This window comes from Noviluteimonas gilva, from assembly GCF_009740395.1.
Taxonomy (GTDB): domain Bacteria; phylum Pseudomonadota; class Gammaproteobacteria; order Xanthomonadales; family Xanthomonadaceae; genus Noviluteimonas; species Noviluteimonas gilva.
In genome coordinates this window covers 53,637-111,134 of sequence record NZ_WOXT01000006.1, presented here as the reverse complement: position 1 = coordinate 111,134, position 57,498 = coordinate 53,637, and the positions used below count along the sequence as shown (strand labels likewise).

Below are 57,498 nucleotides of genomic sequence, written 5' to 3'. Positions count from 1 at the left end.
GACCCGCGCGTCGCGCAGTTCAAGCGCGTCACGCTCAACGCGTGGTGGAACGACGCCAGCGGCGTGCGCCACGATCTGCAACTGATTTCCGACGTCAGCTCGATGACGCTGACCAGCAGCATCGTCGTGCCGCCCGATCCGCTCAGCGCCGCCACCGGCGGCCCGATCGTGCGCACGACCACCCCCGCGACCGCGGGCGTCATCCCCATCGCGCTGGGCGCCCAATCCACGAGCGCCACGACCAACCCGAGCCCGGAACTCGTCGGTTCGAAGAACAACCAGATCATCGTCGGCACGCGCTACTCGGTGCTGAACTATTCGCCGCCGGGCTTCGGCAACAGCGTGCAGATCCAGAAGCGCTTCGACCAGGAAGTCGTGAAGTGCAGTTGCAAGTACGGCGCGGGCGGCAACAACCTGCCCACGATCTATCGCACGGCCTTGTGGCCGGCGGTGTGGACGGGCGAGAGCTATGCGGTGGCGCAGCCGGCGGGCAATCCCGCGGCGCCCGGGCAATCGCGTGCGTCGGGCCCGAGATCGGGCGTGACGCAAAGCGACCTGTGCCAGGAATGCTGCCGCGACCACCACGACACCGGCGACAACACGCAGGTGCGCTTCGATCCGGAGCGCAACGACAACTCCGTCGCCAAGTACGACCTCAACAACTCCAACGTGCTCGTGGTCGTCAACAACACCAGCAGCGGCAACTACGTGGATGCGTGCCGTCTCGTGCGCGTCGATGGTTTCTGGCGCACGGCGTCGGACCTGTACGCACGCCAGTTCGGGTTGCTGGAAACGCAACCGCAGAGCGGCGTCGCCGCGAAGGTCGGCTTGCCGACGAACGACGCAGTCACGGCCTACACGGCCTACGTCAAGCAGTTCCTCGCCGGATACGACGGCAGTGCGGCCACGCGAACGGGCGCGCAAGCGGCGTTCGACCTCATCAGCGCGTTCAACGCACCGACGATCAACATCGCCACCGCGTCCAACAGCGACTATCGCTACCTGCACGGGCGCGGTTTGTACGTCGACTACCTGGAAGCGGACGCGCGCACCAAGCTCGGCGAGACGCTGGCCGACACCGACGCGGACGGCGACTGCCCGACCGGCACGCCGGCCGAGGAATGCGTGATGCCCTTCCTGCCGTTCACGACGGTCAACCTGACCGAGATCGCGAAGTGGACGGCGAGCAACACCAACGTGCTGACCGTCAACAGCGGCAACCTGCTGGCCAGCGATCCGCTGCAGCCCTCGGGCAGCCGCACGATCGGCAAGACCAACGGCACGTCGAACAACTCCGGCGAGATGCGGCGTTCGAGTTCGGGCGTGGCGATCAACGCGTCGATGACCACGCTCGCGGGCGTGGATCCCAACGACAACAGCGAGGTGACCATCGATTCGCAGGCGTTCCAGGTCGGCGGCAGCACGGGCGGGACGTTCGATGTGCGCGTGACGGGCGGCGGTGGCAATCCGTTCGTGTTCGCGACGGTCACTTCGGATGTCAATCGCGAGTGCCTGAAGCCTGCGGGCACGGATCATCATTGTGTGTTGTCGGGGGGCAACAATTTGCCGCAATCGGGGTCGATTCTGTTGTCGAATTATTGGCTGGAGGACACGGTCAATCGCAGCATCACGGGCAACTGCGGCGGTCGGTCGGTCACCGACACGATCGCGGTGCCGCGGTTCCGCAATTACGAGCTGACGTCGGCGTCGGTGGGCGGCGTGAACGGGATCATCGGGTTGCCGTCCAACGACAACAAGGTGTCGGAGACGACCAGCGTGACGTTCACTTCCATCGCACAAGGGGCGTTGATCCTCGCGGGATTCAGCGAGCAGGCCGGCAGTCCGTCTTACGCGACGATCGCTACTTGTTCGACGAATGGGGGTGGGAACAAGATCATCAATCCCACCTGGAACAAGCCGTGGCTGTAGTGGTTGCGGCGACACCTCCCCTCCAGGGGAGGTCAAAAAGAAGCCCGCCGCAGGCGGGTTTCTTTTTGGGTGGGGTAAAGCTTGAGGTGCAGTACGCAGAACCATCGCGGTGGTTGTTTGTGCGCCGCCACCAGACGGGCGCAGCGGCGCGCCGCATTGAAGGCCACATTGCTCCGCAAGAGCTCAAGCTCCGCAATGTGGCCTTCAACGCGACGTCCACTGCGCGCTACTCGTCGGGTTGCTCGACAGCGGGTTATGGATGGTTGCGTTGTACGTTGATGCATTCGCGCCTACAGCCAGCACATCCGACGGGCGGTGCCTTGCCCGTCGAGGACATCTTGTAGCCGAGCTCCGGTCGCGCGTTCTCCTCGATGTCCCCTCTCGGGCATCGGCACCTTCGCGGCGATTTGATGGAAGGGCGGGGGGCGCTGCGAATCAATAAATCGGCGAAATCGTCATCTGCGGCAATGGCCTCGGTGCGCCTTGGGTGAGGTCGGGTTGCATGTCGGACCACGCCTCGCCTTGGTGGATGAGTTGGAGCATCAGGCGTGATGACTCGTTGCGTTGGAAGTAGTCGGTGAAGGCGTATGACGGGGGTTCGGCGTCCGGGGATTCGGGTAGCGCGTAGGCGGTGGCGTAGTCGGGGACGCGGAGGGCGGGGTCGTGCGTGCGCGCCACCTGGCGCGTGTAGCGCTGCAGGCCCGAGGCGAGGTTGCGCCAGCGGATCCAGTAGTGGTTCTCGAAGGAGAAGGCGTTGAAGCGTTCGCCGGCTGCGGTGCCTTTTGCGGCGATGCGTTCGAGCACGGCCTGCGGCATGTCGAGGTTCAGGCCGCCTTCGTCGCCCTGCAGGGCGATGTGCACGATGCGGTCGCGTTGGCCGGGTGCGCGGGCGAGCAGGAGGTCGCGCCAGTTCTGCATGGTGGCGACGATGCCGAAGAGGAAGCCGGCGACGTCGCCCGCGGCGTTGCCATCGCCCAGGCGTTGGTAGGTGCGTTGCCAGCCCTGTGCGTTGCGTTCGGGCAGGAACACCGGGCCCGTGCGGTCGATGGTGGTGTCGTCGACGCCGGGGTAGACCAGGTCGATCGCGAAGGTCGGCCACAAGGGGAGCGCGGCGTCGAACAGGTGGATCGGGAAGTTGCTGCCGATGCCGCCGTCGGAGAACCACACCGGGCGCATCGCGGCGATGTTCGATGCAGTGCGTGCGCCGCCGGTCGCGAGTTGGTCGGTGCTGTCGACCTGCGAGGACGTAGGGGCGCTGGCGGTGCGTTCGGCTTCGGCGTCCGCCGGCACGCGACCCGCGGGTTCGTGCAGCGGCACGGCGCTGACGAGCAGTGGGAAACTCAGGCTCATGCGCGTGGCCACCAACACGGGAAGTTGATCGTCCGCCGGCAGCGGGTAGTAGGTTTTGCCTTCCACGACCTGCGGGTTGCCGCCGTTTTTGGCGATCATCCAGTCGACGACGTCCTTCGGGAACAGGCGGTCGAATTCCTCGCGCAGGAACCAGAAGCGCACGTCGCGGAAGGGCAGGGTGCGCGGTTCGCGATGCGAGATGCTGGTGGTGATCATGCGCAGCACGATGGCGTCGGGCGTCGCGGGTTCGCCTGCGAAGCGGGGCGCGGTGCAGAGGTCGGCGAAGGTGAGCGGTGCGTTCGGCGCCTGGCCGGAGAGGCGTTGCAGCATCGCGTGCAACCATTCGGTCAGCGCCGGTCCCGTCGACACGGACATGCCATTGCACAGGCCGAACAAATTTCCGCGCACGACGCGCGCAACGCGCAACACCGCCGAAATCGCGGCCGCCGCGTAGGCGCAGAAGAACGAGGGCAACAGCATCGCAAGCAATCCGCCTTCGTTCGCCAGCGAGTAGCCGAGCGCAAGCAGCAAGCCGAAGACGAGCAGGAATTCGAGCGGCGCGGTGGCCATGATCGCGCCGACGATCGCGGCGATCTTCTTCCATCGCGACGCGGTGCCCGTCGCGCACACCAGCGCGCGATACGCATTGCGCGCGCCCCACGCGGGCTGGAACAGGCGCGCGATGAACCCTTGCGTCGTCAGTTGCGCGGCGACTTCCGCCAGGCCTTCGAAGCCCGCGCCCGGCGCATCGTGCGTCGACGTGCCCGCGGTCCTGCGCCGGTCGCCGCAGGCCGCGGCGGCCGTGACCGCGGCGGCGATCGCGCCCGCCGAGGTGCCGCCGACGCTCTTGAACCGGAACTCGCGGGCCAGCGCCAACACCGCGTTCGGATACACGATGCCGCTCGTGATCCCGCCTTTCATCACCAGGTCGCAGTACTTCATCGCGTGCTCCATGCCGATGCGATGGGGCGACCTTGGCCCTTGCGGGGCGCCGATGCAACGGGTCATGCTCCTGCGCCATGCATATTCTCGTCTGCGGCGGAGCGGGTTACATCGGCAGTCACATGGCCCGCTGGCTCGCCCTGCGCGACCATCGCGTCACCGTGCTGGACAATCTGTCCACCGGCCATCGCGAAGCGGTGCAGTGGGGCGAGCTGGTCGAAGCCGACCTGCTGGATCGCGCGTCGCTCGACCGCGCGTTCGAAGGCCGCCGGTTCGATGCGGTGATGCATTTCTGCGCGCGCTCGCTCGTCGGCGAATCCGTCCAGGATCCGTACGCCTACTACGCGGCCAACGTCAGCGGCACGCTGCACCTGCTGGAAACGATGCGCAGGCACGGTGTCGACCGGCTCGTGTTCTCCTCGACCGCCGCGGTGTTCGGCCATCCGAACAGCGCGCGCATCGACGAAGACCATCCCAAGCAGCCGATCAACCCCTACGGCGCGAGCAAGCTGATGGTCGAGCGCATCCTCGCCGACGCGGCCGGTGCGTACGGCCTGCGTTCGGTCGCGCTGCGGTACTTCAACGCGGCGGGCGCGAGCCCGCAGGCGACGATCGGCGAATCGCATTCGCCCGAAACGCACCTGATCCCCAACGTGCTGCGCGCCGCGCTCGGCACCGGCCCCGCGCTCAAGGTCTTCGGCGAGGACTACGCGACGCCCGACGGCACGTGCGTCCGCGACTACGTGCACGTCGACGATCTCGCCGAAGCGCACCTGCGCGCGCTGGATTACCTCGATGCGAACGCCGGCGCGCACGCCTTCAACCTGGGCAACGGCCAGGGCTTCTCGGTGCGCGAGGTGATCGCGGCGGCCGAAGCGGTGAGCGGCCGCAAGATCCCGTTTTCGATCGAGCCCCGCCGCGCCGGCGACCCCGCCGTCCTGGTCGCCGCCAGCGACAAGGCGCGCGCAGCGCTGGGCTGGGTGCCGGCCTACGACCGCCTCGAACCGATCCTCGAAACCGCGCTGCGCTGGCATCGCGCCCAGCCCTACTGACGCCGTGAAGGCGCCATGACAGCGCCTTCTTCACAATCCCCGGCCTCCCGATCCTGCGGTGGCGCCGGAGCCTACGTGGTCGATTTCGAAGCCCTGTTTCGCCACTCGCCCAACCCCTACATGGTGGTGGATCGCGACCTGCGCTATCTCGCCGTCAACCAGGCGTACGCGTCGATCGTGGGCGCGACGACGGACGCGCTCGTGGGGCGCCGTGTGTTCGATGCATTCCCGGGCGATACCGATACCGACGGCCATTCCGAAAGCGACGCGGTGCGCCGTTCGATGCTGCGCGTGTTCCAAACCGGGCGGCCCGACATGCTCGCGCTGGTCCCGTACACCATCGAGCGCGAATCGCCGGAAGGCCGGCTCGTGGAAGAACGCTACTGGAGCGCGACGCATACCCCGATCTTCGACGCGAGCGGCCAGGTCTACGCGGTGTTGCAGCACACGACGGATGTCACCGACGTGCAACGCACGCGCGCCGAACTCGAAGCCGCGCGCCAGGCGCAGGGCGCGACGCCCGAGCAGTTGTGGCAGGGCGTCGTCTCGCGCGCCCGCGCCGTGCAGGACGCCAACAGCGCGCTGGAAGCGCAACGCAGCCACCTGATGTCGCTGTTCGCGCAGGCGCCCGGTTTCATGGCGGTGATCTCCGGCCCGGACTACGTGTTCGAGATCGCCAATCCCGCCTACGAAGAACTCGTCGGTCGCCGCGACCTCATCGGACGCAAGCTGGCCGAAGCGCTGCCGGAAATCATGGAGCAGAACTACCTGCAGTTGCTCGACCAGGTGCGCGAGACGAAGCGGCGTTTCGTCGGACGCGGCATGGAAGTGAAGCTGGCCTCGAGCGGCGGCGAGTTGCATCCGCGCTTCGTCGACTTCGTGTTCCAGCCGATCGTCGGCGACGATGGACAGGCCGCCGCGATCTTCGTGCAGGGCCACGACGTCACCGACCGCGAGGCTGCGCTGGACGCGTTGCGCGAAAGCGAACAACGCTTCCGCACGATCGCCGAGATGATCCCGCAGATGGTGTGGTCGACGCTGCCCGACGGTTACCACGACTATTACAACCGCCAGTGGTACGCCTACACCGGCGTGCCGGAAGGCTCGACCGACGGCGAGGGCTGGAACGGGATGTTCCACCCCGAAGACCAGCCGCGCGCGTGGGAGCGCTGGCGCCACAGCCTGCTCACGGGTGAGCCCTACGAAATCGAATATCGCCTGCGCCACCGCAGCGGCGAGTACCGCTGGACGCTCGGCCGCGCGCTGCCGATCCGCGACGCCACCGGCACGATCGTGCGCTGGATGGGCACGTGCACCGAGATCCACGAGCAGAAGCTCGTGCAGGAAGCGCTCGAACGCAGCGAGTACTCGTTGCGCGACGCCGACCAGCGCAAGGACCGCTTCCTCGCCACGCTCGCGCACGAGCTGCGCAACCCGCTGGCGCCGATTTCCACCGCTGCCTCGTTGCTGCGCCTGTCACCCGACGACCCGGTCCGCGTCCGCGCGGCCAGCGAAATCATCGAACGCCAGGTGCAGCACATGACGCACCTGGTCAACGACCTGCTCGACGTCTCGCGCGTGACGCAAGGCCAGGCCGTCCTCGACGTGCGCGAAATGGACCTCGCGCAGGCCGTGCGCGAGGCGCTGGAGCAGGTCGCGCCCATGATCGAACGCAAGCGCCACCAGGTGCGCGTGTCGCTGCCCGAAGGCCCCGTCCGCGTGCTGGGCGATGCGGCGCGCATGCGGCAGGTGTTCGCCAACCTGCTGGTCAACGCGGCGAAGTACACGCCCGAAGGCGGGCACATCGACGTGCGCTTCCATGTCGAGAACCACCTGGCCTGCATCGAAGTCGAGGACGACGGGGTCGGCATGGATGCCGCGTTGATCCCGCGCGTGTTCAACCTGTTCGTGCAGGCCGAGTCGACGCCGGACCGCAACGAAGGCGGCCTCGGCATCGGCCTGTCGCTGGTGCGCAGCCTCGTGCACCTGCACGGCGGAACGATCAAGGCCACGAGCCCCGGACTGGGCCAGGGCTCGCGATTCCGCGTGTGCCTGCCGGTGGACCTGCCGGTCGCGCCGAGGCTCGCCGCGGTCTGATCAATTGGGCAGCGCGGTCGAAATCTGCGTCAAGCCGATCATCCATGCATCGCCGAGCACCGGATCGTCGGTGAAGCTTGCGAGCGAGCGATCCGGATGCGTGCTCGGCCATTCGGTGGGCTCCGGCGAGAACACCAGCCACGCCCGGTTGCCGTGGGAAATGCGCGGATGGCCTGCATAGTTGGACAGACCGCCCCACGGGCCGATCGGCACCATCTCACTGAAATCCCACGCGCCCTGGCCATTGGTGATCAGTGCGTCGGCGGTGAGGAAACCGCAGAACGTCTTGAGCGGCGAGTCGGTCCAAAGGTGCAGCGAGGCGTTCAAGGCCTGCCCGTTCGACGAGCGGATCAAACATTTTCCGTTGACCTGGCTTCGGATCACGTGCGCCACCTTTCCGGACAGCGACGTCACCGGATAGACCGACCACAGCGCCTGCGTGTTGCCCGGTGCGCGGCCGCAACTTGCGGCGTCGGGGTTCCAGACGTACAGCGAAGGCACGCTCGACGTACCGTTGTTGCCGACGATCATGCATCCGCCATCCCACGAGGTGCCGGGCGCTTTTTTCTTGGTCGCGTCGATGAGGTAAGTGCCGGGCGTGACGGCGATCTGCGCCGACGCGGTCGCGCCGAATGCGGCGATGCCGACCAGCGCCACGATGGCGAGCCGGCGCATTGTGTTGCGAACCATTGCGAACCTCCGATGGGCGACGGGAGTTCGCAGCTTGGATTCGGCGCGCGCATGTCGCTAGGTGATGCGCACCGACGCGTGGTTCGGAAGCGGCTCACCCATGCGCGGAATCGCCTTGGACGTGCGCGGTCGCTCAGTCGATGCGATAGACGCGCGCGCCCGGCGTGTCGTCATCGATGCGGAAGAACCAGCGGCCCGCGGCGCCAGGCACGATCTTCACTTCCGGATTCTCGCGCGGCTTGTTCAAGGTGTAATGGCCCTTGAGCACTTTCCATGTCTGCCCGTTGGCGAGTGTGAACTCGGTGCCCGGTTCCCATCCGCGCAGCGTGCCGACGACGCGCGTGAGGATCACGCCCTCGTCGTAACCGAAGAACGATTTGCGTTGTTCGCTGCCTTCGGCCGGCACGGTGGCGACAGGTGCGGGCGAAGGCGCGGCAGCGGCCGCAGCTTGCGCGTCGTCCCGCAGCAGTTGATTGAGCAACGCGAGTTGTTCCGGCTTCAACGTGTCCAGCCCGGTCGCGTGCATCTGCTCGGGCGTGAAGCGTTTCTCCAGATCGATCCACGGCGCGGCAGCCCACGCGACGCACGCGATCAGCAGCAGCAGCATCGGCAGCCAGCGGCGATGTTGGGTGGTCATGCGATTTCCTCCGCGGTTCGCGTCGTCGGCGCCGGCGTGCGCGCGCCATACACATTGAGGACGCGCTGCATCAGCGCGTCATGGCTCCATGCACTTGCATCGCGCGGGCCGGCGGCGGAGAGCAGGGCGCGCAGCTCGGCATCGCGCAACACGCGCGTGACCTGCGCCGCGAATCCTTCAACATCTTCCGGCGCGACCAGCGCCGACGCCGCATCGCGCAACACCGTCGCCGTGCCCATCACCGCGGTGGAGACGATCGGCACGCCGAGTGCCATGGCTTCGATCAACACCAGGCCCTGCGTTTCGGTGGGCGAGGCGAACAGGAATGCATCCGCGCCGCGATAGCAATCCAGCAAGGTCGTGCGGCGATCGAGATTGCCGAGGAACAGGACATGCGCCTCGAGCCTGCGCTCGCGCACGAGTCGCCGCAGGCGCGGCGCGTCGGGGCCTTCGCCGGCGATCACGAAGCGCAGCATCGGGAATTCGGGCACGAGGTGTTGCACGACGTCGATCAGGAAGGCGATGTTCTTCTCGACCGCCAGACGGCTCACCGTCGCGACGACCGGCTGCACGTCCTTCAATCCGTGGCGTGCGCGGAAGGCCGCGCGATCACCGCCCGTGAATTCGGACAGGTCGATGCCCGTCGGCAGCACGGTGGCCGGTGTGTCGATGCCGTAACGGCGCAGCACGCCGGCCATTTCGTCCGTCGGAACGATCAGATGATCGACCTCGCGGCACAACTTGCGCGACAGGCGCCGCGCGAGGAAACGCGTCAACACCGGCGGACACCACGGCAAGTAGTGCGCGACGTATTCCTCGAAGTACGTGTGGTACGTCTCGACGACCGGCGCGCTGCAAGCACGGCCGACACGCACGCCCAGCGCATGCGCGCGGAAGGGCGTGTGCACGTGCACGACATCCCAGCGCCGATGCGCCAGGCGTTCGAATACCGCGCGCAATGCGCTCGACTTCATCAACCGATCTTCGGGATCGAAGAAGATCGTGCGCGCGGGCACGCGGATCACATCGAACGCCGGCCCGAACTCCGCATCGCGCTTGGCCTGCTCCTCGCGCTGCGCATTGCCGTAATCCGGCGCGACGAGCACCACGCGATGGCCCAGTGCGACCAGCGCCTTGGCGAAGGTGCGAATCGACGTCGAGACGCCGTTGATCCGCGGGAAGTAAACGTCCGACACCATCAGGATGTCCATGCCGATCACGGTATGGCAGTCCTGTGACACTTTTGCGACGCGATCAGGCCGCGAGGCTGTTTTCGGAAGGCAATGCGGGCGTGAACACCGGTCGTGGCCCGATCCGCGCGAGCGTGGCGTGCGTGTGCGACAGCAGGCGCAGCGTGCCGTCGTGGTCCTCGACGAGCGCGGTCAGCGACTCGACCCAATCGCCATCGTTGGCGTAGACCAGGCCATGGCGCACTTCGAGCGCCGCGCGATGGATATGTCCGCACACGATGCCGTCGAGCCCGCGACGCCGCGCTTCGGACAAGCCCGCCTGGCGATAGCGCTCGATGTAGCGCTCGGCGGCGTCGCTTCGGCGCTTGAGGAATTCCGCCAGCGACCAGTACCGCATGCCGACCCGGCGTCGCGCACGATTGAGCAACTGATTGCCGGTGAGGATGCGGTAGTACAACCAGTCGCCGAAGCGCTCCTGCAGATTGCCGAACTGCGTCTGCGCATCGAACTCATCGCCGTGCACGACGAGCAGACGGCGCCCGTCGACGGTGACGTGCACCGCGCGCCGCCGCACGCGCATCGCGGGCAGCGCCAGGCCGCAGAAGCGGCGCATCGGACGATCATGGTTGCCGGGGATGTAGACGATGTCGGTGCCCGCGCGACGCAGCGCATGCAGGGCTTCGATCACGCGCTGGTGCGAGGCTTGCCAATGCGCGCGCCGATGCGAGAGCCACCACAGATCGACGATGTCGCCAACGAGGTAAAGGCGATCGCAGCGCAAAGTTTCGAGGAACACCGCGAGTTCCGCAGCGTGGCAGTGCTTGGAGCCGATGTGCGTGTCGGAGAGAAAGGCGGTGCGCCGCGCTGGCGGCGGAAGCGGCACGGCAGCGGACGATGCGGGCATGCGCATGCGGACTCCGGTCGTGGTGGTCCTGTGCCCAGCCTGCTGCCGCTCGGCGACACGCGCGTGACACGGTGGCTGCGCCTGCATGACAACGCAGAAGGCCGTCCCGCTTGTCATCGAACGATCACATCGCCCGACTAGCCTGCCGCGCCTCAGAGGGAAACGCCATGCGACTGTCCAAGACCGACAAGGCACGCGATGCACTGGGCGCCGCGGGAAAATCCGGTGCGGTGGACTTGCGCGATCGGCAGATCCTGATCCTCGCCGACGGCAAGCGCACGCGCGCGGAATTGATCGCGATGCTCGGCGCCGAACGCGTGCCATCGATCGATCGCCTCGTGCGCGAAGGCTTCCTCGCATCGGCGGACAGCGCGCCCGTGATTGTGCCGATCGCGCCTGCATCCGTAGTTGCGCCCATGCCCGCTTCGGTACCGACGGCAAAACGCCGCTCGCTCGCCGCCGCGAAGATGTACCTCATCGACATGCTGCAGTTGCAGCGCACGCCCACGTCCGCCGAACTGCGCCTGGCCATCCAGTCCACAAGCGACCCGGTGCTGTTGCTCGATCGCTTGCTGGAAGCGCTCGACTATCTGGTCACTTCGACAACGCCGAGCTATGGCGAACGCGTGTCTGCGCGCTTCGCCGAAGTCGTCCCAGAGGATGCGTTGTCGCGCTTGCCGACGCTCGCGGCCTGAGCCGACGAACGCTGGGCGTCGATTGCGCGAAGCACGTCCAGCGTCGCAGGCGTCCACACGCTCCAGGTATGCCCACCATCGCGCACGAACACCTGCTTGGCATGCAGCGCCGGCACGAACAAGGGCATCGCCTTGCGTAGGCGATCCTCATCGCCGTACGCCAACCAGATGCGTTGGCTGCGCACGGGATCGTCCGCGAGCTGTTTGATGTAACGCCACACATCACGTTGCCAACTCTGCTCGGTGAAACCTTGCGGCGCACCGCCGTTCCACTGCCGCACGCCGCCGGCCTTGTCGATTTCCAGGAGCAGGTCGAAGTCGCCCAGGTACGGCGCGAGCAGGATCATGCCGTCGAGTTCGCCCGGGAACTGCGCGTCGTACATCAACGTGCCCATCCCGCCCATCGACGCGCCGGCCATCCACACTTCGCGATAGCCACGTGCGCGCAGCGGTTCGATCACTTCGGTGCGCAAACGTTTCAGCGCATCGCCTTCGCGATAGAAGTCGAGCGTGAGTTCGGCGAACACCACGTCCGCGCCCGGCCACGCCTGGTGGATGGAATCGGCGACGCCGCTGTCCTGCAGGCGACGCAGGTCGTCGGCGCGACCGGGCAACACGACGACGAGACGATCGGCCTTTCCGCTGGTCGCGGGGACGGTTGCGATGGGAATCGGCTTCGAGGGATCGCCCTTCGCCACGCAGGCGGACAGGAGCGCGGCGACGAACACGGCCTGCAACACACGGAACATGGCGGTCATCCTTGCATCGCGCACGATGGGCGCGACGCTCGCACGGGGCGTCATCATCGCGATGTGAATGCGCCATCGCCGAACTCGGCGGCGACTGATGCGCGTGTCGAAAAGTTCCGTGCGTCGTGCACATTCGACTTTGTGCAAGCGACCGATGTTCATCGTGCAGTTGAAGTAATAGGTGCGATTGCGCGCTGAATGCGCGGACGTGTCACATGTTTCTCATGTAACCAATTGCAGACTGTGCGTGCCGGCGAACAACATGCCGGAGCATTGGTAACCAACGGAGTAGAAACCACGATGGCCAACAATCAGAACGACCGCAGCCAGCAGAACGCGAGCGGCCAGGATCAACAGAAGTCGCAGCAAGGCATGCCCAAGGACACCGGCACGCCGAACAAGGAAGCCCAGCAGAAGAGCGACAGCGACCGCGACATGCAGGCCGGCAAGTCCGATACGGATCAGGCGCGTAGCAGCGACCAGAACCAGAAGCGCTGACGCGCAGCACCAATCGCAGTAAACAGCCTCTGATCAGGGCTCGCGACGGGAAGGCCGAGAGGTCTTCCCGTCGTCATGTGCGCGACGGCTATTGCCCGCCGGCGAGGGTTTCGATCACGTCGCGACCGTAACGCTCCAGCTTCGCGACACCCACGCCCTGGACGCGCGCGAGGGCATCGAGATCGCCTGGTTCCTGCAACGCGATCTGTCGCAATGTCGCATCGTGGAAGATGACGTAAGCCGGCACGCCCTGTTCGCGTGCGACGGCGCTGCGCCACGCCCGCAAGGCTTCGAAGCGCTGCGCGGCCTCGTCGGAGAGCTCCGCAACGACGTCCGCATTGCGCGACTCGCGCCGCTTCGGCGCCTTCTCCGTTTCCGCGCGCAAGGTCAGCGACGTCTCGCCCTTCAACAATCCCGCGCTCGCCGACGTCAGTCGTAAGGCACCATGCCCTTCGACATCCACCGCGAGCCAACCGCCGGCGACGAGTTGACGGAAAACGCTGCGCCATTGCTTGGCATCGAGTTCGGTGCCGATGCCGTAGGTGCTGACGTTCTCGTGCCCGAACTGGAACACCTTCTGCGTCTGCGCACCGCGCAACACGTCGATGACGTGCGCGGCGCCGAAGCGCTGCCCGGTGCGATACACGCACGACAAGGCCTTCTGCGCCGCGACCGTGCCGTCGTAGCTCCGCGGTGGCGCGATGCAGTTGTCGCAATTGCCGCACGCACCCGCGTGCGCTTCGCCGAAGTACGCAAGCAGGGATTGGCGACGGCACGCAGTCGACTCGCAATAACCGATCAACGCATCGAGCTTGCGACGCTCCAGGCGCTTGCGCTCTTCGCCCGATTCGGATTCCTCGATCATCCGCTGCAACAGCACGGCATCGCCGAGGCCATAGGCCATCCACGCATCCGCCGGATCGCCGTCGCGGCCCGCGCGGCCGGTTTCCTGGTAATAGCCCTCGAGCGATTTCGGCAAATCGAGGTGTGCGACGTAACGCACGTCGGGTTTGTCGATGCCCATGCCGAAGGCGATCGTCGCGCACATCACGATGCCGTCTTCGCGCAGGAAACGCCGCTGGTGCGCGGCGCGTTTCTCCGCATCGAGCCCGGCGTGATAGGGCAGTGCCGAGATGCCCTGTGCGACGAGGAATTCCGCGGTCTGCTCCACCTTCTTGCGCGAGAGGCAATACACGATGCCCGAGTCGCGCGTGCGTTCGCGCAGGAAGTCGACGAGCTGCCGGCGGCTGTCCTGCTTGGCGACGACGGTGTAACGGATGTTGGGGCGATCGAAGGAACTGACGAACTGCCGCGCATCCTCCAGCGCCAGGCGCTCGACGATCTCGCGCCGCGTGGGCGCGTCCGCGGTGGCGGTCAATGCGATGCGCGGGACATCGGGCCAACGCTCGTGCAAGAGCGTGAGTTGCCGGTACTCCGGGCGGAAATCGTGCCCCCATTGCGAGACGCAGTGCGCCTCGTCGATGGCGAACAACGCGATGCGCGCGCGTTCCAGCAACGAGAGGAACCGCGGCGTCAGCAAGCGCTCCGGCGCGACGTAGAGCAGATCCAGCTCGCCATCGGCGAACGCGCGTTCGACCGCCAGCGCGGCCCCGGCATCGAGCGAGGAGTTGAGAAACGCCGCCTTCACCCCCAATTGCCTGAGGGCCTCGACCTGGTCCTGCATCAGCGCGATCAGCGGCGAGACGACGATCGCCGTGCCCTGGCGCAACAAGGCGGGCAACTGGTAGCACAGCGACTTGCCGCCACCGGTGGGCATGAGGACCAGCGCATCGCCGCCTTCGGCCACATGCCCGACGATCTCGCCCTGCACGCCGCGGAAGGCGTCGTACCCGAAAACGTGGCGGAGGGTGTCGAGGGCGCGCTGCATGGTGGAAGGGTAGCAGCGGCGTCAAGTGCGATGGCGCCGAGTTGTCGGCAAAAGCGGGGAATGGGGAATGGGGGAATGGGGAATGGTTACTCGCGTATTCCCCATTCCCTATTCCCTATTCCCGCCTTTTCGTTACTGCAGCAACGCGCGCAACATCCACGCGTTCTTTTCATGCACCGCCAGGCGCTGGGTGAGCATGTCGACGGTCGGGTCGTCGCCCGCCTTGTCGGCGATTTCCAGCGACTTGCGATGCGCGCGCGCCACCGCTTCGTTGCCCACCACGAGCTGGCGGACCATTTCGCGCCAGTCGGTGTGCTCGACCTTGGTGCCCGGCTTGATGCTGGTCAGGCGCTGGAAATCGTCGTAGGAGGCCGGCACGTTGTAGCCCAGGGCGCGGATGCGTTCGGCGATTTCGTCGAAGGCCATCCACTGCTCGTTGTACTGGGTCTCGAACATCGTGTGCAGGCTGTTGAACATCTCGCCCGTGATGTTGAAGTGGAAATTGTGGGTCTTCAGGTACAGCGTGAAGGCGTCGGCCAGCGAGACCATCAGGGATTCGGAGATCTTCTTGCGGTTCTCGGCGCTGATCCCGATGTCGATGTCGGGGGCGTTGCCGCCGACCTGCGGGTCTTCTTTGAGGGACTTGGCGGGGGTGGCCATGCGTTTGGTGCTCCTTGGCGTCAGGTTGCGATCACAATAGTGGGGCGGGGTTGGCGACGGAAATCGATTGTTGCTGGCGTCGCGATTGATCTGGTCAATGGTGTTAGAGTGTATGGAAACCGGTGCAAAGGGCGCGTCATTGCAGGGCAGGCGGGCGATCGACGGCGCATCGTCGAAGGATCGCGGCCGCCTGCTGGGGCTGTGGAACCGCTGGAACGCCAAGCCCGGCGATGAGGCCGCGCGCGAGGCCTTCGCCGTCGCCCTGGCCCGCTCGGTCGAAGCGCGCGAGCTGCGCGCCGCCCGCCTGCCGCAAGCGGCGGTGGATGACACGCTGCCCATCGCGGCCGAAGCCGAACGCATCGTCGAGCTGATCCGTCGCCATCCGGTGGTCGTGATCGCGGGCGAAACCGGATCGGGCAAGACCACGCAGTTGCCGAAGCTGTGCCTGGCCGCCGGTCGCGGCGCCGCGGGCATGATCGGCTGCACGCAGCCGCGGCGTATCGCCGCACGCGCGGTGGCGCGGCGCGTGGCGGAAGAACTCAAGGTGCCGGTGGGCGGCGCCGTCGGCTACCAGGTGCGTTTCACCGACAACGTCTCCGAGCAGACCGCGGTGAAGTTCATGACCGACGGCATCCTGCTCGCGGAGATCCAGTCCGACCGCTGGTTGTCGGCCTACGACACGATCATCGTCGACGAAGCGCACGAACGCAGCCTCAACATCGACTTCCTGCTCGGCTATCTCAAGCAACTGATCGAGCGCCGCAAGGACCTGAAGATCATCGTCACCTCGGCGACGATCGACACCGCGCGTTTCTCCGCGCACTTCAATGATGCGCCGGTGGTGAGCGTCGAAGGCCGCGGTTATCCGGTGGACGTGCGCTGGCGCCCCATCGAAGGCGAGGGCGAGGACGCCGGCGATCGCACCGTGCTCGACGGCATCCTCGGCGCGTGCGACGAGATCGCGCGCGACCATCCCATGGGCGACACGCTGATCTTCCTGCCCGGCGAGCGCGAGATCCGCGACGCGCATCAGGCGCTCGAACGGCGCAAATATCGCCACACCGAAATCCTGCCGCTCTATGCGCGCCTGTCCGCGAAGGACCAGGATCGCGTGTTCAATCCCGGCCCGAAGCGGCGCATCGTGCTCGCGACCAATGTCGCCGAGACCTCGCTGACGGTGCCGCGCATCCACGCGGTCGTCGATCCGGGCCTGGCGCGCGTGAAGCGTTACAGCCCGCGACAGAAACTCGATCGCCTGCACATCGAACCGATCAGCCAGGCGAGCGCCGACCAGCGCAAGGGCCGCTGCGGACGCATCGCGCCGGGCACGTGCTATCGCCTGTATTCGGAAGCCGATTTCGAATCGCGCGCGCGCTTCACCGATCCGGAAATCCGCCGCGCCGCATTGGCGGGCGTGATCCTGCGCATGCTGTCGCTGGGTCTGGGGCGCATCGAGGAATTCCCGTTCCTCGAACCGCCGGAACCGCGCGCGGTCGCCGATGGTTGGCAGCAACTGCTCGAACTCGGCGCGATCGAAGAAGCCGACAAGGGCGCACGCAAACTCACGGCCATCGGCCGCACGATGGCGCGCCTGCCGGTCGACGTGAAGCTCGCGCGCATGCTCATCGCCGCCAACGAACGCGGCTGTTTGCGCGAGATGCTCGCGATCACCGCCTTCCTCGGCATCCAGGATCCGCGCGAACGCCCCGCCGACCAGCGCGGTGCGGCCGATGCTGCGCACGCGGAGTTCGCGGATCAGAAGTCGGAGTTCGTCGGCATCGTCAAGTTGTGGGATGCGTATCGACAGGCGCACGAAGACCTCACGCAATCGAAGTTGCGCCAGTGGGCCGAGAAACACTTCCTCGGCTTCCTGCGCCTGCGCGAGTGGCGCGAACTGCATCGCCAGCTGAAGTTGCTGTGCGACGAACTGGGTTGGAACCAGAACGCCGAAGACGCGCCGTATGCCGACCTGCATCGCGCACTGCTGACGGGCCTGCCGACGCAGGTCGGCAACCGCGGCGACCGCAACATCTACGACGGTCCGCGCGGACGCAAGTTCCAGTTGTTCCCCGGTTCGCCGCTGGCGAAGAAACCGCCGCCGTGGGTGTTGTCGGCGACCTTGCTCGACACCGAGCGCGTGTGGTCGTTGACCAACGGGACGATCGAGCCGGAGTGGGCGATCGATGCGTTGCCGCATCTGCTCGCACGTCGCCAACACGATCCGCGCTGGGCGCGCTCGCAGGGGCGCGTGGTCGGCAGCGAACAGATTTCCCTGTTCGGCCTGGTGCTCGCGCCGAAGCGGCCGATCCATTACGGCGCACTGTTCCCGGAAGAAGCACGGCAGATCTTCGCGCGCGATGCGCTGGTCACCGGCGAGATCAACACACGCGCCGCGTTCCTGCCGCGCAACCTCGCCACGCTCGCGAAGGCGAAGGAAGAAGAAGCCAAGCAGCGCCGCACCGGCCTGGTCGTCGACGAAGACTGGCAGGCGCAGTGGTACCTGGATCGCTTGCCGGCGCACGTGCACAACGCGCAAGCGTTGGATGCTTGGTATGCGCGCTTGCCGAAGGAAGAGAAGCTGTCGCTCGATTGGTCGCTGGCCGACCTGATGGTGGGCGACGAAAGCGATGCGACGCGGTTTCCGCCCTATTTTCCGCTGGGCGAGGCGCGATTGGCGGTGCGCTATCGCTTCGAACCCGGCGCACCCGACGATGGCATGACCGTCGTGGTGCCGCTGCATCTGCTCAACGCGCTCGATGCGGCGCGATTGTCGTGGCTCGCGCCGGGCTTCATCGTCGACAAGGCGACGGCGCTGATCAAATCGCTGCCGAAGGCCTTGCGGCGCAACTTCGTGCCGGCGCCGGATTTCGCGCGCGCGTTCGCCGAAGCGTTCCCGCAACCGACCGGCGATGCGATCGAAGGCGAGCTTGCGCGCTTCCTGCAGAAGCTCACGGGCGTGGCGATTTCGGCGACGGAGTTCGATCCGGCATCGATCGAATCGCACCTGCATGCGAACCTGCGGTTGCTCGATGTGGCGAAGGGCAGGGAAGCGCCCGTGCTCGCCGAGTCGCGCGACCTCGCGGACCTGCGCGCGCGCTTCGGCGCCCGCGCGCAAGCCGCTTTCGCCGCGCGCGCCGCGGAAGGCCTCGCGCAACAGGGGCTGGTGCATTTCCCCGAACAACCGATTCCCCCGTCGGTGCCCGGCGCCGGTGGCGTGCCCGCGTATCCCGCGCTCGAAGATCGCGGCGAATCCGTCGCGCTCACCGTGCACGCGAGCCGCGAGGAAGCCGATCGCCGGCATCCGCAAGGCGTGCGTCGCCTGCTGCGCCTGGAACTGGCGGACAAACTGAAGCAGGCGCGCAAGCAACTGCCGATCCAGCCGAAGCTCGCGCTGTTGTACGCCGCGATCGAATCCGCCGCGCCGCGCGATCTCCCCGGCAACGACTCCGACCGCCTGCGCGCCGATCTGATCGAAGGCGCGTTCGCAGCGCTCGCGGCCGATGATCTTGAACACGTGCGCGATGCCGCCGCCTTCGACGCGCGTCGCGAGGCGATCGCCAAGGGCCTGTTCCCCGAAGCGATGGCGCGCCTGCGCCAGGCGGAAACCATCCTGTCGCTCGTCGCCGAGGTCCGCGCCGGCCTGGACAGCAAGCTGGTGGGCTGGGCGAGCGGCAATCTCGACGACATGCGCCGCCAGCTCGCCGCGCTGGTCCCGCCGGGGTTCCTGCGCGACGTGCCCGCGCCCGCGCTCGCCGACTATCCTCGCTACCTGCGCGCGCTGGTCCTGCGCAGCGAGCGTGCGTTGCGCGACCCGGCCCGCGACCAGGCCCGCATGCTCGAACTCAAGCCCTTCGCCGACGCCGTGGCCGATGCCGCCGCCGACGCATCCCTCGATCCCGAATGGCAGGCGCTGCGCTGGGACCTGGAGGAATTGCGGGTGTCGCTGTTCGCGCAGGAACTGGGCGCGCGCGCGGGGGTTTCGCCCAAGCGGCTCGCGGCGCGCCTGGCCCGCCTGCGCGGTGCATGAACGGCGCTGCCGCGCCCTTCGCACCCGGCGCGGTACTGTAGGGCTGTCGCAGGATCCAGACCTTTGAGCAAGCTCACTCCCCTCACATTGCCCGCTTTGCTGGCGTTGCCGCCCGCCGACGCCATCCCGCAACCGTTGCGCGACGCGATGCTGCAGGTGGACGGCGACCCGTTCGCGGATGCGCCGGATCCACCGGCAGTGCTCGTCGATACGCTCGGTTCGCTGGCCCGTCTCGGCGCCGACCCCGACGTCACGACGGCGGCGATCCTGCGCGCGTTGCCGTCGGTGGAAGTGAAGCTTCGTCCGCGGATCGCAAAGGACTACCCGCAGATCGCAGCCCTGCTCGAAGGGCAGCGCGCCGCCGTGCAGGTCTGGTCGCTGCACGCCGAACAACACGGGCACGGCAACAGTGAAGGCCTGCGCCGCCTGCTGCTGGCGATCGTGCGCGACCTGCGCGTCGTGCTCGTCCTGCTCTCGCGTCATCTCGCGCGACTTCGCCTGGCGGCCACCGCGCCGCCGGACCAGCAGCGCGCGCTCGCGCAACTCACGCGCGACATCCATGCGCCGCTCGCCAATCGCCTCGGCATCTGGCAGTTGAAGTGGGAACTCGAAGACCTCGCGTTCCGCTATCTCGAGCCGGAGACCTACCAGCAGATCGCGCGCCTGCTCGACGACAAGCGCAGCGGCCGCGAGCGCTACATCGAGACGGTGAAGGCCACGCTGCGCGACGCACTCGCCGCCTCGGGCATCCGCGGCGAAGTCGCCGGCCGCCCGAAGCACATCTACAGCATCTGGCGAAAGATGCAGAAGAAGAACGCGCCCATCGGCGAGCTCTACGATCTGCGCGCCTTGCGCGTGTTGGTCGACGACGTGCCGGCCTGCTATGCGGTGCTCGGTGTCGTGCACGCGCTGTGGCTGCCGGTGCCGGACGAGTTCGACGATTACATCGCGCGCCCCAAGCGCAACGACTATCGCTCGCTGCACACGGCGGTGATCGGGCCGGAAGGCAAGACGCTCGAAGTGCAGATCCGCACGCACGAGATGCACGCGCAGGCCGAACTGGGCGTCGCCGCGCACTGGAAATACAAGGAAGGTCGCGCGGCCAGCAAGAGCCAGGACGCCGCGATGGAAAAGCGCATCGCGTGGATGCGGCAGTTGCTGGACAGCACGGGCGAGGAAGCGAGCCTGCTGCGCGAACTCGACACCGAGCTCGCCGAGGATCGCATCTACGTGCTCACGCCGCGTGGTGAAGTCATCGACTTGCCGCAGGGCGCGACGCCGATCGATTTCGCGTATCGCCTGCACACCGACGTCGGCCATCGCACGCGCGGCGCGAAAGTCGACGGCCGCATCGTGCCGCTCGATCACGTGCTGCGGAGTGGAGATCGCGTCGAAATCCTCACCGGCAAGGTCGCCGAGCCGCGGCGCGACTGGCTTGTGCAATCCAACGGCTTCCTCGCCAGCGCGCGCTCGCGCGAAAAGGTCCGCAGTTGGTTCCACAAACTCGATCGCGCGCGCAACCTGCAGGCCGGTCGCGAGTTGCTCGATCGCGAACTCAAGCGCCTGGGTCTTGCGAAAGCGGATCTCGCGCCGGTGTTGTCGCGTTTCAACGTTTCCAGCGACGACGAACTCGTCGTGCTCGTCGCACTGGGCGACGTCGGCCCGCACCAGGTCGGTCGCGCGCTGCTCGAACACGAGCGCGCACTCGCCGAACCCGAGCCCGTGCATTCGCCCGTCGTTTCGCGCGCGCCGGCGAAGAAAGGCCGCTCCGACTTCACCATCGCTGGCATGGGCAATCTGCTCGCGCAGCCCGCGCGTTGCTGCCAGCCGTTGCCCGGCGAACCGATTGTCGGGTATCTCACGCGCGGCAAGGGTATCTCGGTGCATCGCGCCGGTTGCGCGACATACCTGCGCCTGGCCGCCGCGCAACCGCAGCGCGCGATCCCCGTCGAATGGGGCGGCGTGGGCGGTGGACACGATGTCGATGTCGTGCTGCTCGGCCTCGACCGCAAATGGCTGCTGAAGGATCTGACCAACCTGATCGCGCAGGAGAACGCCCACGTCGCCGCGATTTCCACCGATCCCGAGCGCGGCACGGGCCGCGTGCGCCTGAACCTGCGGCTGCGCGTGTCCGACTACGGCCAACTCTCCGCGCTGCTCGGCAAGCTCGCTGCCGTGCCCGGCGTCGAAGACGCACGGCGCGCGACCTGACATGGCCCGCGTGCGCGTCCGCGATCCGCTCCGCCTCCGCTTCCTCGACTGGGTGCGCCGCTGGCCGCCCGCGTTGCGTCGGCGCGTGGAATTCGGCGCCGTCGGCCTGCTCGGGCTCGTCGTGCTGATCGTCGCCTTCCGGCAACCGATGTCCGATCGCCTCTATCCCGAAGCGCAGTACCAACAGACGCTGGATGCTGCCGCGCGCGCATTGCAGGCGGGCAAGCTCACTTCGCCCGACGGCACCGGCGCGCGCGAGCTGTATGCATCGGCCCTGGCGATGGATTCGGATCGCGACGAAGCGCGCGCCGGTTTGCAGCGCGTCGGCGAAGTCGCGCTGGCGAAAGCCGACAAGGCGACGGATGCGCGCAAGTTCCAGGAAGCACACCTGGCCTTGCGGCTCGCGCGCGAACTCGCGGTGCCGAGCGCGCAGGTCGATCGCATCGAAGAGCGCCTGCGCCAGCACGAAGTCGACATCGTCGCCATCGACACGCTGCTCGCCGATGCGGCGGCCGCGCGCCAGGCCGGCCATCTCGACGGCGATCCGAAAGCCGCGCTGCCGCTGTACAAGGAAGTGTTGTCGATGCAGCCGTCGAACAACACCGCGCTCGAAGGCCGCGAGGACACGCTCTCGCAACTGTTGCAGCAGGCACAGGCGCACCTGCAGAAGGGCGAGTTCGAGGACGCCGGTGCGCTGGTGGCGCGCGTGCGCGATTTCGACCCCGGCCACGTGGGCCTGCCGGATGCACAGGCGGCGTTGACGCAGGCACGCGACAAACAGCGCGCGCGCGGCGATATCGCGTTGCGAGGTAAGAAACTCGACGCGGCCACCGACGCGTATCGCGCCGCACTCGCGCTGGATCCGAACGATGCGCAGGCGCGCGACAACCTCACGCGCCTGGCGGCCGCATGGGCGGCACGCAGCCAGCGCGCGGCGTCGGATTTCGATTTCGACGAGGCGCAGCGAGCGCTCGACCTGGCGCGCATGATCGATCCGAAATCCCCGGCGATCGGCGAAGCCGAGCGCCACCTCGCGCAATCGCGCGAACGCGGCGAACGCTTGCCGGCGCGTGCATCCACGCCCGGTCGCATCGCCGAAGTGCGGCGCCTGCTTGCCGGCGCCGCGGAATCCGAAGCGCGTGGCGACCTGCTCACGCCGCCCGGCGACAGTGCCTACGATCAAATTCGCCGTGCGCGTGCACTGGCGCCGGACGATCCTTCGGTGCGCGCCGCGCAAGCGCGCCTGTTGCCCGCGGCGCGCACGTGTTTCGACGATGCGCTGCGCGCCAATCGCCTCGTGCGCGCGGAAGGCTGCCTGGATGCGCGCGAACAACTCGGCGACAGTCGCGCCGGCGTGTCGGAGGCGCGCAATCGCCTCGCGATGCGTTGGATCGCGGTGGGCCAGGAACGCCTGGGCGCAGGGGAAATCTCGACGGCGCAGCGTGCGTTGACCTCCGCGCGCGCCCTGGATCCGAATGCCGAAGGGCTCGACGCCTTCGCCGAGCGCCTGCGCCTGGCCTCGCGCCGCTAGGGCTTGCCGAGCAATACGCGGCGCACGACGTCGCGCCCCGCGTCGAGCGAGAAATGCTTCTCGACGTTCACCAGCGCGTTGTCGCGCAGGCGCGTCCACAAGGCTTCGTCTTCGTAGAGCCGCACGATCGCATCGGCGAAGCCTTGCGCATCGTCGGCGACCAGCGCGTCCTCACCCGCGCGCAGATGCATGCCTTCGACCGCGCACGACGTCGCGACCACCGGTTGCCCGTGCGCCATGCTCAGGTTGACCTTGCCTTTCACGCCGGCGCCGTAGCGCAGCGGCGCGATCGCGATCCGCCCGCCACGCATGAAGGGATCGATGTCGGGCACGTGGCCGTGCACGATCACGCCGTCGATCTTGCCCAACGCAAGGATCGCGTCCGTCGCATGGCTGCCGATGCAGTGGAAGCGCACGTTCGGCAGGCGCGCGCGCACGGCCGGGAAGATCGCTTCGACGAACCACCGCACCGCATCCACGTTCGGCGGATGACGAAAACCGCCGACGAACACGAGGTCTTCGCGATGCGCGAACGGATGCCCCGCGCCCGCGATCTGGTGCAGGTTCGACAGGATCTCGACTTGCGCGCCGGGCGCATCGATGGCGAGCAATTTGCGTTCGACATCGCTCACGACCAGCGTGGCGTCGCTGCGCGCGATGACATCGAGTTCGAGCGTCCGCGTGCGCAGCGCCATGCGACGCAGGGCCGCATCGTTCACCAGGTCCGCGCCGCGTGCTTCGCGCAGGTAATGCAGGTCGACGGTGTCGAACACCACGCGCGCCTGCGGGGCGTGCTTGCGTGCGAGAGGAAGGAATTCGGAGGCGACGTAGTGGCGGCTCAGCACGATCGTGTCGAAGCGGCGCCCGTGTTCGCGGAACCACGCCGGTGCGCGCGGTGCGAACGGCGCGTACCAGCATTCCACGCCCAGGTGCTGCAGCGCGTGCGTGGCGGCGCCGTCGTTCGCGCGATTGGCCGGCAGGAAGACGACGTGCGCGCCTTCCTCGCGCAGCAAGCGCATCAGGTTCACCAGGCGCAGCGAACCCGAGTCGTGGTCCGGGTGCGGCGTGAGTGCATCGATGATCAGTACTTGCGGCGAACGTGCGTGCAGCACGGCCGGCGTCGGAATCGTGCCGGGCGCGGCGTGTGTCGCGAGCGTGTCGCGCCAGCGGGCTTCGAACGTGACCTGGTTGCGCACCTGCGACGCCTTCGGGCCGACGTTGACGTCGGTGCCCGCGGTACCGCCTTCGTCGTGCACGACCACCGCGTCGGGCTGGTACAGCACGCGCAAGCCGCGTGCGCGCACGGCGAAGGCGAGGTCGGTGTCTTCGTAATACGCCGGCGCATAGGCGTGGGCGAAGCCGCCGAGTTCGGCGAACAACGCGCGTGGCAATGCGATCGCCGCGCCGCTCGCGTAATCGCAATCGCGGACGTAGGCGTAGCGGCAATCCTCGCGCGATGCGCGGCGGCCGTAGTTCCAGCCGCTGCCGTCGGCGAACACCACGCCGCCGGCTTCCTGCAAACGGCCATCGGGATAGAGCAGTTGCGCGCCGACCAGGCCGACGTTCGCGTGGTCGTCGAAGGTGCGCAGCAACGCGTCGAGCCAACCGGGTTGCGGAATCGTGTCGTTGTTGAGGAAGACGACGTATTCGCCGCGCGCGAGCGATGCGCCGTCGTTGCAGGCGGCGATGAAGCCACCGTTCTCGGCGCGGCGGTGGTAACGCAGGCCTTCGACGTGGGGCAGGGCGTCCGGCGTTTCGTCGGTCGATCCGTCATCGACGACGATCACCTCGGCCCGGATCGCCGGCGGATGCGCCGCCAGCGCGCGCAGGCAGGCGAGCGTGCGCGCGAACTGCCCGTAGACCGGGATCACGATGCTCGCGCGTGGCGCCGGTCCGCTGACCTGCAGCGTGTCGGGCAATGCGAAGGGGGCGAATGGCGCGACATCGGGCCGATACAGCGGCGCGCCCTTCGTGGCGGGCGCAGGTGCGAACCGCAGCCGCGCCTGCGCCAGCGTCGCCGACCACCCGCGCGTGCGCAGGCTCGCCAGCCCGCGCGTCGCCAACCCGACGGCGCGTCGCAGGAAGAACCGGGCATCGGCCGGGGTCATCGACATGCCAACACAACTCCGGCTGAAGAAAGGGGGATGGGCCACGGGGCGCGAACTGGCGTGGACAGGGCCCTGCGCTAGACTCGCGGCTCCATTGTCGCATCGCCCCGGCCCACGGCCAGCGGGCCTGATTCCGAAGACCCAATGCCCAAAGCCCCGCGGATCGAATACGACGAAGACGACGACGGCAGCCACGCACACGGCAGTCCTTCGACGCCCGGCTGGCGCCGCCGGCTGCTGACCTGGGGCCTGGCCGCGGTCGGCCTGGGGCTCGGGTTCCTGATTCCGTACACGATCTACCTCAACCACCAGGTCGGCGAGCGCTTCGGCCAGTTGCGCTGGCAGTTGCCCACGCGCGTGTATGCGCGACCGCTGGTGCTGCGCGCGGGCACCGCGATGGATGCGCAGACGCTCAAGACCGAACTGGAGGCCGCCGGCTATCGCGACGACGGCGCGGGCGTGCGTCCGGGCACCTATTCGCGCGATGGCGGGCGTTGGCACATCGCCAGCCGTGGGTTCTTCGATGTCGACGGCCAGGTCGCGCCGCGCCGGATCGACGTCGTGCTGTCGGGTTCGCGCGTGGCCAGCGTGCGCGACTCGGCGCGCAAGCAAGCGGTGAAGGTCGCGCGCCTGGATCCGGCGCGCATCGCCACGCTCTACGGCCAGCAGCAGGAAGAGCGCCGCATCGTGCGCATCGAGGAAGTGCCCGAGCTCCTCGTCACCGGCCTGCAGGCGGTCGAGGACCGCGACTTCAATCGCCACCACGGCATCGACCTGTCCGGCATCGCGCGCGCGGTGTGGGTGAACCTGCGTTCGGGCGAAGCCAGGCAGGGCGCCAGCACGATCACCCAGCAGCTCGCGCGCAGCGGCCTGCTCGGCATCGGCAAGGAACAAACCTTCACCCGCAAGTTCAACGAAGTCCTCTATGCGCTGCTGATCGAAGCGCGCTACGACAAGAAGACGATCCTCGAGGCCTACTTCAACCAGGTGTACCTGGGCCAGCAGGGTTCGCAGGCGATCCATGGCGTGGCCGCGGCGTCGGAATTCTGGTTCGGCCGCGACCTGCGGGACCTGTCGACCGAACAGGTTGCGCTGCTGATCGGCATGGTGCGCGGCCCGTCGCTCTACGATCCGCGCCGCAATCCGGAACGCGCGACGGAGCGTCGCAACTTCGCGCTCGGCAAGATGCACGAGTCCGGGCTGATCAACGACGAAGAGTTCGCGCGTGCGAAGGACGCGCCGCTCGGCGTAACGAAGACGCCGGTCAACATCGCCAATCGTTTTCCCGCGTATGTCGACCTCGTGCGCCGCCAGCTTGCGCGCGACTATCCGGCCGACGCGCTGCAGGGCGCGGGCCTGACGGTGCTCAGCGCGATGTCGCCCTCCGCGCAGGCCTATGCCGAAGGCGCGGTGACGCGCACGCTCAAGGCCGTCGAAAACAAGAAGCGCCCGCCGCTGCAGGCCGGCCTGGTGGTGACCGACGTGCACAACGGCGATGTCGTCGCCGTCGTCGGCAGCCGCAGTTTCCAGGAGCAGGGCTTCAATCGCGCGGTGGAAGCGCAGCGTCCGGTCGGTTCGCTGCTCAAGCCCTTCGTGTATCTGCTCGCGCTCGCGCAGCCGCAGAAGTTTTCGCTCGCCAGTTACGTGGACGACGCGCCGGTCGCGGTGACGCTCGGGCGCGGCAAGCGCTGGACGCCGGGCAATTCCGACGGTCGCAGCCATGGGCTGGTGCGGATGATCGACGCACTCGGCATGTCCTATAACCAGGCCACGGTGCGCGTGGGCATGCAGGTCGATCCGCGTCGCCTGGCCGCGTTGATCAAGGTGCTCGCGGGCATCGAGGCCGATCCGCATCCGGCATTGATCCTCGGCGCGGTGGACCAGAGCCCTTATGCGATGGCGCAGCTGTATCAGTTCCTCGCATCGGGCGGCGAAATCCAGCCGCTGCATGCGGTACGCGGCGTGCTCAATGCGAACGGCAAGGCGCTCACGCGTTACGACATCGCACCGGCGCCCGCGCAGGAAGGCGACGCGATCGCCGCGCGCCTGATCGGCACGGCGCTCCAACACGCGGTGACGTCGGGTACGGGCCGTCCTTTGCTGAGCGACGGCCTCGGTCGCCTGCAGGCCGCGGGCAAGACCGGCACGTCCAACGACAGCCGCGACAGCTGGTTCGCCGGTTACACGGGCGATCATCTCGCGGTGGTCTGGGTCGGCAACGACCAGAACCAGCCGACGGGCCTCTACGGCGCGACCGGCGGCATGCGCGTGTGGTCGGGCATCTTCTCGCGCCTGCCGAGCCGGCCGCTGGAAATCGGCGACAAGGGCCTGGATTGGCAGTGGGTCGTCGGCGGCAACGCGACGAACCCCGAGTGCCCGGGTGCGCGCCGCTTCGCCTTTGTCACCGGGTTCCAGCCGCCGTTCGAACCGTGCCAGGTGCAGCAGCAGGCCGCGGATGAATCGGGCGGCTGGCGCGATTGGTTCGGGTTCGGCAAGGACGAACAACCGCAGCAGCAGCCGCAACAACCGCCGCAGCCGCAGCAGGCGCCGCAGGAAGAGCAATGAGCTTGCGTTCGGGCTTCGCGATCGCGTGCGTGCTGGCGCTTTCCGCTTGCGCGACCACGCCGCCACCGTCGGCCGACAGCACGGAACCCGCGTACGACCCGGTCGCGCTCGTCGCGCAGATCCGCGCGGCCGCAGGCCCGGACGATGCGAAGGACGAACTCGCGATCCGCCCGTTGCGCGACCCGATGGTCGAAGGCCTGCGCGCCGATGCCATGCGCGCCGAGCGTGAACAGCGCTATGCCGATGCCGCGACAACGCTCGACCAGGTGATCGCCGAAGTCGGCGACGACCCGGCGATCCTGCAGGAGCGCGCCGAAGCGGCCTTGCTGAACCGCGATCTCGACGGCGCCGAACGCTTCGCGCGCCAGGGCATCGACGTCGGTGCCAAGGTCGGCCCCCTGTGCCGCCGCCATTGGGAAACCGTGCACGTGGTGCGCTTGGAACGCGGCGATACCGCGGCCGCCACGGACGCGCAGCGTCAACGCGACGCGTGCAAGGTGACCGCGCCGCCGCGATACTGAGGGCGATGTCCGACCTGTCCGCCTCCGCGCGCGACGCGCTCGCCGAAGGCGGCGCGCTCGCCGACGCCATTCCCGCCTTCGTCCCGCGCGCCTCGCAGCAGCGGCTTTCGGCTGCGGTGGCCGATGCATTCGACGCGCGCGGCACCTTGCTCGCCGAAGCGGGCACCGGCACGGGCAAGACGTACGCGTATCTCGTGCCGGCGCTGCTGTCGGGCCTGAAGACGATCATTTCGACCGGCACGCGCGCGCTGCAGGATCAGTTGTTCCTGCGCGATCTGCCGCGCGTGCGCGATGCGCTCGGTACGCCGATCAAGACCGCGCTGCTCAAGGGCCGCGCGAATTACCTGTGCAAGCATCGCCTCGAACGCGCGAAGGGCGAGCCGCGCTTCGCCAATCGCGAACAGATCGCGCAGTTCCAGCGCATCGTGTCGTGGAGCGGCCGCACGCGCATGGGCGACATGTCCGAACTCGACGCGTTGCCCGAGGATTCGCCGCTGCTGCCGATGGTGACCAGCACCGCCGAGAATTGCCTCGGCAGCGAGTGCCCGTTCTGGTCGGACTGCTTCGTCGTGCAGGCACGTGCGCGCGCGCAGGCGGCGGATATCGTCGTCGTGAATCACCACTTGTTGCTCGCCGATCTGGCATTGAAGCAGGAAGGCTTCGGCGAAATCCTGCCGGGTGCGCAGGCCTTCGTGGTCGACGAAGCGCATCAGTTGCCGGACCTGGCCGCGCAGTTCTTCGGCGAAGGCGTGGGCGCGCGGCCCTTGGTCGAACTCGCGCGCGATGCGATCGCCGAATGCAAGGACGTGAGTGCGTCGATCGCGACGGTGCAAGGGCCCGCGCAACAACTCGAACATGCCACACGCGTGTTGCGTGCAGCGATGGAAGTGCTGCCGACGCGCGGCACGCGCGGCCGCGCGCTGCAGGATGCGCCGGTGCGCGAAGCGTGTGCGCAGTTGATCGAGAGCCTGCAGGGGTTCGTCGATGCGTTGGCCGGCTTACGCGAGGCATCGCCGGGTTTCGAAGCGTGCCATGCGCGCGCGCAGGATTTCGCGGGGCGTTTGAAGCGCTGGGTCGAATCGCCGGATGCCGGCGATTTCGCGGACGTCGGCGAGCCGGACGAAGGCGACGTGCTGTGGTTCGAACTCTCGCCGCGTGGTTTCCGTTTGCAACGCACGCCGTTGGATGTCTCCGGCCCGTTGCGCGACCACCGCCTGCGTTCGCACGCCGCCTGGGTGTTCACGTCGGCGACCTTGTCGGTCGCCGGCGGCTTCGATCACCTGCAAACGCGCCTGGGCCTCGACGATCCGCAAACGTTGCTGGAACCCAGTCCCTTCGACTGGAACGCGCAGGCGCTGTGCTACCTGCCGCCGCGCATGCCCGAGCCGATGTCGCGCGATTACGGCGCGGCCGTCATCGATGCGCTGACGCCGGTGCTCGAAGCCTCCAAGGGGCGCGCATTCGTGTTGTTCGCCTCGCACCGTGCGTTGCGCGAAGCGGCGGCCGCGTTGCGCGACGGGCCGTGGCCCTTGTTCGTGCAGGGCGAAGCGCCGCGCCACGTGTTGTTGCAGCGCTTCCGCGATTCCGGCAACGGCGTGTTGCTGGGCGCCGCGAGTTTCCGCGAAGGCGTCGACGTCGCGGGCGATGCGCTGAGCGTGGTCGTCATCGACAAACTTCCGTTCGCCGCACCCGACGATCCGGTGTTCGAAGCGCGCCTGGACGCGATCCGACGCAGCGGCGGCAATCCTTTCCGCGACGAACAACTGCCGCAGGCCGTGATCGCGCTGAAGCAGGGCGTCGGCCGGCTCATCCGCAGCGAAACCGACCGCGGCGTGCTGGTGCTCTGCGATCCGCGGCTGATCGGCAAGAGTTATGGGCGCGTGTTCTTCGAATCGCTGCCGCCTTTCGCGCGGACGCGCGATGTCGCCGACGTGACGGCGTTCTTTGCGGCAGAATCGACCCCGTCAGAACCGGTCCCAACCATCGTCGAGGAGCACACCCATGGCTGATCGTCCCCGCGTGCACGGCATCGGCGGCATCTTCTTCAAGGCCGAAGATCCCACCGCGCTGACCGCCTGGTACGCCAAGCACCTCGACGTCGGCACCGAACAATGGGGCGGCCACATCTTCAAGTGGCGCCGCGAGGAAACGGGTGCGGAGGCCTACAGCGTGTGGTCGCCGTTCAAGGCCTCGTCCGATTATTTCGATCCGGGCAACAAGCCCTACATGGTGAACCTGCGCGTCGACGATCTCGATGCCGTCCTCGCCGCGCTGCGCGATGAAGGCTGTCGCGTGCTGGACGATCGCTACCAGGCGACCGAGCACGGCAAGTTCGGGTACGTGATCGATCCCGAAGGCGGGCTCGTCGAGTTGTGGGAACAACCCAAGGACATGCCCTCGGCGTGAAACTGCTGGCGTTCGAAACCGCGACCGAAGGATGTTCGGTGGCCGTGTGGGTCGATGGCGAAGTGTGCGAACGCTTCGAGATCGCGCCGCGCCGCCATGCCGAACTCGCGCTGCCGTGGGCGGACGAAATGCTGGCGCAAGCCGGTGTCGCGCGCACGTCGCTCGATGCGATCGCCGTCGGTCGCGGGCCGGGTGCGTTCACCGGCGTGCGGCTGGCGATCGCGTTGGCGCAAGGTGTCGCGCTCGCGTTGGACCGGCCGATCGTTCCCGTATCCACGCTCGCCGCACTTGCGTTGCAGGCGCGTGCGCCGCGCGTGCTCGCCGCGATCGATGCGCGCATGGGCGAGGTGTACGTGGCCGCGTTTCGTTGCGAAGGCGACAACGCATTCGCGCTGGATGCCGAGCGCGTGGCGGCGCCCGATGCGGTCGCGCTGCCCGATGAAACGAATGAATGGATCGGCGTCGGCACCGGGCTCGATGCCGTCGATGGCGTGTTGCGGAACACGCTTGAAGGCCGCTTGGCACGGATCGATGCGCAAGCGTTACCGCGCGCTTCCGATGTCGCGCGTCTTGCGGCACAGGCGTTCAAGCGCGGCGAAGGCGTTGCGCCGGAACGCGTCGAACCTGCGTATCTGCGCGACAACGTCGCGCTGACCCTGGCGGAGCAGCAGGCCCGCAAACGATGAAACTCGATGCCGGCGACGGTTGCGTCGAGTTCCGGCCGTCCCGGACTGCGGCGTCCTTGCCGATTGCCGCCGCCGCGGTGAGCACGGCGCTGATCGCAATGACGGGCGCCTTCCAGGGTTGGTGGCCCGCCTGGGTCGTCTTTACGGCCATCGCGGGCGCGCTGTTCGCGTTCGGCATCAGCTTCCTGATGCCTTGGTTGCAGACGGTGCGCGTGCGTGCGGGCGAGATCTCCGCACCGGCGGGTTATGGCGACAACACGCTTCGCATCGAGCGAGTCGTGCGCGAGAAGTGTTACTTCGACGCATTCGGCAGCGCGTGGCTGATCGACGACCTGGGGTCGCGCGTGATGTTGAACGCCGCGTTGCTGCGCGCCGAAGAGATCGAAGAGGCTCTGCTGATCTTCGGGATCGACCCGGACGCGATGGCACGCATCGGCGGGTCAGCGATCGATTAGCTTGGACGAGTTGCCCCCGAGGACAATTGCGGGCGCCGCGCCACCCGATTGAGATTCGGGTCTGTATTTCCTTGCAGTCCCCGCGTTGAAATCTCCCCTCCTGGGCAAGCCGTTTCTCACCGTCGTCATGCGAACGCAGGGCAATCGCATCGCCACGATGCGCGAGGCGCTGCTGTGCCTGTCCACGCAGACGTCGCAGGATTTCGAAGTCTGCATCGTCGGCCATGATCTGGACGCCGACCGCCAACGCGCGGTGGAACGTGTCATCGCCGATTTCCACGTTGAGTTGCGGGATCGCGTCCGCCTCGTCCGGGCCACCGGTGGCACGCGCGCGACGCCGCTGAATGTCGGATTCGCCGATGCGCGCGGACACTACATCGCCGCATTCGACGACGATGATCTGCTGCTCGAACATTGGGTGGAAACCTTCGAGCACCTCGCGCGGCGCGCGCCTGGGCAGGTGCTGCGGCAAGTCGCCGTCGGCCAGGATTGGGAACTGACGCCGTCCGCCACGGGCGGAACGGCCTCGCACGCCGTCGGCGGGATGAAGCCGCTGTACGCGACGCATTTCGATCTGTTCGACCACTTCATCGAGAACCGCACGCCACTGCATTGCGTGGCGTTCCCGCGCACGCTCTTCCACGAACGCGGCGAACGCTTCGACGAAACGCTGACCACGTTCGAGGATTGGGACTACCTGCTGCGCGTGGCCCTGCTCGTGGGCGTGACCGCATCGCCATCCGTCGGCTGCATCTACCGGCATTGGCGCAACCTGGAAACCTCGGTCGTGGTGCACGACGACGCGGAGTGGCACGCCAACTGTGGCCACGTGGTGCGCAAACTGGATCAGGTGCCGGTGCTGTTTCCCGCAGGCTCGGTGCAACGGCTTCGGGACATGGCGTCTGAACTGGAACGCCTCCGCCTTGCCGAGAAAGCGAAGGCCGACCAGATCGCGAAGATGGAACGCTCGCGAACGTGGCGCGTCGCCACGTTCCTGCGCAGGCTCAGCGGTCGATCAGCTCGCCGCCCGGCATGAATTGCCAGGTACGCGTCACGTGCAACACGTCGACGTTTTCCTCGGTCTTCGGCAACTGCGCGAACGGCTCGCTAAACTTGACGATGCGCAGCGCGGCGTCGTCGAGCATCGGGATGTGGCTGGATTCGATGATCGACATCTTCTCGACCGAGCCGTCGCGACGGATCGCCACGCTGATCACGAGCAGCCCGCCGATGTGGCGACGGCGCGCTTCATCGGGGTAGTTGAGATTGCCCACGCGCTGCACGCGGTCGACCCAATTGCGCATGTACGCGGCGTACGCGTATTCCTTCGTGCTGGCCGAAACGAACTTGCGCTTCGGGCGCTTGGCGTAGGCCTCGCTGCGCAACTGGATCTCGGCGGCGCGGCGCGCCATCTCCATGTCGCGTTCGACTTTCGCGCGGCCTTCGGGGTAGGGCGCTTCGACCGGCGGCGGCGTATCGAGCGGCTGCATCGTGCGCGCGTCGCTGCGCATCGTGGTGATCACGCGCGCTTCGGGCGGCGGTTGCGGCGTGGGCGACTGGCGGCGCAGCGGCTGCGTGGCCACGCCCGGCGTGGGGCGGTCGGCGATGCCGATCTGCGCTTCGCCGGGGCGCGAGGCCTTGTCGTGTTCGCCGCCGCCTTCGTTGTTGGCCTGCGCGAGGAAGTCGGCCTGCTTCGGCGTCAGCGGGCTCTGCACCTGGGTCAGGATGACGTCGAGCGTGGGCAGCACGGGCGCGGCGTCGTCGAGCGCGAAGCCCACGCCCAGCACGAGGATGCCGTGCAGGATCAGCGAGAACACCGCCGTCGCGCCGAGGCGAGCGTTGTCGCCGATCTGCGGCGGCGGGGGCGGGGCGGCGACTGCGGACATCGAGGGTGGGCGGTTCTTCGGGCTCGGGCGGAAATCAGCGCTTGGCGAAAGCCACCGCGGCGCGGCGTTCGATCGCGTCGAACAGCGTACCGGCGATGTTGATCCCGAACTGTGCGTCGAGTTCGCGGATGCACGTCGGGCTGGTGACGTTCACTTCGGTCAGCCAGTCGCCGATCACATCCAGGCCCACGAACACCATGCCGCGCCGGCGCATCTCGGGGCCGACCTGGGCGGCGATCCAGCGATCGCGTTCGCTCAGCGGGCGGCCTTCGCCGCGGCCGCCGGCGGCGAGGTTGCCGCGGAATTCGTCGCCCTGCGGAATGCGGGCCAGGCAGTAGTCGATCGGCTCGCCATCGACCAGCAGGATGCGCTTGTCGCCCTGCGCGATCTCCGGCAGGTACTTCTGCGCCACGGCGAAGTGGCGGCCGTTGGCGGTGATGGTTTCGAGGATCACGTTGACGTTGGGCTCGCCGGCGGCGACGCGGAAGATCGAACGACCGCCCATGCCGTCGAGCGGCTTGACCACGGCCTGGCCGACTTCGGCGACGAAGGCCTTGAGCGCCGCGGCGTCGCGCGAGACCAGCGAGGGCGGGCAGCATTGCGGGAATTCGAGCGAGCCGAGCTTCTCGTTGAGGTCGCGCAGGCCCTGCGGATCGTTGACGACCAGCGCGCCCGCGGTCTGCGCGAGGCCCAGGACCTGCGTGTCGTTGAGATAGTCGGTGTCGACCGGCGGGTCGGTGCGCATCAGCACCACGTGGCCCACACCCAGCTCAAACTGTGACGTATCTCCCAGTTTGAAGTGGTTGCCGTAGGTGTCCCGGACTTCGAGCGGCGCGGCCGTGGCCCCCGCGCGACCGTCGCGCACCCACAATCCACCGGGCAGCACGTACCAGAGGCGATGGCCGCGGCGTTGCGCCTCGAGCAGCATCGCGAACGTGGAGTCCTTGGCGATCTTGATCGACCCGATGGGGTCCATCACCACGACGACATCGAACATGGGTGGCCTGCGACAGCGGCAATGGCGCCGGATGTTAGCAGGCACGCATCCCTTGCCCCCGTCCGCATGCGCGTGAATGCGTTCCTTCGGGAATTAAGCTGAATTTCCGCTTGACGGCGATGCAACGGTCTGGGATATAGAGTGTCCGCAGCGGCGCCGGGGAATAGGGGAGCGACGTGCGTTTCGAAGGGGATCCCGTGATGCAGGAAGACGCGACGACCAACCTCAGTGGGCTGAGGGTGATGGTCATCGACGACTCGAAGACGATCAGACGCACCGCCGAGACGCTGTTGAAGCGCGAGGGTGCCGAGGTCGTGACGGCAACCGATGGCTTCGAAGCGCTCGCCAAGATCGCCGACAACCAACCGCAGATCATTTTCGTGGACATCATGATGCCCCGCCTCGACGGGTATCAGACCTGCGCACTGATCAAGAACAACCAGATGTTCAAGTCGACACCCGTGATCATGCTGTCCTCCAAGGACGGCCTGTTCGACAAAGCGCGGGGTCGCATCGTCGGTTCCGAGCAGTACCTGACCAAGCCTTTCACTCGGGAAGAACTGCTCGACGCCATTCGCAAGCACGTTACAGCCTGAACCGGGGGGGTAGGGCAGCAACATGGCAAGAATCCTTCTGATCGAGGACTCGCCGACCGATACGGCGGTCCTCACGCAGCTGCTTGAACGTAACGGCCACCAGGTCCTTGCGTCCGCAAGCGCGGAAGACGGCATCGCCGTCTGCAAGCGCGAGCTGCCCGACCTCGTCCTGATGGACGTCATCCTGCCCGGCATGAACGGGTTCCAGGCAACGCGTGCGTTGTCCAAGGACGCCGCGACGAGTGCCATTCCGGTGTTGATCGTCAGCACCAAGGGGATGGAAACCGACAAGGCGTGGGGACTTCGGCAGGGAGCCAAGGACTACATCGTGAAACCGCCGCATGAGCCGAGCCTCATCGCGCGGATCAACGAACTTCTGGGTGCGTAAGGACATGGCCGTGATGACCGCTCCGACCCCACTGCGTCTGTCGCCGTACGAGGTCATCGCGGACTACGAGCGCCGCAGCCTCTCGCACGTCGCGGGCCTTCCCGAACAGCTCGACGCGCCCGGTCTGTGGCGCGGCGTGGGCTATCGCATCGGCAAGCATCGCCTGGCTTCCGGCTTCGACGAAGTGGTGGAAATCCTGCCGCTGCCGCCGGTCACGCCGGTGCCGGGCGCGCAGCCGTGGATGCTCGGCGTCGCCAACATCCGCGGCAACCTGCTGCCGATCGTCGACCTCAAGCAATTCCTGGAAGGCGAACGCACCGTGCTGCACGAAGGCCAGCGCGTGCTGATCGTGCGCCAGGCCGGCGGCGACGTCGCCGTCACCATCGACGAACTGTATGGACAGCGTTCCTTCGTCGACGAGCAACAGATCGCCACGGATGGTCTGGCCGAAGGCCGGTACTCGCACTTCATCGAACGGGCCTACCGCCTGGGCGACCACCCGTGGGGCGTCTTCAGCCTGTCGCTGCTGGCGCGCACTCCCGAATTCCGACAAGCCGCGGCCTGAGGCCGCATCTGCAATACATAGAGGTTCGACATGAGCACGATGATGGAAAAGGGCCGCAGCATCGGCACGACGGCGTGGATCGGCTTGCTGGTCCTCTCGCTGGTCCTGCTCGCCGGCAACACGGGCGTCGCGACCTACCGCAGCAGCAAGCTGTCGGGCGCCAACGCCAACGCGGCGAGCCTGCAGGTGCTCTCGCAGCAGCTGGCGGTCCAGGGCCGTGAAGCGGTCTCGGGCAAGCCGGAAGCCTTCGCTGCGTTCCGGACGACCAAGTCGGAAATCGAATCGAACGTGGCCCGCCTGCGCGATGGCTACGGCGACCAGGCCGGCGTGTCGGGTCCGATCGAGAAGGTCGCCAACACGTGGGCCCCGCTGGGTCGCAGCGCGGAGCAGGTGATCGGCGCCGAGAAGACGGTCGTCGAATTCGCCGGCCACGCCGACAAGTTCACCGCCAAGGTCCCGCAGCTCCAGGCGCAGCTCGACGAAGTCGTGCGCGCGATGTCGGCCGGCGGCGCACCCTCCTCGCAGGTCTACATCGCCCTGCGCCAGGTGGTGCTCGCATCGACCATGGCCCAGCGCGTGACGCAGATCCGCGCCGGTGGCGCGACCGCCTCGCTCGCCGGCGACGCGCTCAAGCGCGATACCGACGTGTTCGAAAACGTCCTCAAGGGCCTGCGCGACGGCGGTTCGGCCAACGTGCAGAAGCTGACGAACGGCGCAGCCATCGGCGCGCTGAACCAGGCCAACGTCCTGTGGACGGAGATGAAGAAGGACCTCGACGCGATCCTCGCCGGTTCGGGCAACCTCTTCGCCGCGCAGTCGGCCGCCACGTCGATCACGACCGGTTCGGACGCCCTGCTCGACGACAGCAAGAGCCTGTTCGACGCGCTGACGGCCTTCGGTTCGATCAAGAGCACCAACCCGGTCGGCCACCCGCTGGTCACGCTGGGCTCGGGCCTGTTGCTGGTCCTCTCGCTCGGCGGCTTGTTGTTCTCCTTGTGGCGCGCGCAGCAGAAGCGCTTCGAAACCACGAAGGAACTCAACGACCGCAACCAGGAGGCGATCATGCGCCTCCTCGACGAAATGGGTTCGCTCGCAGAAGGCGACCTGACGGTGAAGGCAACGGTCACCGAAGACATGACCGGCGCCATCGCGGACTCGATCAACTTCGCGGTCGAGCAGCTCCGCAGCCTGGTGGCCACGATTAACGACACGTCGGTGCAGGTCGCTTCGAGCGCGCAGGAAACGCAGGCCACCGCCATGCACCTGGCCGAAGCCGCCGAACACCAGGCGCAGGAAATCAACTCGGCCTCCGACAAGATCACCGAAATCGCGGCGTCGATTAACCAGGTGTCGCGCAACTCGGCCGAATCGGCGGACGTGGCGCAGCGCTCGGTGCAGATCGCGACCAAGGGCGCCGGCGTCGTGCGCCAGACGATCGCGGGCATGGACTCGATTCGCGACCAGATCCAGGAAACCTCGAAGCGAATCAAGCGCCTCGGCGAAAGCTCGCAGGAAATCGGCTCGATCGTTGAACTGATCAACGACATCTCGGAGCAGACGAACATCCTCGCGCTGAACGCCGCGATTCAGGCGGCCTCGGCCGGTGAAGCGGGCCGCGGCTTCGCGGTCGTCGCGGACGAAGTGCAGCGACTCGCCGAACGCGCGTCCAACGCGACGAAGCGAATCGAAACGCTGGTCCAGACGATTCAGTCCGACACCAACGAAGCGGTGAGTTCGATGGAACAGACGACCTCCGAAGTGGTCGCCGGTGCACGCCTCGCGGAAGACGCGGGTACGGCGCTGGGCGAGATCGAAAAGGTGTCGTCCGACCTGTCGAACCTCATTCAGGGCATTTCGACCGCAGCGCAGCAGCAGTCCGGCGCCGCGGCGAACATCACCGCCACGATGAACACGATTCAGCAGATCACCTCGCAGACCTCGCAGGGTGCGAGCCAGACGGCCGAGTCGATCGGCAACCTGGCCCAGCTCGCTGCCGACCTGCGACGTTCGGTCGCCGACTTCAAGCTGCCTGCTTAATCACGCGGCAGCTGCTGCAAGGAATCAAACGGCATGACCGCCCTGCGCGACGCCATCGACACCACCACGCTCGGCTGGATCAAGCCGGAGATCGACGAGACCCTGCGCCAGGCGCGCAGGGACATCGAGGCCTTCGCCGAAGATCCCTCCGACACCAATTACATGCGCTTCTGCGCCAGCTTCCTGCACCAGGTGCACGGCACGCTGCGGATGGTGGAGCTGTATGCCCCGGCGATGGTCGCCGAGGAAATGGAGCGCCTCGCGCTCGCCCTGGTCGTCCCGCAAGGTGCGGTCGGCGCGGTGGCCGATCGCGATGAAGCCTGCGCTGCGCTGATGCGCGGTGTGGTGCTGCTGCCCGATTACCTCGAGCGTTTGCAGGGCGGCCACAAGGACATTCCGATCGTCCTGCTGCCGCTGCTCAACGAGTTGCGCGCCGCGCGCGGCGAGACGGGCCTGAGCGAAAGCGTGTTGTTCGCGCCCAACCTCGACCGCCCGCTGCCCGAAAACCTGCCCGCGCCGATGGCGCTGCCGCGCCAGAGCCGCCAGCTCATGGCGGGCCAGCAGTTGTCCGCGTTGCGCGACGCGCTCGCGCAATGGCCCGAAGACGGTGCGCCGACCAACATCGGCGGTATCGCGAAGGCGATCGAAGGCCTGCTCGAAAGCGCGGACCACGAAGGCACGCGCCGCATGTTGTGGGTGGCTTCGTCGGTCGCCACCGCATTGCGCGATGGTGCGCTGCCCGCGACCAAGGCGCTGCGCCAGGCCTTCGCCGGCGTCGAACGCGAAGCGCGCCACATCTTCGAAGGCGATGGTTTCAACGCCCCGCGCGGTGAACCCACGGCCGAACCGACTCGTCAGTTGCTGTATCACGTCGCCCACAACGAACAGGCGCACAACGCACTCGATGCGCTGCGCGACACGTTCGACCTGGCGGCGCAGATGCCGACCGAATCCGAACTCGCGCATGCGCGCGGCAGCTTGAGCGGGCGCAATCGCGCGCTGCTCGACACCGTGGCCGCCGCGATCAAGGAAGACCTGCTGCGCGTCAAGGACGCGCTCGACCTGCACCTGCGCACCAAGCAGACCGGCGTGGCCGATCTGCTGCCGCAGGTGGAAGCGCTGAGCCGCGTCGCCGATACGCTCGGCATGATGGGCCTGGGCGTCGCGCGCAACGTCGTGCTCCAGCAGCGCGATGCCATGCACGAAATCGTCGCGGGCAACCGTTCCGCCGACGAAGGTGCGCTGCTCGACATCGCCGGTGCGCTGCTTTACGTCGATGCCTCGCTGGACGACCAAGTCGCGCGCCTCGGCCGCGCCGACAGCGAAGACAACGACACCATCGCCGGTGAATCGCGCAAGGTCCTCGACATCCTGATCCGCGAGGCGATCGCCAACTTCGCCGACGCGCGCCAGGCCTTCGTCGCCTTCGTCGAAACCAGCTGGGATCACTCGCAGCTGACCGACGTGCCGCGCCTGCTCGATGAAGTCGGCGGTGCGCTGCGCATCCTCGAAGTGCCGCAGCCGGCCGAATACCTCGTCGGCGTCGCCCGTTACACCAAGAACGAATTGCTCGCGCGCAAGCGCGTGCCGAACGGCCAGCAGCTCGACACGCTCGCCGACGCGCTCGCCTCGATCGAGTACTACCTCGAAGCGCTGCGCGACAATCGTCCGAATCGCGAGGGCATCCTCGACATCGCGAAGCAGAGCCTGGAAACGCTGCATTACTGGCCGTTGCCGGCGGAAGATGCGAAGGCGCCGGAAGCCGAGACGACCTTCGACATCGGCGCCAGCGCCGAAACCGAAGCGTCGACCGTCATCGCTTCCGAGCCGACGCAGCCCGTCGCTGCCGCCGGTCCGATCGCGTTCGTCTCCGAGCCGACGCAGCCCGTCGCCGAAGCGCCCGCCGCTGCACCCGCGCCCGTCGCCACCGGCGCCGCCGGTGGTTTCGAAGCGACCAGCGACGACATCGACGATGAAATCCGCGAAGTCTTCCTCGAAGAATTCGAAGAAGAGATCGGCCATCTCGAATCGATGCTGCCCGCCTGGCGCGCCGCACCGGAAGACAACGACAAGCTGCGTCCGATCCGCCGCGTCTTCCACACGCTGAAGGGTTCGGGCCGCCTCGTCGGCGCCAAGACGCTCGGCGAGTTCAGCTGGAAGATCGAAAACATGCTCAACCGCGTGCTCGACGGCACGCGCCCGCCGAGCGATGCGGTCATCGCGCTCGTCGACCAGGCTTACTACACGCTGCCGCACCTGCACGCCGCGCTGCGCGGCGAAGCGCCGCTGACCGCGGACCTGGCGGGCATCGAAGCGATCGCCGAACGCGTCGCCGCCGGTGAAGACGTCACGTATGTCGCGGCGGCTGCGCCGGTGGTGGCCGAAGTGGCCGCGCCGATCGCCGAAGCGACGGTCGAAACGGTCGTCGAAGTGGCCGCGCCCGCGATCGTCATGGACGAAGAACCCACGATCGCCGCGAAGGTCGATCCGGTCCTGCTCGAGATCCTCGACACCGAAGTGGCCGGTCACCTGATCACCATCGATGCGTGGCTCTCGCAGGCGCAGGCGCGCCCGATCGCCGCGAGCGATGCGCTGCTGCGCGCGATGCACACGATGAACGGTGCGTTCGCGATGACCGAAGTGCCGGCCATCACCAACCTCACCGGTCCGGCCGAGACCTATATCAAGCGCATGCTCGCCGCGCACGCACTGCCGACGGTGCAGGGCGTGGCCGCGCTGGCCGCGACCGCCGAAGCGATCCGCCGCACGGTCGATGCGTTGCAGTCCGACGCCCCGCGCGTGCCGGTGTTCGAATCGCTCGCGCGCCAGGTCGCCGAACTGCGCGACTCGCTGCCCGAAGCGAAGATGCCGCTGCTGCCGACCGAACCGCCGGTGGAGCTGGAAGCGGCCGAACTCACGGGCGGCATGGATCTGTCGGAGTTCACCAACCTCGCCGACACCGCGCCGGTCGACACCGGCCTGCAGGTGCAGGACGAAGCCCCGATCGTCGCCGCGACGACCGACGACGTCATCGTGTCCGAAGACCTCTCGGCCTTCCTCGACCTCGCGGAAGTGATCCCGGTCGATGCCGGCATCGCCGCCAGCGAAGCCGACACGCGCTTCGACGGGATGGAACTGGAAGAAATCGTGCTCGACGGCGAAGTCGCAACGCCGTCGCACGATGAGCTCCGCGCGGAGATGGGCTTCGACGAAGCCTCGATCGAAGAGATCTCGATGGAGACGCCGGAGATCGAAGAGATCTCGATGGAGTCGACGTCGCTGGAATCCATCTCGATGGAATCGGGCGACGCCTTCGACAACGCCGGCGTGGATGCGCAGGCCGCGTTGGAAGCTTCGCTGCTCGAAGCCGAGCGGCTGGAATCCGAACGACTGGAAGCGGAACAGCGCCTGCAGGCGCTGGAAACCGCGGAACGCCTGGAAGCCGAACGCGTCGCGTTCGAACGCGAAGAAGCCGAACGCGCCGAAGCCGAGCGCGTCGAAGCCGAGCGTGTCGAAGCCGAGCGCGCCGAAGCCGAACGCGCCCAAGCCGAACGCGTCGAAGCCGAGCGCGTCGAAGCCGCGCGCCTCGAAGCCGAACGCCTCGAAGCCGAACGCGTCGAAGCCGAACGTCTCGAAGCCGAACGCCTCGAAACAGAACGCGTCGAAGCCGAGCGCCTCGAAGCCGAACGCCTCGAAGCCGAACGCCTCGAAGCCGAACGCGTCGAAGCCGAACGCGTCGAAGCCGCGCGCCTCGAAGCGGAACGCATCGCCGCCGAAGAAGAAGCCGAATACGCGCGGATCGAAGCCGAAGAAGCGGCTGCGCGCGAGGCCCGCGAACTGGCCGCGGCGCAAGCCGCGCAGCCGATCGCGCCGGTGGAAGAACCCGCGGTCGAAGCCGAACCGGAAGCCGAATCCGAACCCGCCGTCGCGCAGATGCTCGCCGACGCGATGGCCGGCCACGGCGATCCGGACGAAGCGCTCGACCTCACCGACCTCGACCCTGAACTCGTCGACATCTTCTGCGAAGAAGGCGGCGACCTGCTCGACCACTCCGACGGCCTGCTCGCACAACTGCGCGAAGGCCCGACCGAGCGCGAACACCTGGTCGGCCTGCAGCGCGACCTGCACACGCTCAAGGGCGGTGCGCGCATGGCCGGCATCATGGCCGTGGGCGAACTCGGCCACGCGATGGAGTCGTTGCTCGAAGCGGTGGTCGAACATCGCAGCGAGCTCGGCCGCGACGGCATCCCGTTGCTCGAACGCGGTTTCGACCGCCTGCATGCGATGGTCACGCGCGTTTCCGAACGTCGCGCGATCGCGATGCCGGATGCGTTGATCGCGCAGTTCGACGCGCGCGCCAAGGGCCGCACGTACGAGCCCGAAGCCGAGGCCGCTTACGAACGCCCGGTGCTCGTGCCGAAGGTCGAACTCAAGCCGCTGTCCGCTCCGGTGGATTCGCAGCCGACCGGCGACGACGACGACACCAGCGTGCGCGCCCCGCAGGAACAGGTGCGCATCCGCGCCGACCTGCTGGACCGCCTCGTCAACTACGCGGGCGAAGTCGCGATCTATCGCTCGCGCCTGGAACAGCAGCTCGGCGCCTTCCGCGGCGCGATGGGCGAAATGGAGCAGACCAACGCGCGACTGCGCGACCAGCTGCGCCGCCTCGACATCGAAACCGAAGCGCAGATCATCGCGCGCTACCAGCGCGAGGACACGGCGGACACGCAGTTCGATCCGCTCGAACTCGACCGCTTCTCCAACCTCCAGCAGCTCAGCCGCGGTCTGGCCGAGTCGTCGGCGGACTTGACGTCCTTGCAGGGCTCGCTCGAAGACCTGACGCGCCAGTACGAAACGCTGCTGCTCCAGCAGTCGCGCGTGAGCTCGGAATTGCAGGAAGGCCTCATGCGCACGCGCATGGTGCCGTTCGATGCGCTCGTGCCGCGTTTGCGCCGCGTCGTCCGCCAGGCGGCGGGCGAAACCGGCAAGAACGTGCAGCTCAAGCTGGAAGGCGCGCAGGGCGAACTCGATCGCAACGTGCTCGAGCGCATGACCGCGCCGCTGGAACACATGCTGCGCAACGCGGTCGCGCACGGCCTGGAATCGCCGGGCGAACGCAAGAAGCACAAGAAGAACGAGGAAGGCACGATCCGCATCGCGGTGCGCCGCGAAGGGTCGGAAGTCGTGCTGGAAGTCGGCGACGACGGCGCGGGCCTCAACCGCACCGCCATTCGCAAGCGCGCCGAAGAGCGCGGCCTGATCCGCAACGACGCGGTGCTGGCCGATGCCGACCTCGACGCGCTGATCATGGAGCCGGGCTTCTCCACCGCCGACACCGTCAGCCGCCTCGCCGGCCGCGGCGTGGGCATGGACGTGGTGGCCAGCGAAGTCCGCCAGCTCGGCGGCCAGCTCGACATCAAGAGCCGCCACGGCGAAGGCACGACGTTCACGCTGCGCCTGCCGCAGACGCTCGCGGTCACGCAGGCGGTGTTCGTCAAGATCGGCGAAACCACGTATGCCGTGCCGATCGCTTCGGTGCGCGGCGTGGGCCGCATCGGCCGCGAACAACTCTCGGGCGAAGAGCACTACAGCTACGGCGGCGAAGAGTACGGCCTGCACGATCTGGGCCTGCTGCTCGGCCATGCCGCGGCGAAGGCCGAAGGCCAGTTGCAGATGCCGCTGCTGCTCATCCGCTCGGGTGAACTGCGCGCGGCGGTGAGCATCGACCAGGTCGTCGGCAACCGCGAAATCGTGGTGAAGCCGGTGGGCCCGCAGGTGGGTTCGGTGCCTGGCATCTTCGGCGCGACCATCATGGGCGACGGCTCGGTCGTCGTGATCCTCGACGTCGCACCGCTCGTGCGCCGACAGGCTTCGATGCCGCGCGACGTCGCGCCGGTCCCGCAGCCCGAAGCGCGCCGCGTCCCGCTCGTCATGGTGGTCGACGACTCGGTCACGATGCGCAAGGTCACCGGCCGCGTGCTGGAACGCCACAACTTCGAAGTCGCCACCGCGAAGGACGGCGTCGACGCGCTCGAGAAGCTCGACGAGCGCGTGCCCGACCTGATGCTGCTCGACATCGAAATGCCGCGCATGGACGGTTACGAACTCGCCACGGCGATGAAGTCCGACCCGCGCCTGCGCAACGTGCCGATCATCATGATCACCTCGCGTACCGGCGAGAAGCATCGCCAGCGCGCGTTCGACATCGGCGTGGAGCGTTACCTCGGCAAGCCGTACCAGGAGCACGAATTGCTGCGCAACGTGTTCGAACTGCTCGCCGAACAAGGTGGCCCGCGCAATGGCTGATTCGTCCCCGCGCGTCGCTCTGCTCGCGCGCCCCGGTGAAGCCGCAGAACGCCTTCGCGCCGCCGTGCGCGAAGCCGGCGGCGACGTGGTGATCGAGGCCGATCCGTCGGTCATCGATCCCGAAGCGTTGCGCATCGCCGCGGTGGAAACCGTGCTGGTCGCACTCGACCCGGCGGTGGAAGACGCGCTGGAGAAGTTCGACGACGTGCTGGCCGATCGCGCGATCGAAGTGATCTTCGACGAAGCCGATCTTGCCGCGCGCCGCGAAGGTTGGGATGCCGCGCGCTGGGTGCGTCATCTCGCCGCGAAGCTGCACCGCCACGATGACGTGTTGCCGCCGGGCCGCGAGCCCGACGCGCACGCGCTGCCGCGTCCGGGCCGCCCGGAGAAGCCGGAAGACCGCCACGTCGACGCCGACATCGCGACCTTCGTGGCCGAAGCCGACGACGTCGTCGCGCAGGTGCCGCGCGAGGCACCGATCGGCGAGCCGATGCCGGAAGTGATCGAGTCGTTCGAAGCGGTCGCGCCGATCGAAGCAGTCGAGTCGATCGAAGCCGTCGAGTCGATCGAAGCCGTCGAGTCGATCGAAGCGATCGAATTCGAAATGCCGGCGATGGATGCCGTCGTCGCGATGCCGGAAGTCGAAGCACTGCTGGAAATGCCCGTCGCTGCCGAAGCGCAGGAAGACACCTTCTCCTTCGAGCTGCCGAATTTCGAGCCGGCCGAAGTCGAAGCACCCGCCCTCGCGACGGCCGAAGCCGGGCAGGGCGAGGCCGCGTCGGAATACGGCGCGCTCAGCTTCACCGACGACATCAACGACCTCGACTTCGCCGGCGAAACGCCGACGTTCGAAGCCGCCGCGCCGTCGTTCCGCCAGGACACGCAGGACTTCGACGCGCTGTTGCGCGATCTCGGCAACGCGCCGTCCGCGGACCTCACCGCCGTCGAGATGCCGGTCGAACTTCCCCCCGTGCGCGAGTTCGCGCCGAAGGAAGCGCTGCCGAGCATGGACTTCGACATCGCGGTCGAAGCACCGACAGCGTCGCAGGCCGCGCAACGCGTGGCGCCGCCGAGCTTCAAAAATCTCTCGCTCGAAGACCTGAACGACGCGCCCGTGGTTACCACGCAGCGTGCCGACGATGCGCCGGTCGCGGCGCAGTTCAAGCAGAACCTCGACGCGCTCGAACAGAAGATCGCTTCGCTCGCGCTGACGGGCGTCTCCAACGACGACCATCCTGGCGCGGTCCTGATCCTGGCCGGCATCGGCGGTCCCGATGCGGTGCGCCAGATCCTGACGGCGCTGCCCGCGGGCTTCCCGCGTGCGGTGCTCATCAGCCAGCGCCTCGACGGCGGCCGATACGATCGTCTCGTGCAGCAGATGGCGCGCGCGTCGGTCCTGCCGGTGCACCTGGCCGATGCGAACACGAAGATCTTCCCGAGCAACGTGTACATCGTCCCGCCCGACCTCGGCCTGGACGGTTCGCATGGTTTGAATTTCGCGGCGGGCTTCTCGCTGCTCGATGCATTGCCGGCGGAAGACTCCGCCGTGCTGATGCTCAGTGGCGCGGATCCCTCGCTCGTCGATGCTGCGATGGCGCACGCGCAACGCGGCGCGCTCGTCGCCGGCCAATCGCCCGATGGTTGCTACGACGCGGCCGCGCCCATGGCGCTGACGGCGCGCGGCGCCACGGCCGCGGCACCCCAGGAACTCGTCCAGTCGCTGCTGCAGCGCTGGCCGGCCTGATCCAACAGAGAATGACTGCGATGTCCAACGCCCAGGCTACCGATCTCCAAACGCAAGACGTCCGGGGTGTGCTCATCCAGATCGCCGGCGGCCGCTTGTTGCTGCCGAACGCGACGATCGCCGAAGTGATGTCGTACGCCGACCCCGAACCGATCGCCAACACGCCCGACTGGATGCTCGGTCGCATTCGCTGGCGTGGTTGGCAGGTGCCGCTGATCGCGTTCGCGCGCCTGTCCGGCATCGCCAGCGGCGAAGCCGGTGGCCTCGGCAGCAAGGTCATCGTGCTCAAGGCCCTCGGTGGCGATGCGAAGGCGCCGTACTTCGCGATGCTCACGCAGGGCTTCCCGCGCCTGGTGACGGTGTCGCGCGAGACCGTGGTGACCGACGCGGGCGATCCCGACGAAACAATGCCCGAAGGCGTGCAGGCCCGCGTGCTCCTCAACGAGGACCATGCGTTGCTGCCGGACCTGGAGCGCGTCGAAACGATGATCGGCGAAGCGCTCAAGGCCTCCGCCGCTTAAGCCAGGCGCGTCACCCCAGATCGCCGAACCGCGCCTGCAGCGCCGCAATCGCGGCGACGCCGGCGGTTTCCGTGCGCAACACGCGTGGGCCCAGACGCAGGCCCGTGAATCCCGCGGCCTGCAAGGTCGCGCGATCGCGCTCCGACCATCCGCCTTCCGGCCCGACCGCGAGTACACACGCGCCTTCGATGGCCTGCATCGTGGCGATCGTGTCGCCTGCCTCGGGATCGAGCAGGAAGCGATGCGGCGATTCCAACGACGCCGCGACGCCCGACAACGGTTGCACGACCGCGACGTCCGGCACGCGTGCGCGCCCGCTTTGTTCGCACGCAGACACCACCACACTGCGCCAATGCGCGAGCCGCTTCACCGCGCGCTCGGGTTCGAGTTTCACTTCGCTGCGATCGCTCTGCACCGGCAGCACCGAGGCGACGCCGAGTTCGGTCGCCTTCTGCAGGATCCAATCCATCTTCTCGCCGCGCGCGATCCCCTGCACGAGCGCGATGCGCAGCGGCGATTCGTTGTCGACCTCGCGCCGCGCAAGCACCTGCGCCTGCACGCCGCGCTTGTTGGCGACCAGCAACGACGCCGAGTAATCGCCACCGTCGCCGTTGAACAGCACGCACGCATCGCCTTCCTGCAGGCGCAACACGCGGACCAGATGGGCGGCGGCATCGTCCGGCAACGTGATCAACGCGCCCGGCTTGAGCGGCATGTCGACGAATACGCGCGTGGTACGCATCAGGCAGCGTCCTTCGTGGCGTGGAAGATGGCCTCGCGCGTGGCGCGCGCGAGGAGGTCGAGCTGATCGTCGTCGATGCAGTAGGGCGGCATCCAGTAGAGGATGTCGCCCAACGGGCGCAACACGACACCCAGCTCCAGGGCTTTGCGATAAGCGTGCAGCCCCACGCGTGAAGCGCCGTCGAAGGGCGTGGCCTTGTCGCCGTTCTTCGTCAGTTCGAAGGCGAGGATCATCCCGGCCTGGCGCGCATCGGCGACGTGCGGCGACTCGGCGACCGACGCCGCGAGTTCCGTCATGCGCGCCGCCGTCGCGAGGTTGCGCACCAGCACGTCGTCTTCGTCGAAGATCGCCTGCGCACGCAGCGCGGCCGCGCACGCGAGCGGATTGCCCGTGTAGCTGTGCGAATGCAGGAAGGCGCGCTCGCGCGAATCATCGAGGAAGCCGTCGTAGATCGCCTGCGTCGCGAGCACCGCCGCGAGCGGCAGGAATCCACCGGTCAAGCCCTTCGACAGGCACATCAGATCCGGCTGGATGCCCGCCTGTTCGCACGCGAAGCGCGTACCCGTGCGGCCGAAGCCCACGGCGATCTCGTCGGCGATCAGGAACACGCCATGCGCATCGCAGAGTTCGCGCGCACGCTTGAGATACACCGGATCATGCATCCGCATGCCGCCGGCGCATTGCACGCGGGGTTCGAGGATCAGCGCGCAGACTTCGTGGCCGTGGCGTTCGAGGATGTCGCGCAATGCTTCCGCCGCGCGCTCGGCGCAATCGACCGGCGTCTCGCCTTCGCGCGCCAGGTAGGCGTCGGGCGAGGGCGCGAAGATCGCTTCGGCCAGCAGCGGTGCATACACGCGCCGATAGAGCGGAATATCACCGACCGCGAGCGCGCCGATCGTTTCGCCGTGATACCCGTTTTCCAGCGCGATGAACTTCGTGCGCTGCGTTTGCCCGCGATTGCGGAACCAGTGGAAGGCCATCTTCAGCGCGACTTCCACGCCCGCCGAACCGTTGTCGGCATAGAAGACCTTCGCGAGCGGCGCGCGGCCCGCTTCGCGTGGTGCGAACGAAAGCAGGCGTTCGGCGAGCGCGACCGCGGGCTCGTGCGTGAAGCCGGCGAGGATCACCTGTTCGAGCGTTCCCGCCTGTTCGGCGATCGCGCGCGCGATGCGCGGTTCGGCATGGCCGAACAGGTTGGTCCACCAGCTCGACACCGCGTCGAGATAGCGCTTGCCATCGGTCCCCACCAGCCACGCGCCTTCGCCCCGCGCAATGGGCACCAGCGGCAGGATCGCGGGGTGTTCGCGCATCTGCGTGCAGGGGTGCCACAGCACCTGCAGGTCGCGCGCTATCATCGGGTCGAAGCTGTCCATTCGTGCATTCTGCGTCCATGACCCGCCGCCTGCCCACCATCCACGGCATCACCGAGCACGACGCCGGCCCCTGGCGCATGGAGCGCCTGGACCTGGAGTTCGACAACGGCGAGCGCCGCCGCTACGAACGCCTTCACGGGCGCGGCCACGGGGCCGTGATCGTCGTGCCGATGCTCGACGCCCAGACCGCGCTGCTCGTGCGCGAATATGCGGCCGGGATGCATCGTTACGAACTCGGCCTCGTGAAAGGCCGCATCGACGCCGGCGAGACGCCCGAACAGGCCGCCGACCGCGAACTGAAGGAAGAGGCCGGCTACGGCGCGCGCTCCCTGCAGGTGCTGCGTTCGATCACGCTCGCGCCCACCTACATGAGCCACCAGACGCACCTGGTGCTCGCGCGCGATCTGTACGAAGAACGCCTGCCCGGCGACGAACCCGAGGAGCTGGAAGTGGTGCCATGGAAGCTCGACGCGCTGGACCAGCTGATCTTGCGCGAGGATTTCTCCGAAGGCCGCTCGATCGCCGCGTTGTTCGTCGTGCGCGAATGGCTGCGCATGCAGGCGGCCAATCGATGATGATGAAGATCGACGATGCATTGCGCGAAGGCGCGATTGCCCTTGCGCAACAGGCCGCGGTCGCGATCCTCGGGATCTACGAGCAGCCCTTCGAGGTCGAACGCAAGTCCGACTGCAGCCCGCTCACCGCGGCCGATCTTGCGGCGCATCGCATCCTCGTCGAAGGCCTCGAAGCGCTGACGCCCAACATTCCCGTGCTCTCGGAAGAAGCCGCGGAAGACACCACATGGAACATGCGCCGCGAATGGCGTCGCCTGTGGCTGGTCGATCCGCTCGACGGCACGCGCGAGTTCGTCAAGCGCAACGGCGAGTTCTCGGTGAACCTCGCGCTCATCGAAGATGGCGAAGTGATCTTCGGTGTCGTGCAGGCGCCGGTGACGGGCGATCTGTGGCACGCGATGCGCGGTGGTCCTGCGTTGCATCGGCGTGGCGACGGCGAGATCGCGATCCAGTCGCGCCGCCCCGCGACCGCACCGCTGCGCGTGGCCGCCAGCCGCTCGCATCGCGACGAACGCACCGATGCGTTCATCGCGAAGCTCGGTCCGACCGAACCGCTGAGCCTGGGTTCGTCGTTGAAATTCTGCCGGCTCGCCGATGGCGGGCTCGATGTGTATCCGCGCTTCGGCCCGACCAGCGAATGGGACACGGCCGCGGGGCAGATCGTCCTGGAATCCGCAGGCGGCATGGTCGTCGACGCGAAGGGCCGTCCGATGCGCTACAACCAGCGCGAAACGATCCTCAACGGCGATTTCCTCGCACTCGGCGATCCGCAACTGCCCTGGCGCGAATGGATGAACGCATGAGCAAGCCGAACATCGATGCCTTGTTACAGATCATGGCGCGCTTGCGCGATCCGAATGGCGGCTGCCCGTGGGACGTCGAGCAGACCTTCGCGAGCATCGCGCCGTATACCGTCGAAGAAGCGTACGAAGTCGCCGATGCGATCGATCGCAAGGATCTGCCGGGATTGCGCGATGAACTCGGCGATCTGTTGTTGCAGGTCGTCTTCCACGCGCGCATGGCGGAAGAGCAGGGCGCGTTCGATTTCAACGATGTCGTCGCGGCGATCTGCGACAAGATGGTGCGCCGGCATCCGCATGTGTTCGCCGATGCGCAAGTCGGCGATGCGAAGGCGCAGACGGTCGCGTGGGAAGAACACAAGCGCCGCGAGCGCGACGCCGCGGGACATGAGGACACGAGTGCGCTGGCCGGCATCGCGCGTGGTTTGCCGGAATGGCAGCGTGCGGTGAAGTTGCAGCACAAGGCGGCGAAGGTCGGGTTCGACTGGCCGGGGCCTGCGCCCGTGATCGAGAAGTTGCACGAGGAGATCGACGAGGTGCGGGCGGAGTTCGAAGCCGTCGCCGTCGATCCCACCGATGCGTTCGCGCGCGATCGGCTGGAGGATGAGATCGGCGATCTGTTGTTCGTGTGCGCGAACATCGCGCGGCACGCGAAGGTGGATGTCGGGTCTGCGTTGCGTCGGGCGAATCTGAAGTTCGAGCGGCGGTTCCGGATGATGGAGGTGATGGCGGAGGCGGAGGGGATTCATCTGTCTTCATTGCCGTTGGATGGGCAGGACGCTTATTGGAATCGCGCGAAGAAGGAAGAGTCGAAATGAGCGCGCGCTTCGCGAGCTTCCGCGAGTTCTATCCGTTCTATCTGGGCGAGCACGCGAACGTGGTTTGCCGGCGGCTGCATTTCGTCGGGAGTTGCGGGGTGTTGGCGTTGCTTGGTGTCGCGATCGCGACGGGGAATGCGTGGTGGTTGTTGGCGGCGCTGGGCTGCGGCTATGGGTTCGCGTGGGTGGGGCACTTTTTCTTCGAACACAATCGGCCTGCGACGTTCAAGCATCCGATCTATTCGTTCGTTGGCGACTGGGTGATGTTTGTCGATGTGCTGCGGGGGCGGGTGAAGCTGTAAGGCGTTCCACCATCATTGGCGCGCCGCCCGAACGTCGATGGTTCCAAATTTTTTGGGAAAAAATTTGAAACCATCAACGCTGGGGCATCACCTTGCGGGTCGCTTCGATCAAGGGACTTTCGCCCGAGCGTTTGTTGGGGGCTGCAAAGCGAGCTTTGCAGGAAGCCGATCGTTGTCGGGGGAGCCCAGGGCCTTTGCCGAAGCTGCCATTGCTCACCGGGTGACTGCTTTCGACCCAAGGCAGACCTTCGAAGTGCGCGTCAGCAGACTAACCCGGCCTGCATAATCCCAAGTTGGACCATCGCCGCGGCTCGCCATGTATTCGTACACCATCGATGACGCTATCGAGTCCCCAATGACGTGTACGGTGGACGTCACCATTGATTTCCCATCCGGGAAGCGATGGCTGTTCTTCGCAACCCCCGAACTCCTGGCAACGGTGGGCGACTTTGTCGAGGGCTCGCAGGTCCGCGTGCACCTAGGCGAGAAACATATGATCGTTGTGAGCGAGTTGACCCCTGCGGTCATCGATGCGGTGCTGCGGGACCTAATGAGGCAGGGCGATCTAGAGCGTAGGACTCTGCCGTTCTCGGATGACTGACCACCGATACCGGTCACTCAGAAAGTGACCATGGCCTCCCCGTTGTTCCCATGGAGATCGCGCTCGTGTTTGAAGTGCTCCCCGGGCTACCCGCTTACGGAGATCTGCCCAAGCTATTTAGTGACACGAGCTCTACCGTTTCCAGGGAGGGCTACGTGATCCGCTTTCTTGCGGGCACGCGGGAAGCGTGGGTTGGCAACTTCCAACGCGGCTTGTGTTTCTTCGACCACGCAGTCGCTCTTTCCGATACGAAGCATGTTCTCGTAATCGCGGGTGGCACGGCCTACGTCGTAGACCCTGCGACGAAATCAATCATCCAGTCGTTTGGAGGCCAGATTGAGTCCTGCACGCCAACGCCGGACGCCAGTGGCTTCGTTGTTTCGAACACGACGGACATTGAACTGATCAACGGTTCCGGCCGGGTTTGGCGGAGCCGTCGGCTTGCGTGGGACGGATTGCGCGTCCTTCAAGTCACACGCCACGACGTCCTCGGCGAGGCCAGGCACTACGACGACTCTTGGCATCCATTCCGGGTCAATCTCTCGAATGGCGAAGCAACGGGCGGCGCATATGATGGGCCTGAGCCGTAACAATCAAGCGAATGCTAAACGTTGAGCATCGGCGGTCTCGGCTTGCGCTATTCCGACAACGATCAGCTTCCTGCAAAGCTTGCTTTGCAGCCCCCAACAAACGATCGGGCGAAAGCCCCTTGATCGAAGCGACCCGCAAGGTGATGCCCCAGCGTTGATGGTTTCAAATTTTTTCCCAAAAAATTTGGAACCATCAACGTTCGGGCGGCGCGCCAATGATGGTGGAGCACTCGAACCTCAGAACGCGCCTTCGAGATACGCGTAGATGTAGTTCGATCCACCATCCACAGTCCCGAGCAACTGCGAGCTTCCGAAGATCCCCGACCGGTGCGACACCGCGAATCCGAAGTACAGATCATGCCAGCGCTTGCTGCCGAAGATGTCTCCGACGCTCACGTCGATGCTCGGTTCCAGGTAGTTGAGCAGCTTCGACGTGTTCTCTTCGCGCCGCGCCTGCGCGCTGACCTCCGTGTACGGCACGCGCTCGGCGTACGAGACGCCGATGCCGAAACCCACGCGCGTGTTGACGCGATGACTCCACGGGAATCCGTACCAGAAGCCCTTCATGTAGGCGTCGATCTGCCAGCTGTCGCGCTGGCGGTCTTTCTCGAGATGCCGCAGCACGCCGACGTAACCGATGATGTCGAGTGGCCAATCGTTGAAGCGCGAGACGAAGGGGCGGCCGACGTGCACGCCGACGATGTCGGTCGGGTCGTCGTCGTTGAGGCTCACGCATTGCAGCGCCATGATGCGGACCAGGTGGCACCCTTCGCCGCTGTCGCGTCCGTAGAAGACCTTGATGTAGGTCGGCGAGGTGTCGTCGTCCCAGCGCACCTGGCTGTTGCCGAAATCGTAGACCGCGCCTGCCATCACGCCCCATCGCAGGTCGTCTTCGACGATCGGGCTGTCGCTGATTTCGCTCGACACCTGTGTCGCGTAGGCGCCGCCGATCAGGCTCCAGTGTTGGAAGATACGGTACTCGCCGTAGAGCGCGAGCGTCGTGTTGAATCCTGCGCCGGCGTCGTAGACGGCGCGGTCGGGTCGCGCTTCCGTCGGTGAGACGCCGTAGTAGAAGTCGTTGAGATCGGCGCTGCGCCACGACAGCAACGCGACCGGCTGCAAACGCCATCGGTCGCCCTGGATCGTGTAGCTGTACCCCGCGCGCGCTTCGGTGCCGTGCGAGAGGTTGGCGATGTCGTGCCGCACGCTCAGGTCCCAACGCGATGCGCCTTGTTGCAGGTAGAAGCGCGCGCCGAGGTCGGCGCCGGTGTTGCGGATCTGCATGCCTTCCAGCGAGGCAGGTGCGGTGTCTTCGGGATAGCCTTCCAGGCGGCGTTCTGCGAACGCTTCGAAGCCCATCGTGTCGTCGTGCCAGATGCGTACGCCGACTTCGTTCGCACGCATGAAGAAGCGTTCGCCTTCGTAGAGATAGAGCGGGAGGAAGTCGTCGCGGTTGTCGCCGTCGATGTACGGGGAGGTCTCCGTGCGCATGACGAAGCCCAGGCCGGCGCTGCCGGGTTCCTGCAGTACGGTGCCGAAGAACGCGTCCTGCGCGTGGGCTGCGCCGGCGATCGCGCATAAGGCTGAGCCAAGCGTCAGTGCGCGCTTCAAGCCATGCATGGCGGGGGTATCCACACGCGGTGGCCGGAATGTGGTCGAGGGGGTGTTGCTGCTGTGTGAACCTCTGGGGTTCGCGCCTGGGGCGTCGCTCTGCGTCATTGGCGCGCCGCCCGAACGTCGGTAGTTCCAAATTTTTTGGGAAAAAATTTGAAACTACCAACGCTGGGGCATCACCTTGCGGGTCGCTTCGATCAAGGGGCTTTCGCCCGAGCGTTCATTGGGGGCTGCAAAGCGCGCTTTGCAGGAAGCCGATCGTTGTCGGGAGAGCGCAGGGCCATTGCCTAGGGCGGCTCAATGGGTGACCGCTTTCGACCCAAAGCGGACATTCGGCGTGACTGGCCTTCACAAAATCTCGCCTGGGGCACACCTTTGAGCAGCCTTCGCGCGGCGCTGGCGTGCGAAGGAAGTCGAGTCAAGTAGGAGTCGGTGTACGAGCCGCAGCCATCTGATCCTGAGCGAAGGTTTGCCCACGGAATTACGTTCGGCAAGCCCGTGACTAAAGTGTTCAGCAAGATTCCCGAGCCTCATCGCGGAATTGTGCGCCGCAAAAATTCTGTCTGAATTTTTCCTGAGAGCCCTCATCGCCGATGGCTTGAAACTCGCAGCGGAATTGGTAATTTCCCGCGCGACGGAACCCCCGTCGCCACCAGGATCAATAAAAGGAAAATCCGGAGACTTGCCATGAACATGGTTCGTCAGACTGATTGGCCAACCGGCCTGAACTTGCACAATGAACTTCGCCGTGTCGTCGACCGTATGTTTGAAGGCGGCAGGTTCGACCAAGACACCTCCGACGATAGTTCCATCGTCACCAGCCAATGGACGCCGCGCGTGGACGTGCTCGAAGAGCCGGAGCGCTTCGTCCTGCTAGCCGACTTGCCGGGCATGGAGCCCGCCGACATCGAGGTCTCGATGGACGACGGGATCCTCACCATCAAGGGCGAGCGCAAAAGCGAGAATGCAGCGCGGACCAATCGCTTCTCGCGCATCGAGCGCAGCTACGGGGTTTTCCATCGGCGATTCGCGTTGCCTGGCAGCGCCGATGCCCAAGGCATATCCGCGCAAGGCCGCAACGGTGTGCTGGAAGTATCCATCCCCAAGCGACCCGAAACGACACCCCGTCGCATCCAGGTGAACCACTTGGGCAGCCGCGTGCTGGAGGACCAAGCCTCCAAGCAGTGAGCGCTTCTTCGGCTGGCTCACATGGGTGGGCCGGCCGCTATTCCGGGTGGATGCCATGGATACCAGAAAGCTCCTGTCCGATGCCTTCGAGGTGGCTACCTTCGCCAAGTTCCTGCAGAACCTTTGCCCGGGCTTGCGCTGGAACGAGGTAGAGCCGCGAGCCCGCCAGGCGTGGACCGAGCGCTCCCCCCTCCGGGAACGTCTGCCCTGGGAACACGTGCGCGACTTCGTTCGCGAAACTTGGTTCTTGCATTGAGAGTCGACGACCAAAATTGCATTCGAACGGTGATGCCATGTCGTACTGCAACACAATGCCAAACGCGGCCGAACCACATTTGTTGAGGGCAATCATCCGCACAGCGAAGGAGGAATACGAGCACGCGACGTGGGAAGAATTGGAACCCGTGCTTGCCGAAGCTTGGGAGGATCTGCGCGGAGCCGACGAGCCGCCGTGGGATCTCGTTGTCGACGAGATCCAGAAGGCCTCCCTCGCGACGGCGACGAGCGAGCCGAATTGACCATCGCCCGGAGCGGAACATGGAAACCTGGCGCGACGAGCTTGCGATTGTCCAGGCGCAAGTGGCGGTGCAGCACTTGGTGTTGCAGAGCCTGTTGCACAGTCACCCTCAACCAGACGTGCTGCTGCAGCAATGGCGCAGGCTTCGCGCCGACTGCGTCGCGCAGACGATCCCCCTACCTGCCGATGCACGATCGAGCGACTGGCTCTCGCAACACATGCAGGTGTTCGCGGAGGACTGGACTGCGGAACTGGTCGACGTGATCGCGCGCGGGGCGGGACAACTCGGCGAAGAGGCAAAGTGTGCGGATAATTTCGGGTCTCGACTCGCGCGACCCCAAGTGGACCCAAGCCTGCGCGGGAATGATTAAGTCTCGCGTCTGAATTTGCTGGACCTTCGGCGAGATGGCGCTGGAACGGTTTGCCGGCGACGTCCAAACCACGATCGTGAAAGGCGGGCTTGCCGGCTCGGCATTCGTCAGCCTGAGTGCGCGGGAATCCCTCAGGATGCACGGGAGATGCTTTCAGCGAGTCCAGGTATGAAGTTCGCGCAAAGAAACGGCGGGGCATACGCCCCGCCGCCTTGATCAAACACCCGGCGCCGTCGACTCGGGGCCTCCGTGCAGCTCTACCGGAGACCCACTTAATGAACGAACATCGCGCCACCTCGGGAGAGGTGGAGAGCTTTACAGCTGCAATCACGGAACTTTTCTGGGGCAGCAGATGGGCCGACATCAAATCCCTTGCCCAACGGACTTGGAATGACTGCAATCGGTCGGCGCTTCCTTGGGAATCGGTCGAACCCTATGTCGAACAAAAGTGGAACGAGATCCAGGCCAGTCGAATTGGTACTCGCCGTCAAGATGACGAGCCAGAAGGATTGCTAGAACGTCATGACTTGTTGTTCGTGCTTGAACGCATCGAACGCGGCGTTGGGCTGACCAAGGATATTGCGCGAGTCGGCCATCTCGGTGCTTGCTTCATTGACGCATCTGAGCCCCCGAAACTGACCGAAGTCGGTCGAGACATCCTTCGAGCGCTTCGCGCTGCCCGCGCATGACGGGAGTGCTGGGGCGCAGGGGAGCAGAGATATTGGGTGGGGAACGAAAGGAAACTGGGGCCAGGCATGGTCGGGTTGTGAGTGTCCGCTTCTGGCCGAAAGCTCGGGAAATTGGCACTCTGCCCCCTGTGTTCCTGATGAACGGCGTGCCGGCGCTAATCCCCCGTCGGCGCCACGCCCGCGCGCTCGATCATCAACACCACGGTGCGGCCGCGCGCATGCGGGAAATGCATCACCCCCTTCGGCACGGTAAAGGCCTGGCCCGGTTTCAAAGTGACCATGCGATCTTCGAGTTCGATGTCGAGCTGGCCTTCCATGACCATGAAGAACTCGTCGGTGTTGTCGTGCTTGTGCCAGTGGAAGTCACCATCCAGCACGCCCAGGCGCACCCAGGTGTCGTTGACGGCGCAGAGCGTGCGGTTCCACCAGGGGCTCTGTGCGGCACCGATGGAAGTGATGTCGAAGTCGGTGCCGACGGAGTGGAGGA

At 66.8% G+C, this 57,498-nt stretch carries 49 protein-coding genes and 1 pseudogene (2 of these 50 running past the window's edge); 34 read left to right on the top strand and 16 right to left on the bottom strand.

Annotated elements, in window-relative coordinates; genetic code table 11:
- A protein-coding gene (locus tag GN331_RS16065) for a prepilin-type N-terminal cleavage/methylation domain-containing protein (RefSeq protein WP_156643305.1) crosses the window boundary here: on the top strand, positions 1–1,929 show its 3' portion. 408 nt of this gene lie to the left of the window's left edge; only the last 1,929 of its 2,337 coding nucleotides appear in the window; the start codon falls outside the window, past its left edge; its stop codon occupies positions 1,927–1,929.
- A 435-nt stretch (positions 1,930–2,364) separates the two neighbouring features.
- On the opposite strand, the gene GN331_RS16060 is transcribed toward GN331_RS16065, so the two are convergent.
- Positions 2,365–4,221, bottom strand: a complete 1,857-nt coding sequence (locus GN331_RS16060; RefSeq protein WP_231734550.1) for a patatin-like phospholipase family protein — start codon at positions 4,219–4,221, stop codon at positions 2,365–2,367.
- A gap of 77 nt (positions 4,222–4,298) precedes the next feature.
- Here GN331_RS16060 and galE point away from each other — a divergent pair, with 77 nt between their 5' ends.
- Together galE and GN331_RS16050 are read left to right on the top strand one after the other, a co-directional pair.
- A complete protein-coding gene (galE, locus tag GN331_RS16055) occupies positions 4,299–5,273 on the top strand; it encodes a UDP-glucose 4-epimerase GalE (protein WP_156643303.1) in 975 nt (324 codons plus the stop codon).
- 75 nt (positions 5,274–5,348) lie between these two features.
- The gene (locus tag GN331_RS16050; protein WP_197427195.1) at positions 5,349–7,370 is read left to right on the top strand and encodes a PAS domain-containing sensor histidine kinase; all 2,022 of its coding nucleotides are present in this window, start codon (positions 5,349–5,351) and stop codon (positions 7,368–7,370) included.
- Here the strand turns inward: GN331_RS16050 and GN331_RS16045 are convergent, their stop codons facing one another.
- The 4 genes from GN331_RS16045 to GN331_RS16030 form a co-directional block, all read right to left on the bottom strand.
- On the bottom strand, positions 7,371–8,060 hold the full coding sequence (locus tag GN331_RS16045; RefSeq protein ID WP_156643301.1) for a hypothetical protein: 690 nt from the start codon (positions 8,058–8,060) through the stop codon (positions 7,371–7,373). It lies immediately after the preceding gene.
- 133 nt (positions 8,061–8,193) lie between these two features.
- The gene (locus tag GN331_RS16860) at positions 8,194–8,697 is read right to left on the bottom strand and encodes a hypothetical protein (protein WP_231734549.1); all 504 of its coding nucleotides are present in this window, start codon (positions 8,695–8,697) and stop codon (positions 8,194–8,196) included.
- Positions 8,694–9,908, bottom strand: coding sequence for a glycosyltransferase (locus GN331_RS16035; protein ID WP_156643300.1), 1,215 nt, complete (start codon positions 9,906–9,908; stop codon positions 8,694–8,696). Before GN331_RS16035 ends, GN331_RS16860 begins: the two co-directional genes overlap by 4 nt.
- Before the next feature lie 43 nt (positions 9,909–9,951).
- On the bottom strand, positions 9,952–10,797 hold the full coding sequence (locus GN331_RS16030; protein ID WP_425489310.1) for a UDP-2,3-diacylglucosamine diphosphatase: 846 nt from the start codon (positions 10,795–10,797) through the stop codon (positions 9,952–9,954).
- Positions 10,798–10,958: 161 nt separating this feature from the next.
- Between GN331_RS16030 and GN331_RS16025 the strand changes: the two genes are divergently transcribed.
- A complete protein-coding gene (locus GN331_RS16025; protein ID WP_156643299.1) occupies positions 10,959–11,486 on the top strand; it encodes a hypothetical protein in 528 nt (175 codons plus the stop codon).
- Here GN331_RS16025 and GN331_RS16020 read toward each other — a convergent pair.
- Positions 11,405–12,244 carry an alpha/beta hydrolase-fold protein gene (locus tag GN331_RS16020; RefSeq protein WP_197427194.1) on the bottom strand — a complete coding sequence of 280 codons (840 nt, stop codon included), beginning with the start codon at positions 12,242–12,244 and terminating at the stop codon, positions 11,405–11,407. The two genes, GN331_RS16025 and GN331_RS16020, sit on opposite strands and share 82 nt — an antisense overlap.
- Before the next feature lie 291 nt (positions 12,245–12,535).
- Here GN331_RS16020 and GN331_RS16015 point away from each other — a divergent pair, with 291 nt between their 5' ends.
- Complete coding sequence (locus GN331_RS16015; RefSeq protein WP_156643297.1) at positions 12,536–12,733, top strand: hypothetical protein; 198 nt, start codon at positions 12,536–12,538, stop codon at positions 12,731–12,733.
- 88 nt (positions 12,734–12,821) lie between these two features.
- Here the strand turns inward: GN331_RS16015 and recQ are convergent, their stop codons facing one another.
- On the bottom strand, positions 12,822–14,621 hold the full coding sequence (recQ, locus tag GN331_RS16010; RefSeq protein WP_156643296.1) for a DNA helicase RecQ: 1,800 nt from the start codon (positions 14,619–14,621) through the stop codon (positions 12,822–12,824).
- A 132-nt stretch (positions 14,622–14,753) separates the two neighbouring features.
- Positions 14,754–15,281: a Dps family protein gene (locus GN331_RS16005; RefSeq protein WP_156643295.1), complete on the bottom strand. Its 528-nt coding sequence runs from the start codon at positions 15,279–15,281 to the stop codon at positions 14,754–14,756.
- Between the two features lie 112 nt (positions 15,282–15,393).
- On the opposite strand from GN331_RS16005, the gene hrpA reads away from it, so the two are divergent.
- From hrpA to GN331_RS15990, 3 genes are all read left to right on the top strand, one after another.
- Complete coding sequence (hrpA, locus tag GN331_RS16000; RefSeq protein WP_197427193.1) at positions 15,394–19,308, top strand: ATP-dependent RNA helicase HrpA; 3,915 nt, start codon at positions 15,394–15,396, stop codon at positions 19,306–19,308.
- Positions 19,309–19,371: 63 nt separating this feature from the next.
- Positions 19,372–21,519 (top strand): RelA/SpoT family protein, encoded by a 2,148-nt coding sequence (locus GN331_RS15995; protein ID WP_156643293.1) that lies wholly within the window; start codon positions 19,372–19,374, stop codon positions 21,517–21,519.
- Between the two features lies 1 nt (position 21,520).
- Positions 21,521–23,050 (top strand): hypothetical protein, encoded by a 1,530-nt coding sequence (locus GN331_RS15990; protein WP_156643292.1) that lies wholly within the window; start codon positions 21,521–21,523, stop codon positions 23,048–23,050.
- On the opposite strand, the gene GN331_RS15985 is transcribed toward GN331_RS15990, so the two are convergent.
- On the bottom strand, positions 23,047–25,164 hold the full coding sequence (locus GN331_RS15985; RefSeq protein ID WP_156643291.1) for a glycosyltransferase: 2,118 nt from the start codon (positions 25,162–25,164) through the stop codon (positions 23,047–23,049). The two genes, GN331_RS15990 and GN331_RS15985, sit on opposite strands and share 4 nt — an antisense overlap.
- Positions 25,165–25,302: 138 nt before the next feature.
- On the opposite strand from GN331_RS15985, the gene mrcB reads away from it, so the two are divergent.
- The 7 genes from mrcB (at position 25,303) to GN331_RS15950 (ending at position 32,827) form a co-directional block, all read left to right on the top strand.
- Positions 25,303–27,723 (top strand): penicillin-binding protein 1B, encoded by a 2,421-nt coding sequence (mrcB, locus tag GN331_RS15980; RefSeq protein ID WP_156643290.1) that lies wholly within the window; start codon positions 25,303–25,305, stop codon positions 27,721–27,723.
- A complete protein-coding gene (locus tag GN331_RS15975) occupies positions 27,720–28,244 on the top strand; it encodes a hypothetical protein (protein WP_156643289.1) in 525 nt (174 codons plus the stop codon). Before mrcB ends, GN331_RS15975 begins: the two co-directional genes overlap by 4 nt.
- Positions 28,245–28,249: 5 nt before the next feature.
- Positions 28,250–30,253, top strand: a complete 2,004-nt coding sequence (gene yoaA / locus GN331_RS15970) for a DNA repair helicase YoaA (RefSeq protein ID WP_156643288.1) — start codon at positions 28,250–28,252, stop codon at positions 30,251–30,253.
- Complete coding sequence (locus GN331_RS15965) at positions 30,246–30,650, top strand: VOC family protein (protein ID WP_156643287.1); 405 nt, start codon at positions 30,246–30,248, stop codon at positions 30,648–30,650. Before yoaA ends, GN331_RS15965 begins: the two co-directional genes overlap by 8 nt.
- Positions 30,647–31,336, top strand: a complete 690-nt coding sequence (gene tsaB, locus GN331_RS15960; protein ID WP_331713521.1) for a tRNA (adenosine(37)-N6)-threonylcarbamoyltransferase complex dimerization subunit type 1 TsaB — start codon at positions 30,647–30,649, stop codon at positions 31,334–31,336. The genes GN331_RS15965 and tsaB overlap by 4 nt, the downstream gene beginning before the upstream one ends.
- Complete coding sequence (locus tag GN331_RS15955; protein ID WP_156643286.1) at positions 31,333–31,791, top strand: hypothetical protein; 459 nt, start codon at positions 31,333–31,335, stop codon at positions 31,789–31,791. The genes tsaB and GN331_RS15955 overlap by 4 nt, the downstream gene beginning before the upstream one ends.
- Before the next feature lie 85 nt (positions 31,792–31,876).
- On the top strand, positions 31,877–32,827 hold the full coding sequence (locus tag GN331_RS15950) for a glycosyltransferase family 2 protein (protein ID WP_156643285.1): 951 nt from the start codon (positions 31,877–31,879) through the stop codon (positions 32,825–32,827).
- Here GN331_RS15950 and GN331_RS15945 read toward each other — a convergent pair.
- Together GN331_RS15945 and gshB are read right to left on the bottom strand one after the other, a co-directional pair.
- Positions 32,796–33,677: an energy transducer TonB gene (locus GN331_RS15945; protein ID WP_156643284.1), complete on the bottom strand. Its 882-nt coding sequence runs from the start codon at positions 33,675–33,677 to the stop codon at positions 32,796–32,798. The genes GN331_RS15950 and GN331_RS15945 overlap by 32 nt on opposite strands.
- 34 nt (positions 33,678–33,711) lie before the next feature.
- Positions 33,712–34,674: a glutathione synthase gene (gshB, locus tag GN331_RS15940; protein WP_156643283.1), complete on the bottom strand. Its 963-nt coding sequence runs from the start codon at positions 34,672–34,674 to the stop codon at positions 33,712–33,714.
- Positions 34,675–34,874: 200 nt separating this feature from the next.
- Between gshB and pilG the strand changes: the two genes are divergently transcribed.
- The 5 genes and pseudogenes from pilG to GN331_RS17065 form a co-directional block, all read left to right on the top strand.
- Positions 34,875–35,270 carry a twitching motility response regulator PilG gene (gene pilG / locus GN331_RS15935; protein WP_036169627.1) on the top strand — a complete coding sequence of 132 codons (396 nt, stop codon included), beginning with the start codon at positions 34,875–34,877 and terminating at the stop codon, positions 35,268–35,270.
- Between the two features lie 22 nt (positions 35,271–35,292).
- On the top strand, positions 35,293–35,658 hold the full coding sequence (locus GN331_RS15930) for a response regulator (protein WP_156643282.1): 366 nt from the start codon (positions 35,293–35,295) through the stop codon (positions 35,656–35,658).
- A 13-nt stretch (positions 35,659–35,671) separates the two neighbouring features.
- Positions 35,672–36,223, top strand: a complete 552-nt coding sequence (locus GN331_RS15925; protein ID WP_156643281.1) for a chemotaxis protein CheW — start codon at positions 35,672–35,674, stop codon at positions 36,221–36,223.
- A 30-nt stretch (positions 36,224–36,253) separates the two neighbouring features.
- On the top strand, positions 36,254–38,260 hold the full coding sequence (locus GN331_RS15920) for a methyl-accepting chemotaxis protein (RefSeq protein ID WP_156643280.1): 2,007 nt from the start codon (positions 36,254–36,256) through the stop codon (positions 38,258–38,260).
- 33 nt (positions 38,261–38,293) lie between these two features.
- Positions 38,294–40,441: pseudogene (locus GN331_RS17065) on the top strand (FimL-related protein); the annotation flags it as partial.
- 847 nt (positions 40,442–41,288) lie between these two features.
- On the opposite strand, the gene GN331_RS17060 reads toward GN331_RS17065, so the two are convergent.
- Entirely contained in the window at positions 41,289–42,050 is a 762-nt protein-coding gene (locus GN331_RS17060; protein WP_425489312.1) for a pentapeptide repeat-containing protein, read from the bottom strand.
- Positions 42,051–42,193: 143 nt separating this feature from the next.
- Here GN331_RS17060 and GN331_RS17055 point away from each other — a divergent pair, with 143 nt between their 5' ends.
- The 3 genes from GN331_RS17055 to GN331_RS15895 are packed head-to-tail and all read left to right on the top strand — an operon-like array spanning position 42,194 to position 46,831.
- The gene (locus tag GN331_RS17055) at positions 42,194–44,566 is read left to right on the top strand and encodes a response regulator (RefSeq protein WP_425489311.1); all 2,373 of its coding nucleotides are present in this window, start codon (positions 42,194–42,196) and stop codon (positions 44,564–44,566) included.
- Positions 44,559–46,310 carry a chemotaxis protein CheB gene (locus GN331_RS17005; RefSeq protein ID WP_156643279.1) on the top strand — a complete coding sequence of 584 codons (1,752 nt, stop codon included), beginning with the start codon at positions 44,559–44,561 and terminating at the stop codon, positions 46,308–46,310. The genes GN331_RS17055 and GN331_RS17005 overlap by 8 nt, the downstream gene beginning before the upstream one ends.
- Before the next feature lie 20 nt (positions 46,311–46,330).
- A complete protein-coding gene (locus GN331_RS15895) occupies positions 46,331–46,831 on the top strand; it encodes a chemotaxis protein CheW (RefSeq protein WP_156643278.1) in 501 nt (166 codons plus the stop codon).
- Between the two features lie 10 nt (positions 46,832–46,841).
- Here the strand turns inward: GN331_RS15895 and GN331_RS15890 are convergent, their stop codons facing one another.
- The gene (locus GN331_RS15890) at positions 46,842–47,573 is read right to left on the bottom strand and encodes a 16S rRNA (uracil(1498)-N(3))-methyltransferase (RefSeq protein ID WP_156643277.1); all 732 of its coding nucleotides are present in this window, start codon (positions 47,571–47,573) and stop codon (positions 46,842–46,844) included.
- Positions 47,573–48,946, bottom strand: a complete 1,374-nt coding sequence (gene bioA / locus GN331_RS15885; RefSeq protein ID WP_231734547.1) for an adenosylmethionine--8-amino-7-oxononanoate transaminase — start codon at positions 48,944–48,946, stop codon at positions 47,573–47,575. The genes GN331_RS15890 and bioA overlap by 1 nt, the downstream gene beginning before the upstream one ends.
- Positions 48,947–48,963: 17 nt before the next feature.
- On the opposite strand from bioA, the gene nudE reads away from it, so the two are divergent.
- The 6 genes from nudE to GN331_RS15855 all read left to right on the top strand — a co-directional run bounded on the left by nudE (position 48,964) and on the right by GN331_RS15855 (position 52,632).
- Positions 48,964–49,521 (top strand): ADP compounds hydrolase NudE, encoded by a 558-nt coding sequence (gene nudE / locus GN331_RS15880; protein ID WP_156643276.1) that lies wholly within the window; start codon positions 48,964–48,966, stop codon positions 49,519–49,521.
- Positions 49,521–50,324: a 3'(2'),5'-bisphosphate nucleotidase CysQ gene (gene cysQ / locus GN331_RS15875; protein WP_156643380.1), complete on the top strand. Its 804-nt coding sequence runs from the start codon at positions 49,521–49,523 to the stop codon at positions 50,322–50,324. The genes nudE and cysQ overlap by 1 nt, the downstream gene beginning before the upstream one ends.
- Positions 50,309–51,139, top strand: a complete 831-nt coding sequence (gene mazG / locus GN331_RS15870) for a nucleoside triphosphate pyrophosphohydrolase (protein WP_197427192.1) — start codon at positions 50,309–50,311, stop codon at positions 51,137–51,139. The genes cysQ and mazG overlap by 16 nt, the downstream gene beginning before the upstream one ends.
- Entirely contained in the window at positions 51,136–51,441 is a 306-nt protein-coding gene (locus tag GN331_RS15865) for an Mpo1-like protein (protein WP_156643274.1), read from the top strand. The genes mazG and GN331_RS15865 overlap by 4 nt, the downstream gene beginning before the upstream one ends.
- 316 nt (positions 51,442–51,757) lie before the next feature.
- Positions 51,758–52,042, top strand: a complete 285-nt coding sequence (locus GN331_RS15860) for a hypothetical protein (protein WP_156643273.1) — start codon at positions 51,758–51,760, stop codon at positions 52,040–52,042.
- 50 nt (positions 52,043–52,092) lie between these two features.
- The gene (locus GN331_RS15855) at positions 52,093–52,632 is read left to right on the top strand and encodes a hypothetical protein (protein WP_156643272.1); all 540 of its coding nucleotides are present in this window, start codon (positions 52,093–52,095) and stop codon (positions 52,630–52,632) included.
- A gap of 237 nt (positions 52,633–52,869) precedes the next feature.
- Here GN331_RS15855 and GN331_RS15850 read toward each other — a convergent pair whose 3' ends face one another.
- Positions 52,870–54,252 carry a MipA/OmpV family protein gene (locus tag GN331_RS15850; protein ID WP_197427191.1) on the bottom strand — a complete coding sequence of 461 codons (1,383 nt, stop codon included), beginning with the start codon at positions 54,250–54,252 and terminating at the stop codon, positions 52,870–52,872.
- A gap of 681 nt (positions 54,253–54,933) precedes the next feature.
- On the opposite strand from GN331_RS15850, the gene GN331_RS15845 reads away from it, so the two are divergent.
- From GN331_RS15845 to GN331_RS15825, 5 genes are all read left to right on the top strand, one after another.
- Entirely contained in the window at positions 54,934–55,434 is a 501-nt protein-coding gene (locus GN331_RS15845; protein ID WP_156643270.1) for an Hsp20/alpha crystallin family protein, read from the top strand.
- A 55-nt stretch (positions 55,435–55,489) separates the two neighbouring features.
- Positions 55,490–55,690 (top strand): hypothetical protein, encoded by a 201-nt coding sequence (locus GN331_RS15840; RefSeq protein WP_156643269.1) that lies wholly within the window; start codon positions 55,490–55,492, stop codon positions 55,688–55,690.
- Positions 55,691–55,727: 37 nt separating this feature from the next.
- A complete protein-coding gene (locus GN331_RS15835) occupies positions 55,728–55,952 on the top strand; it encodes a hypothetical protein (RefSeq protein ID WP_156643268.1) in 225 nt (74 codons plus the stop codon).
- Between the two features lie 19 nt (positions 55,953–55,971).
- Positions 55,972–56,322: a hypothetical protein gene (locus tag GN331_RS15830; protein WP_156643267.1), complete on the top strand. Its 351-nt coding sequence runs from the start codon at positions 55,972–55,974 to the stop codon at positions 56,320–56,322.
- A gap of 275 nt (positions 56,323–56,597) precedes the next feature.
- On the top strand, positions 56,598–57,011 hold the full coding sequence (locus GN331_RS15825) for a hypothetical protein (RefSeq protein ID WP_156643266.1): 414 nt from the start codon (positions 56,598–56,600) through the stop codon (positions 57,009–57,011).
- 155 nt (positions 57,012–57,166) lie between these two features.
- Here GN331_RS15825 and GN331_RS15820 read toward each other — a convergent pair whose 3' ends face one another.
- Positions 57,167–57,498, bottom strand: the 3' portion of a protein-coding gene (locus GN331_RS15820; RefSeq protein WP_156643265.1) for a cupin domain-containing protein. The gene runs 34 nt beyond the window's last position; 332 of the gene's 366 nt are visible here — the last part of the coding sequence; its start codon lies off the right edge, out of view — the gene reads right to left on this strand; it ends in the stop codon at positions 57,167–57,169.

Bases quoted from the DNA above. Each gene is read 5' to 3' on its own strand.
- GN331_RS15825 (WP_156643266.1), top strand. From the start codon at position 56,598: ATGAACGAACATCGCGCCACCTCGGGAGAGGTGGAGAGCTTTACAGCT.
- GN331_RS15945 (WP_156643284.1), bottom strand. From the start codon at position 33,677: ATGTCCGCAGTCGCCGCCCCGCCCCCGCCGCCGCAGATCGGCGACAAC.
- GN331_RS15845 (WP_156643270.1), top strand. From the start codon at position 54,934: ATGAACATGGTTCGTCAGACTGATTGGCCAACCGGCCTGAACTTGCAC.
- GN331_RS16015 (WP_156643297.1), top strand. From the start codon at position 12,536: ATGGCCAACAATCAGAACGACCGCAGCCAGCAGAACGCGAGCGGCCAG.
- GN331_RS17055 (WP_425489311.1), top strand. From the start codon at position 42,194: ATGCTCGCCGACGCGATGGCCGGCCACGGCGATCCGGACGAAGCGCTC.
- GN331_RS15890 (WP_156643277.1), bottom strand. From the start codon at position 47,573: ATGCGTACCACGCGCGTATTCGTCGACATGCCGCTCAAGCCGGGCGCG.
- GN331_RS15895 (WP_156643278.1), top strand. From the start codon at position 46,331: ATGTCCAACGCCCAGGCTACCGATCTCCAAACGCAAGACGTCCGGGGT.
- GN331_RS15920 (WP_156643280.1), top strand. From the start codon at position 36,254: ATGAGCACGATGATGGAAAAGGGCCGCAGCATCGGCACGACGGCGTGG.
- GN331_RS16035 (WP_156643300.1), bottom strand. From the start codon at position 9,908: ATGGACATCCTGATGGTGTCGGACGTTTACTTCCCGCGGATCAACGGC.
- galE (WP_156643303.1), top strand. From the start codon at position 4,299: ATGCATATTCTCGTCTGCGGCGGAGCGGGTTACATCGGCAGTCACATG.
- GN331_RS15985 (WP_156643291.1), bottom strand. From the start codon at position 25,164: ATGTCGATGACCCCGGCCGATGCCCGGTTCTTCCTGCGACGCGCCGTC.
- GN331_RS15830 (WP_156643267.1), top strand. From the start codon at position 55,972: ATGGAAACCTGGCGCGACGAGCTTGCGATTGTCCAGGCGCAAGTGGCG.
- GN331_RS15990 (WP_156643292.1), top strand. From the start codon at position 21,521: ATGGCCCGCGTGCGCGTCCGCGATCCGCTCCGCCTCCGCTTCCTCGAC.
- GN331_RS15975 (WP_156643289.1), top strand. From the start codon at position 27,720: ATGAGCTTGCGTTCGGGCTTCGCGATCGCGTGCGTGCTGGCGCTTTCC.
- GN331_RS15850 (WP_197427191.1), bottom strand. From the start codon at position 54,252: ATGCATGGCTTGAAGCGCGCACTGACGCTTGGCTCAGCCTTATGCGCG.
- GN331_RS15965 (WP_156643287.1), top strand. From the start codon at position 30,246: ATGGCTGATCGTCCCCGCGTGCACGGCATCGGCGGCATCTTCTTCAAG.
- GN331_RS16005 (WP_156643295.1), bottom strand. From the start codon at position 15,281: ATGGCCACCCCCGCCAAGTCCCTCAAAGAAGACCCGCAGGTCGGCGGC.
- GN331_RS15930 (WP_156643282.1), top strand. From the start codon at position 35,293: ATGGCAAGAATCCTTCTGATCGAGGACTCGCCGACCGATACGGCGGTC.
- GN331_RS16860 (WP_231734549.1), bottom strand. From the start codon at position 8,697: ATGACCACCCAACATCGCCGCTGGCTGCCGATGCTGCTGCTGCTGATC.
- GN331_RS16020 (WP_197427194.1), bottom strand. From the start codon at position 12,244: ATGACCGCCATGTTCCGTGTGTTGCAGGCCGTGTTCGTCGCCGCGCTC.
- GN331_RS15925 (WP_156643281.1), top strand. From the start codon at position 35,672: ATGACCGCTCCGACCCCACTGCGTCTGTCGCCGTACGAGGTCATCGCG.
- hrpA (WP_197427193.1), top strand. From the start codon at position 15,394: ATGGAAACCGGTGCAAAGGGCGCGTCATTGCAGGGCAGGCGGGCGATC.
- GN331_RS15835 (WP_156643268.1), top strand. From the start codon at position 55,728: ATGTCGTACTGCAACACAATGCCAAACGCGGCCGAACCACATTTGTTG.
- nudE (WP_156643276.1), top strand. From the start codon at position 48,964: ATGACCCGCCGCCTGCCCACCATCCACGGCATCACCGAGCACGACGCC.
- cysQ (WP_156643380.1), top strand. From the start codon at position 49,521: ATGATGAAGATCGACGATGCATTGCGCGAAGGCGCGATTGCCCTTGCG.
- GN331_RS16025 (WP_156643299.1), top strand. From the start codon at position 10,959: ATGCGACTGTCCAAGACCGACAAGGCACGCGATGCACTGGGCGCCGCG.
- yoaA (WP_156643288.1), top strand. From the start codon at position 28,250: ATGTCCGACCTGTCCGCCTCCGCGCGCGACGCGCTCGCCGAAGGCGGC.
- GN331_RS16030 (WP_425489310.1), bottom strand. From the start codon at position 10,797: ATGCGCATGCCCGCATCGTCCGCTGCCGTGCCGCTTCCGCCGCCAGCG.
- mazG (WP_197427192.1), top strand. From the start codon at position 50,309: ATGGATGAACGCATGAGCAAGCCGAACATCGATGCCTTGTTACAGATC.
- GN331_RS15855 (WP_156643272.1), top strand. From the start codon at position 52,093: ATGGAGATCGCGCTCGTGTTTGAAGTGCTCCCCGGGCTACCCGCTTAC.
- recQ (WP_156643296.1), bottom strand. From the start codon at position 14,621: ATGCAGCGCGCCCTCGACACCCTCCGCCACGTTTTCGGGTACGACGCC.
- GN331_RS15840 (WP_156643269.1), top strand. From the start codon at position 55,490: ATGGATACCAGAAAGCTCCTGTCCGATGCCTTCGAGGTGGCTACCTTC.
- GN331_RS15955 (WP_156643286.1), top strand. From the start codon at position 31,333: ATGAAACTCGATGCCGGCGACGGTTGCGTCGAGTTCCGGCCGTCCCGG.
- GN331_RS15865 (WP_156643274.1), top strand. From the start codon at position 51,136: ATGAGCGCGCGCTTCGCGAGCTTCCGCGAGTTCTATCCGTTCTATCTG.
- gshB (WP_156643283.1), bottom strand. From the start codon at position 34,674: ATGTTCGATGTCGTCGTGGTGATGGACCCCATCGGGTCGATCAAGATC.
- pilG (WP_036169627.1), top strand. From the start codon at position 34,875: ATGCAGGAAGACGCGACGACCAACCTCAGTGGGCTGAGGGTGATGGTC.
- GN331_RS16045 (WP_156643301.1), bottom strand. From the start codon at position 8,060: ATGGTTCGCAACACAATGCGCCGGCTCGCCATCGTGGCGCTGGTCGGC.
- mrcB (WP_156643290.1), top strand. From the start codon at position 25,303: ATGCCCAAAGCCCCGCGGATCGAATACGACGAAGACGACGACGGCAGC.
- GN331_RS15860 (WP_156643273.1), top strand. From the start codon at position 51,758: ATGTATTCGTACACCATCGATGACGCTATCGAGTCCCCAATGACGTGT.
- bioA (WP_231734547.1), bottom strand. From the start codon at position 48,946: ATGGACAGCTTCGACCCGATGATAGCGCGCGACCTGCAGGTGCTGTGG.
- GN331_RS17005 (WP_156643279.1), top strand. From the start codon at position 44,559: ATGGCTGATTCGTCCCCGCGCGTCGCTCTGCTCGCGCGCCCCGGTGAA.
- GN331_RS16060 (WP_231734550.1), bottom strand. From the start codon at position 4,221: ATGAAGTACTGCGACCTGGTGATGAAAGGCGGGATCACGAGCGGCATC.